General features: G+C 36.8%; 48 protein-coding genes, 1 rRNA gene and 1 riboswitch (1 of these 50 running past the window's edge). Of the genes, 32 read left to right on the forward strand and 17 right to left on the reverse strand.

Annotated elements, in window-relative coordinates; translation table 11 throughout:
• The 11 genes from rrf to DRF59_RS17420 all read left to right on the forward strand — a co-directional run.
• A 5S ribosomal RNA gene (gene rrf / locus DRF59_RS17370) occupies positions 1-81 on the forward strand; the annotation flags it as partial.
• 289 nt (positions 82-370) lie between these two features.
• A complete protein-coding gene (locus DRF59_RS17375; RefSeq protein ID WP_115963172.1) occupies positions 371-1,693 on the forward strand; it encodes a sigma-54-dependent transcriptional regulator in 1,323 nt (440 codons plus the stop codon).
• Positions 1,694-2,046: 353 nt separating this feature from the next.
• Positions 2,047-2,124: a potassium-transporting ATPase subunit F gene (locus DRF59_RS21310; protein ID WP_077415921.1), complete on the forward strand. Its 78-nt coding sequence runs from the start codon at positions 2,047-2,049 to the stop codon at positions 2,122-2,124.
• Positions 2,125-2,130: 6 nt separating this feature from the next.
• On the forward strand, positions 2,131-3,825 hold the full coding sequence (gene kdpA / locus DRF59_RS17385; protein ID WP_115963175.1) for a potassium-transporting ATPase subunit KdpA: 1,695 nt from the start codon (positions 2,131-2,133) through the stop codon (positions 3,823-3,825).
• Positions 3,826-3,999: 174 nt separating this feature from the next.
• On the forward strand, positions 4,000-6,039 hold the full coding sequence (gene kdpB / locus DRF59_RS17390) for a potassium-transporting ATPase subunit KdpB (protein ID WP_115963178.1): 2,040 nt from the start codon (positions 4,000-4,002) through the stop codon (positions 6,037-6,039).
• 10 nt (positions 6,040-6,049) lie between these two features.
• Positions 6,050-6,607 (forward strand): potassium-transporting ATPase subunit KdpC, encoded by a 558-nt coding sequence (gene kdpC / locus DRF59_RS17395; RefSeq protein WP_115963181.1) that lies wholly within the window; start codon positions 6,050-6,052, stop codon positions 6,605-6,607.
• Between the two features lie 103 nt (positions 6,608-6,710).
• A complete protein-coding gene (locus DRF59_RS17400) occupies positions 6,711-7,760 on the forward strand; it encodes a porin (RefSeq protein WP_115963183.1) in 1,050 nt (349 codons plus the stop codon).
• A gap of 56 nt (positions 7,761-7,816) precedes the next feature.
• Complete coding sequence (locus DRF59_RS17405) at positions 7,817-8,926, forward strand: sensor protein KdpD (RefSeq protein ID WP_115963186.1); 1,110 nt, start codon at positions 7,817-7,819, stop codon at positions 8,924-8,926.
• A 5-nt stretch (positions 8,927-8,931) separates the two neighbouring features.
• Positions 8,932-10,647, forward strand: a complete 1,716-nt coding sequence (locus DRF59_RS17410; RefSeq protein ID WP_115963189.1) for an ATP-binding protein — start codon at positions 8,932-8,934, stop codon at positions 10,645-10,647.
• Between the two features lie 30 nt (positions 10,648-10,677).
• Positions 10,678-11,205 (forward strand): STM3941 family protein, encoded by a 528-nt coding sequence (locus DRF59_RS17415; protein WP_115963192.1) that lies wholly within the window; start codon positions 10,678-10,680, stop codon positions 11,203-11,205.
• A 119-nt stretch (positions 11,206-11,324) separates the two neighbouring features.
• Positions 11,325-11,789 (forward strand): hypothetical protein, encoded by a 465-nt coding sequence (locus DRF59_RS17420; protein WP_115963195.1) that lies wholly within the window; start codon positions 11,325-11,327, stop codon positions 11,787-11,789.
• 75 nt (positions 11,790-11,864) lie between these two features.
• Here the strand turns inward: DRF59_RS17420 and ligA are convergent, their stop codons facing one another.
• Positions 11,865-13,871 (reverse strand): NAD-dependent DNA ligase LigA, encoded by a 2,007-nt coding sequence (gene ligA / locus DRF59_RS17425; RefSeq protein WP_115963198.1) that lies wholly within the window; start codon positions 13,869-13,871, stop codon positions 11,865-11,867.
• Positions 13,872-14,178: 307 nt separating this feature from the next.
• Here ligA and DRF59_RS17430 point away from each other — a divergent pair, with 307 nt between their 5' ends.
• From DRF59_RS17430 to DRF59_RS17465, 8 genes are all read left to right on the forward strand, one after another.
• A complete protein-coding gene (locus DRF59_RS17430) occupies positions 14,179-17,271 on the forward strand; it encodes a TonB-dependent receptor (RefSeq protein ID WP_115963201.1) in 3,093 nt (1,030 codons plus the stop codon).
• A 147-nt stretch (positions 17,272-17,418) separates the two neighbouring features.
• Entirely contained in the window at positions 17,419-18,165 is a 747-nt protein-coding gene (locus DRF59_RS17435; RefSeq protein WP_115963204.1) for a glycerophosphodiester phosphodiesterase, read from the forward strand.
• Between the two features lie 338 nt (positions 18,166-18,503).
• Positions 18,504-21,476 (forward strand): SusC/RagA family TonB-linked outer membrane protein, encoded by a 2,973-nt coding sequence (locus tag DRF59_RS17440; protein WP_115963207.1) that lies wholly within the window; start codon positions 18,504-18,506, stop codon positions 21,474-21,476.
• A gap of 11 nt (positions 21,477-21,487) precedes the next feature.
• Positions 21,488-22,933 (forward strand): SusD/RagB family nutrient-binding outer membrane lipoprotein, encoded by a 1,446-nt coding sequence (locus tag DRF59_RS17445; protein WP_115963210.1) that lies wholly within the window; start codon positions 21,488-21,490, stop codon positions 22,931-22,933.
• A gap of 60 nt (positions 22,934-22,993) precedes the next feature.
• The gene (locus tag DRF59_RS17450; RefSeq protein WP_115963213.1) at positions 22,994-24,559 is read left to right on the forward strand and encodes a calcineurin-like phosphoesterase C-terminal domain-containing protein; all 1,566 of its coding nucleotides are present in this window, start codon (positions 22,994-22,996) and stop codon (positions 24,557-24,559) included.
• Between the two features lie 201 nt (positions 24,560-24,760).
• On the forward strand, positions 24,761-25,474 hold the full coding sequence (locus DRF59_RS17455; protein WP_115963216.1) for a 3-ketoacyl-ACP reductase: 714 nt from the start codon (positions 24,761-24,763) through the stop codon (positions 25,472-25,474).
• Positions 25,475-25,724: 250 nt separating this feature from the next.
• Complete coding sequence (locus DRF59_RS17460; RefSeq protein WP_115963219.1) at positions 25,725-26,915, forward strand: MFS transporter; 1,191 nt, start codon at positions 25,725-25,727, stop codon at positions 26,913-26,915.
• A 101-nt stretch (positions 26,916-27,016) separates the two neighbouring features.
• Positions 27,017-29,050: a TonB-dependent receptor gene (locus DRF59_RS17465; RefSeq protein WP_115963222.1), complete on the forward strand. Its 2,034-nt coding sequence runs from the start codon at positions 27,017-27,019 to the stop codon at positions 29,048-29,050.
• Here DRF59_RS17465 and DRF59_RS17470 read toward each other — a convergent pair.
• Positions 29,047-30,021 carry a YpdA family putative bacillithiol disulfide reductase gene (locus DRF59_RS17470; RefSeq protein WP_115963225.1) on the reverse strand — a complete coding sequence of 325 codons (975 nt, stop codon included), beginning with the start codon at positions 30,019-30,021 and terminating at the stop codon, positions 29,047-29,049. The genes DRF59_RS17465 and DRF59_RS17470 overlap by 4 nt on opposite strands.
• A 195-nt stretch (positions 30,022-30,216) precedes the next feature.
• On the opposite strand from DRF59_RS17470, the gene DRF59_RS17475 reads away from it, so the two are divergent.
• On the forward strand, positions 30,217-30,861 hold the full coding sequence (locus DRF59_RS17475) for a hypothetical protein (RefSeq protein ID WP_115963228.1): 645 nt from the start codon (positions 30,217-30,219) through the stop codon (positions 30,859-30,861).
• 76 nt (positions 30,862-30,937) lie between these two features.
• Here DRF59_RS17475 and DRF59_RS17480 read toward each other — a convergent pair whose 3' ends face one another.
• From DRF59_RS17480 to DRF59_RS17510, 7 genes are all read right to left on the reverse strand, one after another.
• Complete coding sequence (locus tag DRF59_RS17480; protein ID WP_115963231.1) at positions 30,938-32,224, reverse strand: glycosyltransferase family 4 protein; 1,287 nt, start codon at positions 32,222-32,224, stop codon at positions 30,938-30,940.
• Positions 32,224-34,767: a YfhO family protein gene (locus tag DRF59_RS17485; RefSeq protein ID WP_115963234.1), complete on the reverse strand. Its 2,544-nt coding sequence runs from the start codon at positions 34,765-34,767 to the stop codon at positions 32,224-32,226. Before DRF59_RS17485 ends, DRF59_RS17480 begins: the two co-directional genes overlap by 1 nt.
• Positions 34,768-34,797: 30 nt before the next feature.
• Positions 34,798-35,025 carry a hypothetical protein gene (locus DRF59_RS17490; RefSeq protein WP_115963237.1) on the reverse strand — a complete coding sequence of 76 codons (228 nt, stop codon included), beginning with the start codon at positions 35,023-35,025 and terminating at the stop codon, positions 34,798-34,800.
• 112 nt (positions 35,026-35,137) lie between these two features.
• Positions 35,138-36,187 carry a DUF6263 family protein gene (locus tag DRF59_RS17495; RefSeq protein WP_115963240.1) on the reverse strand — a complete coding sequence of 350 codons (1,050 nt, stop codon included), beginning with the start codon at positions 36,185-36,187 and terminating at the stop codon, positions 35,138-35,140.
• A 34-nt stretch (positions 36,188-36,221) separates the two neighbouring features.
• Positions 36,222-36,959: a 23S rRNA (guanosine(2251)-2'-O)-methyltransferase RlmB gene (gene rlmB, locus DRF59_RS17500; protein WP_115963243.1), complete on the reverse strand. Its 738-nt coding sequence runs from the start codon at positions 36,957-36,959 to the stop codon at positions 36,222-36,224.
• Between the two features lie 109 nt (positions 36,960-37,068).
• Complete coding sequence (locus DRF59_RS17505; RefSeq protein WP_076352382.1) at positions 37,069-37,539, reverse strand: DinB family protein; 471 nt, start codon at positions 37,537-37,539, stop codon at positions 37,069-37,071.
• Positions 37,540-37,860: 321 nt separating this feature from the next.
• Positions 37,861-39,195, reverse strand: a complete 1,335-nt coding sequence (locus DRF59_RS17510) for a peptide-N-glycosidase F-related protein (protein WP_115963246.1) — start codon at positions 39,193-39,195, stop codon at positions 37,861-37,863.
• A gap of 196 nt (positions 39,196-39,391) precedes the next feature.
• Here DRF59_RS17510 and DRF59_RS17515 point away from each other — a divergent pair, with 196 nt between their 5' ends.
• From DRF59_RS17515 to DRF59_RS17565, 11 genes are all read left to right on the forward strand, one after another.
• On the forward strand, positions 39,392-40,690 hold the full coding sequence (locus tag DRF59_RS17515; RefSeq protein ID WP_123873705.1) for a hypothetical protein: 1,299 nt from the start codon (positions 39,392-39,394) through the stop codon (positions 40,688-40,690).
• A 223-nt stretch (positions 40,691-40,913) separates the two neighbouring features.
• Positions 40,914-41,918 carry an AAA family ATPase gene (locus tag DRF59_RS17520; protein WP_115963317.1) on the forward strand — a complete coding sequence of 335 codons (1,005 nt, stop codon included), beginning with the start codon at positions 40,914-40,916 and terminating at the stop codon, positions 41,916-41,918.
• A complete protein-coding gene (locus DRF59_RS17525; RefSeq protein WP_115963251.1) occupies positions 41,918-42,376 on the forward strand; it encodes a GNAT family N-acetyltransferase in 459 nt (152 codons plus the stop codon). The genes DRF59_RS17520 and DRF59_RS17525 overlap by 1 nt, the downstream gene beginning before the upstream one ends.
• Before the next feature lie 35 nt (positions 42,377-42,411).
• The gene (locus tag DRF59_RS17530; protein WP_115963254.1) at positions 42,412-43,275 is read left to right on the forward strand and encodes a DUF58 domain-containing protein; all 864 of its coding nucleotides are present in this window, start codon (positions 42,412-42,414) and stop codon (positions 43,273-43,275) included.
• Positions 43,276-43,341: 66 nt separating this feature from the next.
• Positions 43,342-44,238, forward strand: coding sequence for a BatD family protein (locus DRF59_RS17535; RefSeq protein ID WP_407643395.1), 897 nt, complete (start codon positions 43,342-43,344; stop codon positions 44,236-44,238).
• Positions 44,231-45,223 carry a VWA domain-containing protein gene (locus DRF59_RS17540; protein WP_115963260.1) on the forward strand — a complete coding sequence of 331 codons (993 nt, stop codon included), beginning with the start codon at positions 44,231-44,233 and terminating at the stop codon, positions 45,221-45,223. Before DRF59_RS17535 ends, DRF59_RS17540 begins: the two co-directional genes overlap by 8 nt.
• Complete coding sequence (locus DRF59_RS17545) at positions 45,223-46,230, forward strand: vWA domain-containing protein (protein WP_115963263.1); 1,008 nt, start codon at positions 45,223-45,225, stop codon at positions 46,228-46,230. Before DRF59_RS17540 ends, DRF59_RS17545 begins: the two co-directional genes overlap by 1 nt.
• A gap of 98 nt (positions 46,231-46,328) precedes the next feature.
• Entirely contained in the window at positions 46,329-47,066 is a 738-nt protein-coding gene (locus DRF59_RS17550) for a tetratricopeptide repeat protein (protein WP_115963266.1), read from the forward strand.
• Entirely contained in the window at positions 47,066-48,805 is a 1,740-nt protein-coding gene (locus DRF59_RS17555) for a BatD family protein (protein ID WP_115963269.1), read from the forward strand. Before DRF59_RS17550 ends, DRF59_RS17555 begins: the two co-directional genes overlap by 1 nt.
• A gap of 44 nt (positions 48,806-48,849) precedes the next feature.
• A complete protein-coding gene (locus DRF59_RS17560; protein WP_115963272.1) occupies positions 48,850-49,452 on the forward strand; it encodes a MarC family protein in 603 nt (200 codons plus the stop codon).
• Positions 49,453-49,457: 5 nt separating this feature from the next.
• Positions 49,458-49,658 (forward strand): hypothetical protein, encoded by a 201-nt coding sequence (locus tag DRF59_RS17565; RefSeq protein ID WP_115963275.1) that lies wholly within the window; start codon positions 49,458-49,460, stop codon positions 49,656-49,658.
• Positions 49,659-49,745: 87 nt separating this feature from the next.
• Here DRF59_RS17565 and DRF59_RS17570 read toward each other — a convergent pair whose 3' ends face one another.
• The 5 genes from DRF59_RS17570 to DRF59_RS17590 form a co-directional block, all read right to left on the reverse strand.
• Complete coding sequence (locus DRF59_RS17570; RefSeq protein WP_115963278.1) at positions 49,746-50,714, reverse strand: chorismate-binding protein; 969 nt, start codon at positions 50,712-50,714, stop codon at positions 49,746-49,748.
• A gap of 169 nt (positions 50,715-50,883) precedes the next feature.
• Positions 50,884-51,312, reverse strand: a complete 429-nt coding sequence (locus tag DRF59_RS17575) for a PaaI family thioesterase (protein WP_115963281.1) — start codon at positions 51,310-51,312, stop codon at positions 50,884-50,886.
• A gap of 36 nt (positions 51,313-51,348) precedes the next feature.
• Positions 51,349-51,936, reverse strand: coding sequence for a 1-acyl-sn-glycerol-3-phosphate acyltransferase (locus tag DRF59_RS17580; RefSeq protein WP_115963284.1), 588 nt, complete (start codon positions 51,934-51,936; stop codon positions 51,349-51,351).
• A gap of 315 nt (positions 51,937-52,251) precedes the next feature.
• Positions 52,252-53,973: a PspC domain-containing protein gene (locus DRF59_RS17585; protein ID WP_115963287.1), complete on the reverse strand. Its 1,722-nt coding sequence runs from the start codon at positions 53,971-53,973 to the stop codon at positions 52,252-52,254.
• Between the two features lie 11 nt (positions 53,974-53,984).
• Positions 53,985-54,314, reverse strand: a complete 330-nt coding sequence (locus DRF59_RS17590) for a PadR family transcriptional regulator (protein ID WP_066694610.1) — start codon at positions 54,312-54,314, stop codon at positions 53,985-53,987.
• Positions 54,315-54,840: 526 nt separating this feature from the next.
• Here DRF59_RS17590 and DRF59_RS17595 point away from each other — a divergent pair.
• Complete coding sequence (locus tag DRF59_RS17595) at positions 54,841-55,431, forward strand: HD domain-containing protein (protein ID WP_115963290.1); 591 nt, start codon at positions 54,841-54,843, stop codon at positions 55,429-55,431.
• Between the two features lie 57 nt (positions 55,432-55,488).
• On the opposite strand, the gene DRF59_RS17600 is transcribed toward DRF59_RS17595, so the two are convergent.
• The 3 genes from DRF59_RS17600 to DRF59_RS17610 form a co-directional block, all read right to left on the reverse strand.
• Entirely contained in the window at positions 55,489-55,872 is a 384-nt protein-coding gene (locus tag DRF59_RS17600) for an acyl-CoA thioesterase (RefSeq protein ID WP_074229813.1), read from the reverse strand.
• A gap of 114 nt (positions 55,873-55,986) precedes the next feature.
• A riboswitch (cobalamin riboswitch) is annotated at positions 55,987-56,166 on the reverse strand.
• A 31-nt stretch (positions 56,167-56,197) separates the two neighbouring features.
• Positions 56,198-56,995, reverse strand: a complete 798-nt coding sequence (locus DRF59_RS17605) for a hypothetical protein (protein WP_241505627.1) — start codon at positions 56,993-56,995, stop codon at positions 56,198-56,200.
• A gap of 30 nt (positions 56,996-57,025) precedes the next feature.
• Positions 57,026-57,671, reverse strand: partial view of an ATP-binding cassette domain-containing protein gene (locus DRF59_RS17610; RefSeq protein WP_115963293.1) — the 3' portion only. The gene runs 17 nt beyond the window's last position; 646 of the gene's 663 nt are visible here — the last part of the coding sequence; its start codon lies beyond the right edge, outside the window; its stop codon occupies positions 57,026-57,028.

Raw genomic sequence — 57,671 nt, forward strand, 5'->3', positions numbered from 1 at the left:
CTGTTCCCATTCCGAACACAGAAGTTAAGCCCACCAGCGCCGATGGTACTGCTAACGCGGGAGAGTAGGCCGCCGCCAGTTTTTATTTTATTTTTAAAATCCTTTATCGTTATGATAAAGGATTTTTTTGTTATATACCCCCTGTGAATGAGCAATAGGCAATAAGCAATAGGCTATAAGCCATCAGCCATGAGCCATTAGCAAGAATTGACAATGAGTACAGCCCACCATTCATCAATTACCCTGAATCCATATCCCAAAACTTATAACTCATAACTCATAACTTATTCAAATAACTATTTCCTTCTATTACCCCGTTTTCCTCGAATAAATTCAATAAGTTTGTACTAGTTTTCCAAAAATAATTACAATGTCAGGAAACATTCTGATCATCGATGATGAGATCAAACTCCTTAAATTACTAGGAATGATCCTTTCCCAAGAGAGTTTTAATGTAAAAGAAGCTTCTACAACACGTTCAGCAATGACGATGCTGGAGCAATATGAATTTGATGTTGTTCTGAGCGATGTTCGTCTGCCTGATGCTTTTGGAGTAGAGCTGGTAAAGTCGATTAAAAGTAAATATCCGCAGCTGGAGATCATCCTGATGACGGCATTCGGCAATATTACGGATGCAGTGCAGGCTATGAAGAATGGTGCATATGATTATCTGGTTAAGGGAGATGATAATGAGAAAATTATCCCATTGGTCTATAAGGCTCTTGATAAGGTAAAAGATAACAGATCAAAAGTTGTTCAGCAGGCTGTGACTAAGGGCTTTGATCAGATTATAGGTAAATCACCACTCATTTTGCAGGCTAAGAAATTAGCTGAAAAAGTGGCTTTAACCGATGCTGCTGTCCTTCTTACAGGTGAAACCGGTACGGGTAAAGAAGTTTTTGCCAGTGCTATTCACGAAGGAAGTGACAGGAAGAAAAATAGTTTTGTAGCGATCAACTGTTCGGCATTCAGTAAAGATATTCTGGAGAGTGAGCTTTTTGGTCATAAGCAAGGAGCTTTTACCGGTGCTTTAAAAGACAAAAAAGGATTAATTGAAGAAGCTAACGGAGGAACTTTATTTCTGGATGAAATTGGCGAAATGCCTATAGAGCTTCAGGCAAAATTGCTCAGAGTTTTAGAAACCAGGGAATTTATCAAAATGGGTGAAACCAAAGTTTCTAAATCTGACTTCAGGTTAATTGCTGCTACCAATAGAGATCTGGTAGATGAAATAAAGCAGGGGAATTTCAGAGAAGATCTCTACTTCAGACTGAATGTCTTTGAGATTACCCTTCCGCCATTAAGAGAAAGAAAAGAAGACCTTAAAACCATTGCCAAGCATTTTATAGATGTCTTTTCACATAAGCTTCATCTGACAGCAGTTCAGGTAAATCCCGACTATTATAAAGCACTGGAACGAAACGATTGGAAAGGCAATATCCGAGAATTGAGAAATGCTGTGGAGCGAAGTTTGATTTTGATGGATAACAATATCCTTAATGCGGACAGTCTTCCCCATTATTCGGAAAAAGCTGTTCCTGAAAATGATTCTTTAAGTATCAGATCACTGGAAAAAATACATATCCAAAAAGTATTACAGTATACAAAAGGAAATAAGGCAGAAGCTGCCCGATTACTTGAAATCGGCATTGCCACGCTATACCGGAAACTGGAAGAATACGGATTAAAATAAACTTTTTATCATTTTAATAATGGGCCTATCATTTTGATAGGCTTTTTTGTTTTTATATAGTTTAATATTTTACTTTAATTAATTGTTAATCATGTGTTTATGTGTTTGTTTTTCAAAGTGGACTTTCTTTTGGCATATAGTCTCTGAATAAAATATTTAAAAATGACAATTTCTAGAAAAACGTTTAAAAAACGGGAGCACTCTACTTTTAGTCTGCTGATTGTATCGTACGTATTGTTGACTCTTTTAACCTTAATGATTGAAATATGATGCTCATAAGTTTAATTCTGCTTTTTGCAGTGTTGTTTTGGCTTTTATATAAATCAGTTGAATTTTTTGATAGAATATAAATTATGTGGAGTTTATTTTTCCTCTCAATACTTGCCTTCGTGTATATCTGTTATGTTTTAATAAAACCTGAAAAATTTTAATCCATCATGAATACAGAAATATTAGGCATTATAGCAATGTTTGCTATCACATTAGTTATCGGAATATTTTTAGGGAAATATATAGCTAATGTCTATGGATACAAAAAAACTTTTCTTGATCCGGTTTTTGAGCCCGTTGAAAAGTTAATTTATAAAGTTTCAGGGATTAATCCTGCCCGCCAGATGAACTGGAAACAGAATATGTATGCCATGCTGGCAATTAATCTGATCTGGTTTATCATTGGCTTTCTTCTTTTGCTGAATCAGTCTTGGCTTCCTTTAAACCCTGACGGAAATCCGAATATGTCGCCCGATCTGGCTTTTAATACGACCATTTCATTCTTAGTCAACTGCAATTTACAGCACTATTCGGGAGAATCGGGAGTAAGCTATCTGAGCCAGCTTTATCTGATGTTTTTACAGTTTGTCACAGCTGCAACGGGAATGGCAGCAATGGCTGTTCTTTTCAAAGCTTTTAAAGAAAAAACAAGTATCGAACTGGGGAACTTTTACGATTATTTCACAAAATCAATGATCAGAATTCTGGTTCCAATCAGTGTAATTGTTGCTTTAATTCTTTCTATAAACGGAAGTCCTATGACTTTTGAAGGGAAAGACCATATCATAACACTTGAAGGTCAGAAAGCAGATGTTTCCAGAGGTCCTGTATCAGCATTTGTTGCAATCAAGCATTTAGGAACCAATGGAGGAGGATTTTTTGGAGCGAACTCTGCACATCCTCTTGAAAATCCCAATTATATGACCAATATGACAGAGATGGTAGCTCAGATGATCATTCCGTTCGCATTGGTATTTGCACTGGGCTTTTTTCTGAATAAAAGGAAACTTTCATGGGTGATCTTTACGGTAATGACTGTCGGTTTTCTGGCACTTACTATTCCGAATATAGTGAATGAAACAGGAGGAAACCCTCTGATTACAAAAATGGGAGCGGAAAACGGTCTGGGAGCTATGGAAGGGAAGGAAATCCGTTTCGGAAGTGCAGCATCAGGATATTGGAGTATTGCCACCACCGTAATTTCTACAGGATCAGTGAACTCAATGCATGACAGTACGATGCCTCTTTCCGGGATGAATGAATTGCTTGCGATGATGATCAACTGTTTTTACGGAGGTTGTGGAGTTGGTATCCTGAACTATTTCATCTTTATTATTCTTGCTGTATTTATCAGTGGTCTGATGGTAGGAAGAACCCCTGAATTTATGGGTAAAAAGATTGAAGCGAAAGAAATGAAGATTGCGATGATCGTAGCTTTATTCCATCCTTTCCTGATTCTTGCAGGAACAGCTTTAACAGCTTATTTGCCGGAATTTGGAGCAAAGACATTGAATAATCCTGGTTTTCATGGTTTCAGTGAAATGCTGTACGAGTTTACTTCTTCTGCAGCGAATAACGGATCAGGGTTTGAAGGTCTCGGAGACAATACACCATGGTGGAATATCTCAACAGGAATTGTACTGCTACTCTCAAGATTCATTCCGATTATAGGACCGGTAGCAATTGCAGGCTTATTGGCACAGAAGAAATATATCCCTGAAAGTTCAGGAACGCTGAAAACGGATACGGCAACTTTTGGTTTTATGACTTTAGCAGTGATATTGCTGATTGCAGCGTTGTCTTTCTTCCCTGCACTGACACTAGGTCCTATTGCAGAGCAGATCCAGTATTTCTCAAAATAAATGTGAACATTAAAAATTAAAATCAATATTCAACCATTAAGGAAGCCGAAAAGTTAGGAAGCTAGTCTGACACTTACTGAAACGTTCACTTAATATTATCCATATCTATCCCAATTATCTGGCAGACCTTGATGGTTACTATTGATTTACAATGATATAAATTCTTTCAAAAAAATGAAAAATCAGTCACAAGCATTGTTTCAAAGAGATTTGGTCAACGAAGCGATAAAACAGTCCTTTGTAAAACTGAATCCGAAAATTATGTTTAAAAATCCGGTAATGTTCCTGGTGGAGATCGGAACCATAGTCATGTTTATTGTAAGCATGTTCAGCCTTACCGGTGATAAAACTCAGGGAAGCTTTTCCTACAACTTTTTAGTATTTATAATTTTATTTTTCACCGTTTTGTTTGCCAACTTTGCAGAAGCTATTGCAGAGGCAAGAGGAAAAGCACAGGCTGATACCCTCAGAAAAACAAGGGAAGAAACTCCGGCCAAATTAGTGCTTAATAATAAACCGGGATTTCAGGTAGAAATAAGCCTGAAAATGTCTGCTGAAATGAAATTAGGTGATATCTTCCTTTGTGAAGCGGGAGATCAGATTCCTATGGATGGGGAGATTATTGAAGGCCTGGCAACCATTGATGAATCTGCTATTACAGGAGAAAGTGCACCTGTGATCCGTGAAGCCGGAGGAGATAAAAGCTCTGTAACAGGAGGTACAAAAGTACTTTCAGACAGGATTAAAGTGAAAGTAACCACAAAACCGGGAGAATCTTTTCTGGATAAAATGATCGCCCTTGTAGAAGGAGCATCAAGACAAAAGACACCTAATGAAATCGCATTAACCATACTTTTAGCAGGATTTACTCTTACATTTATTATTGTTACTCTTACTTTAAAGCCTTTTGCAGACTATGCGCAGACTCCGATTACCATAGCAGCATTTATCTCTCTTTTCGTATGTCTTATTCCGACAACGATCGGGGGTCTGCTTTCTGCAATCGGGATTGCGGGAATGGACAGAGCATTGAGAGCGAATGTGATTACCAAAAGTGGTAAAGCAGTAGAAACAGCAGGAGATATCGATGTTCTGTTGCTTGACAAAACCGGAACAATTACCATAGGAAACCGTAAGGCAACACAATTTCATCCTGCTAACGGAATTCAGCTTGAAGAATTCATTAAAGCTTCTGCATTAAGTTCTGTAGCTGATGAAACACCGGAAGGGAAATCTATTATTGAACTGAGTGCCCTAAAAACTGAAGATTTATTGGTTTCAAATCCTTCTTATATTGATTTTACTGCGGAAACAAGAACTTCAGGAATTGATTTTGACGAAACAAGAATCCGTAAAGGAGCTTACGATACCATAAAAAAACTGACTGAAAAAGCCGGGAATATCTTCCCGCAGGAAACTCAGGATGCTGTCACCAAAATTTCTGAAAACGGAGGAACCCCTTTGGTAGTAGCTGTTAATGAAAAGGTATGGGGAGTGATCGAACTTCAGGATATTATCAAAACCGGAATTCAGGAACGTTTCCAGAGACTGAGAAAAATGGGCGTTAAAACGGTGATGGTAACCGGGGATAATCCTCTGACCGCAAAATTCATTGCAGAAAAAGCAGGTGTAGATGACTTTATTGCCGAAGCAAAACCTGAAGATAAGATGAATTATATTAAAAAGGAACAGCAGGAGGGTAAGCTCGTAGCGATGATGGGAGATGGTACCAATGATGCTCCGGCACTGGCACAAGCCGATGTAGGTGTAGCGATGAACAGCGGAACTCAGGCTGCTAAAGAAGCCGGGAACATGGTAGACCTGGATAATGACCCTACAAAGCTGATTGAAATTGTGGAAATCGGGAAGCAGCTATTGATGACAAGGGGAACATTGACGACTTTCAGTATTGCAAACGACGTAGCGAAGTATTTTGCCATTATTCCGGCACTCTTCATTACTTTCATTCCTTCCCTTCAGAAGCTGAATATTATGAACCTTCACAGTCCGGAGACGGCCATATTATCAGCGGTTATTTTTAATGCGGTGATCATTCCCTTCCTGATTCCCCTGGCACTGAAAGGAGTAGCTTATAAGCCGATCGGGGCAAGTGCATTGTTAAGAAGAAACCTTTTGATCTACGGTTTGGGCGGAGTTATTGTTCCATTCATCGGGATCAAAATCATTGATCTGATAATCAGTTTATTCTATTAAAATTTTAAAAATGAAAAATCATATTGTTTCAGCATTCAGATTAACGCTTGTAATGCTGGTGGTAACAGGAATTTATCTGGCAATTGTATATGGAGGCTCTAAAATACTTCCAAACAAAGGAAACGGAGAGGTTATTTTTGATAAAGGGCAGAAGTTCTATGTCAATATCGGACAGGAATTTAAATCTGAAAAATATTTTCACGGCCGCCCTTCTTCTGTCAACTATAATGCAGCAGGAAGCGGGGGAAGCAACAAAGGTCCAAGCAACAAAGAATATCTGGAGATCGTACAGAAAAGAATTGACACTTTAAAAATGGATAATCCTGAAATGGATAATACAAAAGTACCTGTAGAGCTTGTTACAGCAAGTGGAAGCGGGCTGGATCCGGATATTTCTGTAGAAGGAGCTTTATATCAGGCAAAAAGAATTGCAAAAGTGAGAAACCTTTCCGAAGAGCAGGTCAGAAACTTAATTAGTACTCAAACTGAAAAGCCGTTGTTAGGACTTTTCGGGCCGTCAAAAGTAAATGTTTTGACACTTAATATTGCTTTGGATCAATTAAAATAATAAATTAATAATCAAATAATCATGTCAGGATTTTAAACTCTGACATGATTAACATACCTTAAATAAAGTGAAAAAATATCTAGTTATAGGTGCTGTTTTAGGAATGTTTTTTTCAAAAGCACAGTTATCAGATTCATTGAAAACAGAGAATAAGGTTACATTCTCCGCTTATGCAGAACTGTTTTATACTTACGATTTTAATGAACCGGGTAATCATGTACGTCAAAACTTTTTATATTCATATAACAGGCATAATGAAATAAACCTGAATCTGGGCTTGGTAAAAGCGAATTACCAGAGTGAAAATATCCGTGCTAATTTAGCTTTAATGGCCGGAACTTATGCACAGGATAATATGGCTGCAGAGCAGGATGCGTTGCGATATGTGAACGAAGCCAATGTAGGAATCAGAATATCAGAAAATAAAAACTTATGGATTGATGCAGGGATTATGCCTTCACATATAGGCTGGGAAAGTGCTATAGGAAAAGATAATGTTAATCTGACAAGAAGTTTGGCCGCAGAGAACTCTCCATACTTTGAGACCGGAGCTAAAATCTCTTATACTTCAGATAACGGGAAATGGTTTATAAGCGGACTGGTCCTGAATGGATGGCAACGTATTGCTAAGGCTGAAGGTAATCAGAGTATATCCTTCGGACATCAGGTAACCTATAAACCCAATGATAAAATTACCCTGAACAGTAGTTCATTTATTGGAAATGACAAGGCGAAAGAAGACAAAAGGATGCGCTATTTCCATGATTTATACGGAAGCTTCCAGATCACGGATCAGTTTTCTGCTATACTGGGATTTGATATCGGTGCTGAGCAAAAATCAAAAGGAAGTGATCAGTATAATATTTGGTATAGTCCGAATGTTCAGATGAAATATCAGGTGGACAGTAAATGGGCTCTGGCAGGAAGGTTTGAGTATTATAACGATAAGAACGGTGTGATTATCAGTACAGAAACGCCTAATGGATTCCAGACATTCGGATATTCTCTCAATGTAGATTATGCTATATTCAAAAATGTAGTTTTCCGTACGGAAGCGAGAGGCTTTACCTCAAAAGATGCCATTTTCGCGAAAAATGAGGATCTTAAAAAAGGAAATTTCTTTATAACATCAAGTTTAGCTGTGTGGTTTTAAAATGAGTATCAACTCAGGAAAAAGTGTTTAAAGTAAAATTAAAAAGAATAAAATCAATGTCATCAGCAAAAGATTTTTTAGAACTGATTCAAAAATCCCGTAAAGGAAAATTCAAAATTTATATCGGGATGAGTGCGGGGGTAGGAAAGAGTTTTCGTATGCTCCAGGAAGCACATTCCCTTTTGCGAAATGGCATTGATGTAAAGATCGGATATATTGAAACCCATGGTCGGGAAGAAACTGAAGCTTTGGTAGAAGGTATTCCTCAGATTGAAAGAAAATCAGTTTTTTATAAGGGAAAGAACCTTGAGGAAATGGATCTTCAGGCCATAATCAATGAACATCCTGAAGTAGTTCTGGTAGATGAACTTGCCCATACCAATGTAGAAGGGTCTAAAAATAAAAAAAGGTGGCAGGATGTGCTGGAAATTCTTGATAATGGAATCAACGTTATCAGTGCCATGAATATCCAGCATATCGAAAGCCTGAATGAAGAGGTAAAGAAAATCACAGGAGTAGAAGTATCGGAACGGGTCCCGGATAAGGTTTTGGCATTGGCAGATGAAGTGGTGAATATTGACCTTACAGCTGACGAACTGCTGACCCGTTTGAAAGAAGGAAAAATTTATAAAAAGGAAAAAATTCAGACGGCACTGAGTAATTTCTTTCAGAGCGGACATATTCTGCAGCTTCGTGAGCTGGCTTTAAAAGAAGTAGCCACCCATGTGGAAAGAAAGGTGGAAACAGAAATCAAAACCGAAAATTTTAAACCGATAAAATTTTTAGCCTGTATCAGCAGTAATGAAAAGATTGCTAAAACAATTATCCGGAAAACAGCAAGATTAGCCAGTTACTATAACAGTCCGTGGACTGTTTTATACATTCAGAAGCCTTCTGAAAATCCGGAAAAAATAGCATTGGACAAACAGCGGTATTTAATTAATAATTTTAATTTAGCACAGGAATTGGGTGCCAAAGTGGTCCGGATCAAAGAAAGCAGTGTTCATAACGGAATCCTGGAATACGTGATTGCCCATAATATTACAACGGTCTGCATTGGTAAACCTCATGCCAGGCTCTGGCAGCGGCTGTTTGGGTACAGCTGGATCTATACCCTGATGAACAGGCTGAATGAAAGACAGATAGATATTATTATTTTATCTTAAAAGTAATGAAACTTAAAACGAAACTTACCTTAGGCGTGGGCCTTTTATTTTTACTGATCGTTCTGCTTTCAGTGATAGGTTCTGTATATATCAATAAATTAAAATCAGATACTGAAAAAATTCTCACAGCCAATTACAACAGTCTGGAATTTTCTAAAAATATGTTTCTGGCTCTCGATAATATCAGTACAGATAGTACAGTTGCAGTTGCAGATTTTCAGAAAAACAATAAACTTCAGGAGAAGAACCTTACAGAATTTGGAGAAAAAGAAGCGACACAGAATCTGAATCTTCATTTTAACAGTTATCTGAAAGATCCTGATATCCATAAAGAAAAACTAATCAGAGAAGATCTGGCCAAGATCATGTCTTTAAATATGAAAGGTATAGAACGGAAAAGTGATGTTGCCATCATTACGGCAGAAAATGCTACTTTCTGGATTGTAAGTTTAGGAACTGTATGCTTTCTGATCGCTTTTATCCTGCTTTTTAATTTACCCCAGACCATTGCAGAGCCCATCAATCAGCTTACTTTCAGTATCAAACAGATTGCTGATAAAAACTATAGTGAAAGGGTTCATTTCAAAGGAAGTGAAGAGTTCAACAGCCTGGCAGAATCGTTCAACAGTATGGCGGAGAAACTTCAGGAGTATGAAAGCAGCACGCTTTCCAAACAGCTGATGGATAAAAAACGTATCGAAACACTGGTCAACAATATGCATGATGCTGTGATTGGGCTGGATGAAAATCATTTTATCTACATGATCAATGATGAAGCCCTGAAAATTACCAATCTTCACAAGGAAGAAATTATTGGAAAAACGGCTCATGAAGTTGCGGTCAATAATGACCTGATGCGTGAACTGCTGAAAAATATTGATCATCCTGTAAAAGATCCTATTAAGATTGTTCGTGATAACAAGGAAAATTATTTTGAACAGGATATTATTCCTATTAACATTATAAAAACAGGAGAAAAAGAAAAGAAAAATATCGGAAAGGTAATTTTGTTAAGAAATATTACCCCTTTTAAAGAGCTTGATTTTGCCAAAACCAACTTTATTGCAACCATTTCCCATGAACTGAAAACCCCGATTTCTGCTATTAAAATGGGTGTACAACTTCTTGGAAACCAAAAGTTCGGGGAATTGAATGAGCAGCAGCAGGAATTGTTGAAAAGCATTAATGAAGACGGACAGCGCTTACTGGACATCACAGGCGAATTGCTTAATCTTTCTCAGGTCGAATCCGGAAATATCAGACTGACTATAGAAAAATGCTCCCCTAAGGAAATTGTGCAGACTGCGGTGAAGAATGTTGAAAAACTGGCTGAGCAGAAAAATATTGCTATCAGTACAGAATACCTTCTGGAAGACAGCGATGCTGTATCTGCAGATTTTGACAAAACAGTCTGGGTCATGAATAATTTTTTGACCAATGCTGTGAAACACTCTTTTCAGGATGAAAACATTAAAATTGTGGTAGAAAAATCAGATACTTTCATTCAGTTCAGTATTATTGATACCGGAAGTGGAATTGACGAGAAATACCACCGTCAGATCTTTGACCGCTATTTTCAGGTTCCCGGAGAACATCAGAATGGTACGGGACTGGGATTAGCAATCTCAAAAAATTTCATTGAAAAACAACATGGAGAAATAGGAGTGAAGAGTTCCCTGAATCATGGAAGTACATTTTATTTTAGGCTGCCTGTTTCTTAAAGTTATATATTTAACGAAAATCAATACAATATGAATGAGGTGCATTTTTATTCCAGCAAAACAAGAGGAATGGTAATGCTTGTTATCTCAGGGGTCTTTACCTGGATTCTCCTGTATTTTGATTTCTACAGGGAAAGTTATTTCAGCCTGATTGTTCTTTGCCTCGGATTAGGACTTTTTCTTTTTGGAATTATTTTTTCGTTACTGCTCCTGCTCAGAAGAAAGCCCTTACTGACGGTTAGCGACAAGCAAATTATAATTTACAGTGTGCTTAGAAAACCAAAAACAATTAATTTTGAAGAGGTCATTTTCTTTTTTGAATCAGATATGAAGTATCATGGAATTAAAACTTCTGAATATATCTGTGCCCTGATGAAGTTCCGGGAAGAAAAACCCGGCCTGTTGGACAGAATTTCAGCAGAACTGATGCCAGGTTCTCAAAATATAAAATATAGTATTCAGACTGATATTCTGCAGGTTGAAACAAAAACTTTATTAGAATTATTAAATAGCCGTATCAGACCTTATAATTTATTAAATAACGAAATAAAAGGTTAATTCAATAGAAAATTATTTAAATAAAATTTCTAAATTTGAATGATTTTCATATTGGAGCGAATATTCTTATTCATCCTTGTTTTGAAACAGATCTGTATTGTTAAATTAAAAATTATAAAATGAAAAAAACTTTACCTTTATTAGCGTCATTATTTTTTATCATATTAGGCGTTCAGGTATCAGCTCAGACTTTCACATTGGAGAAGCTTGCAGAGTTTAACAAATTGGGAATGCCTGAGTTTAAAAATGAAATGAAAAAGATCAATTACAGTTTTCATGATAAAACAGAAAGTTCAGAATTTAAGCTGAATGAATATGAAAGTCCTGATCATACATTTAAAATTGGAAAATTTGTATACAGTAAAGATAAATCACAGGACAGAATTGAGTGTGAATTTCCTGAGCAAAGAGATTACCACAAATTTCTTTCCGCAGCTATAAATGCAGGATATAAAGAAACGGGAAAAGGTAACATTATCACAAAAGAACCTTATGTTGATTACCATAAAGGCAAACAGCACATCAGATTCATTCTGCCAAAAGATAATCAAAACGGACCTTATAGCGTTCTTGTTTTCAAATAAAATCTTAAAAACTCAAAATAAAAAAGGCTGCGAATTATTTTCGCAGCCTTTATTTATCAGTCTGTGTAGAACTCATTAGTGCTTTTCGATCAGGTCCAGGAACTGCTGTTCATCCAGAATAGTGATGGTACCAATATCCTGAGCCTTTTTCAATTTACTTCCAGCCTTCTCACCTACAACAAGATAGTTAAGATTCTTAGATACGGCAGAAATGTTTTTTCCACCATGCTTTTCCACCATTTCTTCTGCCTGCTCTCGGGTAAATAATGATAGTTTTCCGGTAAAAAGGAAAGCTTTTCCTTCTAAAACATTGGATAAAACCTCGTTTGTATTTTCTCCTTTTTCAAGCTGTACCCCATAAGATTTTAAACGTTCTATCATCAATACATTTTCAGAATTATTGAAAAATTCTACAATGCTGACAGCAATTTTGGTTCCTATATCTTCAACCTGGCATAGCTCCTCAACGGAAGCATTTTTCAAATCTTCTATAGTAGGAAAATTTTTTACCAGCTTTTTGGCAACTGTTTCTCCCACATGCTTGATTCCAATTCCGTATAGAACTTTTTCAAATGGAATTTCTTTTGATTTTTCAATACCAGTAATAATATTCTGAGCTGATTTTTCAGCCATTCTTTCCAACGGGAGAAGCTGTTCTTTGGTTAAAGTATAGAAATCTGCAGGATTTTCAATTAATCTTTCCCTGTAAAGCTGTTCTATGGTCTCGCTTCCCAGGTTTTCTATATTCAAAGCCTTTCTGGAAACATAATGAATCATTCTTCCTACCACCTGTGGCGGACAGTGCAGCTCGTTGGGACAGAAGTGAATAGCCTGGTCCTCTATTTTTATCAGTTCTGTTCCACATTCAGGACAGTGCTTGATGTATTCTATCTCTTTACTTGTTTCAGTTCTTTTGTCGATGTTTACGCCGACAATTTTTGGAATAATTTCACCTCCTTTTTCTACGTATACGAAATCATGTTCGTGAAGATCCAGTTTTTTAATGATATCTTCATTGTGAAGGGAGGCTCTTTTTACAATGGTGCCGGCAAGTAAAACAGGTTTTAAATTAGCTACCGGAGTAATAGCTCCTGTTCTTCCTACCTGGTAGGACACGCTTTGAAGCTCTGTTTCTACTTTTTCAGCCTTAAACTTATAGGCCATAGCCCATCGTGGAGATTTGGCAGTATATCCGAGCTGTCGCTGCTGCTGGAGAGAATTGACCTTTAGAACAATTCCGTCAATTTCAAAAGGAAGATTATGACGTTCATTATCCCAGAATGTGATGAATTCCTTTACTTCATTCAGGGTTTTGCATAATTTTGCCTGCTGAGATGTTTTGAATCCCCAGCTTTGAGCTTTCTGAAGTAATTCCCAGTGTGTTTCTGCCGGAACTTCTTCAGAAATAAACTGATAGAGAACAGAAGATAAACCACGTTTTCTTACTTCTGCACTATCTTGCATTTTTAAGCTTCCACTGGCAGTATTTCTCGGATTCATGAATGGATCAAGACCTTCTTCCTCACGAATTTTATTGATTTTATCAAAGTTTTTTCTGGTCAGATAAATTTCACCCCGCATGAAAAACTGAGACGGAAAGTCCCCTTTTAAAGTAAGAGGAATATCTGAAATAGTGCGGACATTCGGGGTAATTTCATCTCCCTGAAATCCATCTCCCCGGGTTACTGCCTGGGTTAACTTACCGTTTTCGTAGAGAATAGAAATAGAGGCACCGTCATATTTCAGCTCCGCTACAAATTCTACCGGATCATTAATGGTTTTAATGATTCTCTTTTCCCAATCTTCCAGGTCATCAAAATCATAGGAATTATCCAGAGAATACATTCTGAATTTATGCTGAATAGTCGGGAAGACTTTGGTAATGCCACCTCCTACACGGACAGTTGGCGAGTTTTCGTCATAAAATTCGGGGTGTTTCGCTTCAAGGTCCTGAAGTTCTTCAAGAAGCATATCAAATTCATAATCTGAAATGGTGGGTGTATCGAGAAGATAATAGTTCTCATTATGTTGATGAAGCTCTTTACGGAGCTGCTCTATCTTTTGTTGAATGTTTTCAGACATTGCTGTTCTATCTTTTGAGCAAAAATAAATAAACTAATCCCATTTAAAAAATAACATTATTAAATATTCCGGGAAAATTAATAATGTGTAATATGTCTTAATGTATTGATTATATGATGGATAAATTGTGTGTTTAGAATAATTTAACATAATGTTTCAGTTTAATTAAAAAAATGTTAAAACTTCCTTAAACGGAGCACCCTTAAAGCAAAATACCTTTGCACATCTGATTTGAGGAACCTTCATGATTGTATACTATGAAAGTCATAAGGCTTCTGAAATTATAAAATAACTAAAGATCTTCGGAATGAAAAAAGTAAAGATTGTATTGGGATTATTGTTTTTAGGACTTGGAACAATGGCTTATGCACAGACCACGCAGGCCTCTATTGTTGGGAAAGTAACCGGACCGGGAAGTACGGCTCAGGAAAAAGTGAAGGTGACTATTATCAATGAGTCTACCGGATTCAGAACAGAAACGGAAACCAACTCCAAAGGGGAATATATTTTCAAGGAAATTCCTCTCGGCGGACCTTATACAGTTATTGTCAATGATGACAAAAAAGAAGGGTATAATGTCAACTTTGGTGATCAGGTAACTGTAAACATGAACCTGGGGGGTGAGAAGCAAATTGAAGAAGTAATGCTTACCGGGAACCTTAAGAACAAGATCGGAAACCTTGGAGCGGCTACAGCAATTTCTGCAAAGAATATCAGTATGCTTCCGGTGAACGGCAGGAATTTTACCAACCTTACCGAATTATCACCTTTGAGCGGAAAAGGAGGAAACTTATCCGGACAGCTTGGATCATCCACAAACTTTACCATTGATGGGATGACAGCAAAAAATCCAACTTCTGCAGGATCTACCACCAGCCGAAGCGGTGCACCGTTTTCAATTTCTATTGAAGCAGTACGTGAATTCAAAATCACCACCAACCAATATGATGTGACCCTTGGAAGAAGTGGAGGTGGAACGGTAAGTGCTGTTACCAAATCAGGAACCAATAAATTTTCCGGAAGCGCATGGGAATATTTAAGGACCAACTGGCTTTCCAGTCCATATGATATCAGAGGAAATAAAAGGCAGAATGATTTCTCTACTTCTCAGTTCGGATTCTCATTGGGAGGTCCAATCATTAAAAATAAGCTGCATTTCTTCGTTGCATGGGACCATCAGCTGGATTCAAGGCCTTTGATCATTGCTGATATCAGATCTCAGGAAGATGAGAAAAGGTTCAACACGACGACGGAAACGCTTAACCAGTTTCTGAATATTGCAAGATCAAAATATGGCGTGGGAAATACCCCGCAATTCGGAAGTTTTGATAAAGTAAGGAATTCAGATGCCGCATTTCTGCGTTTAGACTGGCAGATTAATGAGAAACACTTATTGACACTAAGAAATAACTTTACATATGACCTGAATAAAAATGGTTTAGGAGATAATACCAATATCAACTTCTTTGAGTCTTATGGAAATGATAAAAACCTTGATAATAGCCTGTTGTTAACTTTAAGATCAAATCTTAAACCTAATCTGACCAATGAGCTGAAAGCCCAGTATCTTTATACTTTCCAGGATAGTTACCAGAACAATGAATTGGGTAGACCGGTTCCAAGAGCTATTGTCGAAAATATTGTTTCTCCCGGAATAGGGGCAACAAATATTCAGATCGGAGGGCACCGCTTTGCCCAGGAAAGTTTTAGAAATAATGTATTCCAGATTGTTGATAATTTATATTATAATACGGATAAAGTGAAATATACTTTTGGAGCAGATCTGATGTATACAACTTCTAAATCCGTTTATGGAAGTGAGGTGAACGGAAGATTCCATTTCAGAGAAGATAATACGAAAAATCCGGGTAACCTTTACAATTTTGAAAATCTTAATGCATACCGGTTCTATAGGGAGGTCCCTTTGATGGATGATCCGTCAGTACGGTCGAATATCTGGAATATCGGTGTATATGGGCAGTTCCAGACTAAAATTGCAAACGGTCTTGATCTGATGGCAGGGTTGAGATTAGATTATGGTGGTTATCCTAAAGCTGAATTCAATCAAAAGCTGTTTGATGAGATGGGAATCAGAACAGATAATAAGATCAAGTCATTTGTTATCCAGCCCAGATTCCAGTTTGACTGGAACATCAATGAAGAAAATAAAGATTTCCTGAAATTCGGTGCAGGAATATTCTCTTCGGATATCAACAATTATATGATCATCAATAACCTTGTTTTTGATGGTAAACACCTGGCAACGGTGGATGTAAATCCTTCTGCTATTGGCCTTACTCCTGATTTTAACAGCTACAGACAGAATTACGGTGCGGTACCTTCGCTTGCACAATATCAGATTCCGACGATCAACTATACGGGAAAAGATGCTAAAATCCCAATTGTGTATAAAGCCAATATCTCCTATACTCACTTCTTTAATGAAAGATTCAGAGCCGGATTGGCTGCTTATATGGCGCTGGGAAGAAATAACTATTATTATTATGACCGAAATATGGAGGCGAATCCTTATTTTACACTGGCTAATGAAGGAGGCAGAGGTGTATTTGTTCCCGCTTCAGCAATAGATGGTGCAAAGGTTGACTGGAAAGCAGGAAGAATCAATACTAATTTCGGAAGAGTCCTTGAACTGGTAAGCGACGGTAAAGTGAACCAGTTCTCATTTGTTGTGGATACCAGTTACCGTTACTGGAAAGACGGAGAAATCACTGCGAGTTATACCTGGTCTGATATTAAAGATAACACCTCATACAACGGAAATGTGGCGAACTCAGCAACATTGTCTACCATGATTCAAAGTGACCCGAGAAATCTGAGAATGACATATTCAGATAATCAGTTCCGGAATAAAGTAGTCGTTTATGGAAATTCACCTACTATTGCAGGATTTACTTTGGGAATCAGGTATTCAGGAATCGGAGGAACTCGTTTCTCTGTGACAGCAGGAGGGAATGTGAACGGAGATTTCGTAGACTCAAACGATCTGGCTTATATCTTCCCTAATCTTACAGCACCTCTTCTGAATGATCCTGAAGTAGGAAAAGCATTAAAAGATTATATTACTGAATATAATAACAATATTGCTGAACGTAACGGTGGTAAAAATGGGTTTTACGGGGTCTGGGATGTACGTATTGCCAAAAAAATGAAGTTTGAAAAGGTGGGAGCATTTGAGCTTTCTGTTGATATTTTTAACGTTGCCAATCTGCTTAATAAAGAATGGGGAGTTAATAAATCATACGGTAATATGTCATTATACAGAATTACAGGATTTAACCAGGCAACCAAGCAGTTTGAATATGCTAAAAATACCAGTGGTTTAGCTCCTCTGTCAGGAAATCCGTATCAGATCCAGATCGGAGCAAAATATACTTTCTAACAAAAATTAATTAAACCACAAAAGACAGAAACAATTAAAGTGTCCGGAAATAACAAAAACTTTCAGCGCTTTTGTGGTTTAAAACCTTTTAAATAATTACCTTTATCAAAAGTCTACGGACTCGGATTTTAATTATCAATTAATATTATGAAAAATTTTATCTTAGGGTTAGCAGTTTTAAGTACAGTTTTAATGAAAGCACAAACCCGGATTATTGCACATAGAGGTTACTTCCAGTCTCAGCCTCCTACAACTGAAAATTCAATTAAATCTTTAGAGAATGCACAAAAGCTTAAAGTGTATGGTTCTGAGTTTGATGTAAGAATGACCAAAGATGGCGTATTGGTAATCAATCATGATGAGCATCATGGCAAAATGGAGATTTCAGAAACATCCTTTAAAGAACTTGAATCATTGAAGTTATCAAACGGAGAAAAGTTTCCAACATTAAAAGATTATCTGAAACAAGGAAAAAAGGATTCTTCCGTAAAGCTGATTGTAGAAATCAAACCAGCAAAAACTCCTGAAATCGAAAATGAAATCACTCAAAAGACGATCAAAATGATTAAGGATATGAAACTGGAATCTCAGAGTGAATTTATTTCTTTCAGTTTAAATATCTGTAAAGAGATTAAGAAAATTGCCCCGGAATTTAAAGTTCAGTATCTGAACGGAGAATTGTCTCCGGAACAAATAAAAAAAGAAGGACTTGACGGCATGGATTATCATTATAGTGTGTTCCAGAAAAATCCTACCTGGATTGCCGATGCGAAAGCATTGGGACTTATCACTAACGCATGGACGGTGAATGATGTGGCTGTATATGAACAATTGAAAAACCAAGGAATAGGATTTGTAACAACCAACATTCCGGAACAGTTAAAGAATAAATAAGATTCTTCTTTCTGAAGAAAACATACTATTTACAGCCTGTCTCTTTAAGGGGCAGGCTTCTTTATACACTATTTTAAAGGAACAGAAGATTCTCATAAGTGTTCGTAATATAGTATGTGTAAATATATTTTCTCAAGGAAAGACAATAAAGATACATCAATAATACTGCAAAATGATATTAAAAATCCTTAAATCATTTAAGTATCTGATAATGAATATTGTATGCTTTGTTGTTAAGAATGGGTTAATATTCCATTTAATAAACTTTTAATAAATGTTAAAATAGTATTAAAACCCTACTCGTAATGTCGTTTTAATTTTGCGCAAACAAAAAGGATATGCGTAAAGAGACACAAAAGCTATTGGCTCTGTCGTTGTTAGGATTGTTCAGTTGCAATCTGACGGCTCAGCAAAAAGCTAAAAAAGACACCATTAAAGGAATCGACGAAGTTGTGGTAACTGCTTTGGGAATCAAAAGACAGGACAAGTCATTGGGATACTCTACCCAGACTATTAAATCTGATGAAATTTTACAGACCCAAAATAACAACTGGGCACAGGCTTTAGAAGGTAAAGTTGCGGGTTTAAAAATTCAGACTGCCGGAGCAGGACCTCTTGGGACAAGCCGTATTACGCTTCGTGGAGATATTTCTATGAATATGGGAAATAATGGTGCTTTGATTGTTGTGGATGGTGTTCCTTTAAGTGAGAAAAGAACCGGAACCGGAACTTCAGCTTATGGCGCAGGTTCAGGAGGGGATTTACCCATTGACTATGGAGACAGTTTTAACAGCATTAATCCGGATGATATAGAATCAATCTCAATTCTGAAAGGTCCTACAGCATCTGCTTTATACGGTTCCAGAGGGTCCAGGGGAGCTATTATGATCACCACCAAATCCGGAAAAACCAGAAAGGGGAAAGTCCAGGTGACCTTAAATTCCTATTCAAGTTATGATACCGTTCTTAAATGGCCGGATTATCAATATGAATATGGACAGGGAACTCAGCAAAAAGATAAAAACGGGAATTATTATTATTCATATGGTGCCTCTGCAGATGGGGTAAATACAGGTTCTACCAGTAGTGCTTTCGGGCCGAAGTTTGACGGACAGTATTATTTTCAGTACGATCCAACTGTTGAAGGGCAAAGTCTTGAAAGGAAACTCTGGAGACCTTATAAAAATAATATCAAAGATTTCTGGCAGGTTGGTTCTACATACTCAAACAGTTTATCTGTAGAACATTCCAATGAATCTACAGCATTCAGGACATCACTTTCTTATTTAAATAATGAATGGATGATGCCCAATACAGGATTTAACAGATTGAACGCTGCTTTGTCTGTTGATCATAAACTTAGCAACAGGCTTAAAATCGGAACCAAGGTGAATTTCAGTCAGACAAAAAGTGATAACCTTCCGGCGACAGGATATAACAATCAGTCTATATCTTATTTCATGATATTCCAGAATCCAAACGTAGATCTGGAATGGTATAAACCGATCTGGAAAAAAGGACAGGAACAGGTAGATCAGATTCATCCTTTCAGCTCTTATATTGATAACCCTTATCTGATTGCTTACGAAAATCTGAACAGTACCAACAAAAAGATCCTTACCGGAAATATCAATATAAACTATCAGCTGGCAAAAAATCTTGACGTTGCTTATAAAACAGGTTTGGAGTGGAGCAATGAATTCCGTACACAAAGAAGGCCATGGAGCTCAGCCAATTATCTGAAAGGATATTACAGAGAGCAGTATATCAGATATTTTGACCTGAACAATGATATCTTATTTACCTATAAAAATACGTTTGGTGATTTCGGACTGACCGCTTCTGCAGGGGGAAATATCAGATACCATGAGTATACCATGAATGATTACAGGGCAATAGGGCTTAATAAAGCAGGTCTTTATCAGCTTTCCAATGCAACCTCACTGGACAGTAAACTTCCGAAGCCTAATGATAATCAGGTGAACAGTATGTATGCCCTGGCAAATTTCAGTTATAAAGATATGGTTTTCCTGGACGTAACTGCCAGAAACGACTGGAGTAGTACACTTCCAAGCCACAACAGGTCTTATTTTTATCCATCTGTATCTTCCTCTTTTATTTTATCGGATATCTTTAAATTAAAATCTGATAATCTTAATTTCTGGAAGCTGAGGCTATCATGGTCCAAAGTAGGAAATGACACTTACAATTACATGCTTGAGAAATACTATGAGAACAGTGTATTTGCAGGTTCTGTAGAGTCTCCGCTCTTATATCCGAATCCTGAATTGAGGCCCGAAATGATCACCAATATAGAAGGAGGAATGGATTTTACAATTCTGAAAAACAGACTGAATTTTAATTTTACGGCTTACCAGAATAATTCTAAAGATCAGACCATTATCATTCCTGTATTGTATGAAACCGGATATAACAGAAGAATCATTAACTCCGGTGAGCTTAGAAACAGAGGAATTGAATTATCATTAAATGCTTATCCTGTTAAAAATAAAAATTTTTCGTGGAATGTAAATGCGAACTGGTCAATGAACAGGAATAAGATCCTTTCTCTTCCTGAAGAGTTTAACGGACAACCTTATACGATGGCGAGTGTAGGCGGAGTAGTGTATTATAATGCTGTAGTAGGAGGATCATTGGGCGATATATACGGTTATGGCCTGATGTATTCACCGGACGGGCAGGTTATTTATGGTTCGGACGGGCTGACAGCCAAGCCTACAGAAATGAAAAAAATAGGAAATGCCTATCCGAAATGGAGGGCCGGGCTTCAGAATGAGTTTAAATATAAGAATATTACAGTCAGTTTCTCATTTGATGGTCAGTACAAAGGAATAGCATACTCGCAGTCACATCACAAAATGTCTGAACAGGGTAAACTTACTCATACCCTTGCAGGAAGAGATAATCCCGGTGGATTAATTGTAGGTCAGGGAGTTGTTCAAAATCCCGATGGAAGCTTCTCTCCAAATACAAAAGGAGTTCCGGTTTCTGCATATTACGGAGACTATTACAGAAGAGCTAATGTAGAGACCAATTCATTTGATACCTCATTCATTAAATTAAGAGATGCCAGAATTTCTTATTCTTTCCCGAAATCTGTAATAGAGCCATTAAAGGTTACAGATCTTACGCTAGCCCTGTTTGGAAGAAATCTTTGGATGTGGACGAAGTTCCCGTTGTTTGATCCGGAAGCTGCAACACTTGATGATTCCACCATTACACCAGGAGTTGAAATTGGGCAGTTGCCAACAGCCAGAACCGTAGGAATTCAGTTAAATGTTAAATTTTAAATCAGTAAAAAATGAAAAAATTATTCTATATATGTTCATTCCTTGCCTTGGCGGGAAGTACAATTTCATGCGACAGAAGCCTTGATGAAATTAATAAAGATACGAGCAGAATCAATGTTCCTGTCGCAAGTTCCCTGTTGGTTCCTATACAATATAATATGGCTTCTGTAGGATATAACAGAGCTAATGATTTTAATTTTGATCTTATGCAGGTTTCCCTGGATTTTCCAAATGAAGGAAACTCTCTGAGCCGTTATTATATTACTGAAAATACAGGAGCCGGTTTCTGGAATAATTCCTACAGATGGCTGAAGCAGGTAGATGACCTTAAAAAAGCTGCCATTGCTGAAGATAATAAAAATTATCAGGCTATTTCAATGGTTTTGAATGCATGGATCTATTCCAATCTTACAGATACATATGGGGATGTTCCGTTTTCTGAAGCGTCACAACTGGATGATAATATTTCCCAACCCAAATTTGATAAGCAGAAAGATATCTATATAAGTTTACTGGATGATCTGAAAACCGCTAATTCACTTTTTATTACCAATAAAATGCTTTCAGGGGGAGATCTTTTTTATAAGGCAGATACTGATGCAAACGGAATTACGAACTGGAAAAAATTTTGTAATTCTCTTTCTTTAAGACTTCTGACAAGAATTTTAAGCAGAGATGGAGAGGTAAATGTGAAAGACAGAATTAAAGAGATTGTTAACAATCCTATAATATACCCTCTCTTCCAAAGCAATGCAGATGCTGTTAAGTTAGACATTACAGGCGTTTCTCCATTAATGCCTCCTATTGCCAGACCACAGGATTTTACAACAGGGAGAGCAGCCTCTGAATTTTTTGTAAAGACCTTACAGGCAAATAATGACCCCCGTATGGCCATGTTCTTTACCCAGGCAAAAGACCTGAACAACATCAATATCGGATATGTGGGAGCTCCTTCTGGGTATCCTTTCGGAACTGTATTTAATTATCAGCCATCAAACCTTAACCAGAATTTAGCAAAAGCACCGTTAAAAATTTTCGTATATCCGTATGCAGAGCTGCAGTTCACTTTGGCAGAGCTGGCACTGAAAGGAATTATTCCGGGGAATGCACAAACCTTTTATGAAAACGGGGTGAAAGCATCCATAGAACAATGGGGCGCAGTAGTACCTGCCAATTATTTTGATAATCAGAATGTAGCTTATAACGGACAGATGGAAAGGATTATGCTTCAAAAATATATCGCTTTATTTTTTGTAGATCAGCAGCAGTGGTTTGAAAAACGAAGAACAGGATTTCCGGTACTTCCTAACAATGGAGGACTGTTAAATAATGGAGCACTTCCGCAAAGACTCATGTATCCGCCAAATCCTAAAGTATTGAATCCAGCCAACTACCAGGCAGCAGTCCAGCAAATGGGCGGAGATAACATCAATGTGAAAATGTGGTGGAATAAATAATAATAAATATAAAGAAATAACAATAAAATATTAAAGATGAGTATCAATATAAAATTTTTAATGCCTTGTATGCTGGTTTCTGCCATGGCATTTTCTCAATCATCCGTATCAGGATATGTATATGAAGACAGTAATAAAAACCAGAAAAAAGAAAACAGGGAAAAAGGTGTTGAAGGAGTGGCCGTATCAAATGGGGTTCAGGTAGTTCTGACAGATAAAAACGGAAGATACAGCCTGCCTGTTCAGGAAGATCAGACTATTTTCGTAATAAAGCCATCAGGATATCAGACTGGTTTAAATGCTAACAATCTTCCACAGTTTTATTATCATTATAAGCCTAAAGGATCACCGGCTGATTTTAAATATAAAGGAGTAGCTCCTACAGGAGTGCTTCCTAAAGAACTGAATTTCCCTTTATATAAGCAAAATGAAAGCAGGAATTTTGATATCCTTGTTTTTGGAGATCCCCAACCTTATACGGAAAAAGAACTTGATTATTTCAAAAGGGGAATTGTAAATGAAGTTAAGAATACTAAGAAAAATGCAGTATTGGGAATTAGTCTGGGGGATCTGGTAGGAGATAATCTGAGCTTGCAGAAACCGTATGCAGACGTGATGAAAGAAATCGGATTACCCTGGTATAATGTGATGGGGAATCATGACATGAATTATGATGCTAAGGAAGACCATTTATCAGATGAAACATTTGAATCTAACTTCGGGCCTGCCAACTATTCATTCAATTATGGAAATGTACATTTTGTTATTTTGGATGATATTCTTTATCCGGATCCAAGAGATGGTAAAGGATATTGGGGCGGTTTTCGTGAAGATCAGCTTCAGTTTATTGAAAATGATCTGAAACTGGTAGATAAAAATAAACTGATCGTTGTTTCTTTTCACATTCCTCTGGAACATCAGAATGAAGATAGCTTCCGGAATGCAGACCGTCAGAAATTATTTGACTTCTTAAATCCTTTCCGGAATGTACTTCTTTTATCAGCGCATACCCATATTCAGCAACAGATTTTTTATGGTAAAAAAGCAGGCTGGAACGGAATCAAAGAATTACATGAATATAATGTAGGAACTACCTGTGGGGATTGGTATTCAGGAACAGCAGATGAGGCTGGACTTCCTACTTCAACAATGAGAGACGGAACTTCAAAAGGATATTCATTCATCAGTTTTAATGATAACCAATATAAAGTTAAATATAAGACAGCGGGTAAGCCTGAGGACTATCAGATGAAATTATATGTTCCGAAAGTAATTCCGTTTCCATCAAAAACTTCTGCAAAAGTACTGGCCAATTTCTTTATGGGAAGCAAGAAGGATAAAGTTGAATACAGAATAGATAACGGATCATGGGAAGAAATGGAGTATGATGAAACAATAGATCCGAACTTTGCCCTTTCCGTTTTCAAATGGGATACAACAGAGAAAATCCTTCAGGGAAGAAGACCTTCTAATCCCGAAATGTCAAAACATATATGGGTAGCAGGATTTCCAAAGAAATTATCTTTAGGAAAACATAAAGTTGAGGTAAGAGCTGTCGATATGTATGGAAATCAGTTTTCCGCCTCTGAAGAATTTGAGGTACAAAATTCAATTCAGATCCCTTAGCATTTCATTTTTTACTATACTTTTGATTTAAAGCCGGCTTGTATGAGCCGGCTTTGTCTTTGAAATGACCGGTCTTCACGTCGTTGGTAAAAACTAAAGTCTTCATAAAATATTACCGTTAAAAAACCATTAAATCTGTATTCTTCCGACGTCATGAAAATGTTCTTTTGTAACTTTGTATAACGAAAAAGTATTATTACTATGAATATAAACGGAAAAAATGCCATTGTAACAGGTGGCGGAAGAGGATTAGGAAAGGCTGTAGCCCTGGCTTTAGCGAATGAAGGAGTAAACGTTGCCATTACAGGAAGAAACGAAGAAAATCTTAAGAATACAGTTGATGAAATTCAGAAACTGGGGGTAAACGCTGCCTATGCAGTTTTCAGTATTGATGATGAAGCTGCCGTAAAAGCTGGGATCAATACTTTGGCAGAGATGCTGGGGGGTGTTGATATCCTTGTAAACAATGCGGGAATAGGTGACTTTGGCAGTCTTGAAGAGATGTCTTCAGAAACCTGGGAACAGGTCATCAGAACCAATTTGTTTGGGGTATATTATGCTGCTAAAGCTGTTCATCCTTTTATGAAGGCAAAAGGAGAAGGTGATATTGTAAACGTAGCTTCTACTGCAGGTTTAAAAGGAGGACCTAATATGTCGGCCTATGCGGCCTCAAAAGCAGCTGTTGTTTCCCTGTCACAATCTATGATGGCAGAATGGAGAAAGCAAAATATCCGTGTGATTACACTGACTCCAAGTACCATTGCCTCAGATATGAGTATTCAGGGAGGTCTTACGGATGGAAATCCCGACAAAGTTCTGCAGCCTGAAGATTTTGCAGAGTGGGTAAGGGATATCCTTAAAATGAACAGAAGAGCATTAATTGCCAATGGTTCCATTTTCTCTACAAATCCATAAAAGAATGTAAAGTTGAGGTAATAATTTTAACTTATTAAGTAAAAAAGAAATTACAATATTATCTTTTGAGCCGGGATGTTTTCTTCCGGCTTTTTTTACCATTATTTTTAATCAAAATATAATGCCCCACGGAGAAGGATAATGCGTGATTTTCTCTACCTTTGTATTTTAAATTTTTCCCCCTACTATTATTGTGAAACTAATTAACTTATATACGAGTTCTTTCAAAGGACTCTCGCAGGAGAGTTGGATGCTGGCGTTGGTAATGCTAATCAACAGGGCGGGTTCTATGGTGCTTCCTTTTTTAGGAGTTTATATGACCGATCATTTGCACTTTAGCATTGAAAACTCCGGAATTGTTCTCAGTTTTTTTGGGATAGGTTCGGTTATTGGATCATGGTTTGGTGGAATGATTACCGATAAAATCGGGGAATATAAGGTGCAAAGTCTGAGCCTATTGTTGAGTGTACCCTTATTTTGTCTGATTCCGCTTTTCAAGACGGAAGCGGGGTTGGCCGGTATTATCTTATTGCAGAGTATTGTGAGTGAAACTTTCCGTCCTGCAAACTCTGTGGCAATTACAAAATATGCCAGACCTGAGAATATTACGAGAGCCTTTTCATTAAACAGGATGGCTGTTAACCTGGGATTTTCGATAGGGCCGGCACTGGGTGGAATTTTGTCCGCTATTTCTTATGAGTTTTTATTTTTCAGTAATGCCTTAGCTGCCTTACTGGCGGGTTTAATGTATATCTGGTTTTTTAGAAAACGCACGCGACTGGCTAAGCAAAAAGCAAGAAATGTAAAAGAAGCTGTTGTAATAAAAAAAGAAAATTCTCCCTACCAGGATGGTAAATTCTTAATATACTGCTTCTTCTGTATGTTATTTTCCATCTGTTTTTTCCAGCTATTCAGCACGCTTACTATCTTCTATAAAGATACTGCCCATTTAAGCCAGCAGAATATCGGGTATATTCTGGCCTATAGCGGATTTCTGATTGTTCTCCTTGAAATGGGTTTTGTACAGTTGGCCGAAAAATATTTTTCATTAGGATTTACCATGCTGATAGGAACTTTTTTATGCGGGTTTTCCTATGCAATGCTGGGATTTGATTATAGTATGGTAACGCTGGTGGTATCAATGACCCTGCTCTGTATTGGTGAAATATGGACGCTGCCTTTCATGTCGACAATTACAGCACTGCGATCCGGAGCAAATAATAAAGGTGCTTACATGGGACTGAATGGTATGTCTTTTTCAATAGCATTTATTATAACTCCTTATATAGGAACTCTTATTGCAGATAAACTGGGCTTTAATACTTTATGGATAGGAACGGGGGTTCTGGCACTGCTGATTGCTGCTGCTTTCTATTTTATTGTTCCATGGATGCTTAAAGGCAAAGAAACCACGAAGGAAATAAAATACAGTGAAGAATAATAAAGAGCCACAGATTTGTGGCTTTTTTATATATATTTTACTGAAAGGCAATATATAATAATTTTTTATTAACTTTTTAATCTTAAAATTTCGCCGGTTTAATGACGAAATATATTTTCTTTCTTTTTATTTCCTGTACTTCTTTTTTCTTTTCACAAAAGAAAGATTCTGCTGTGCTGATATCAGAAATCAGTATTGATACCTATAAAAGACCTTCTTCTTTTATGTCATCCACAAAGTCTGTTTCTGTAGTTTCAGAAAATCTTCTGAATCAGAATCCACCGGAGAGAATGCTTGAATCTGTAAACCAGACTGCAGGAACCAGAATAGAAGAACGGTCTCCGTCCAGTTACAGAATTTCAATCCGGGGCAGTACCTTGAGATCACCTTTTGGAGTAAGAAATATTAAAGTTTATTTTGATGATTTTATATTATCAGATGCTTCCGGTAATACCTATTTTAATCTGCTCTCTCCTGAGCTGATTGACAAAATAGAAATTTATAAAGGACCTGAAAGTGGTGATTACGGATCAGCAACCGGAGGATCCGTTATGCTGCGGACCAGAAGATCAGAACATCTTTCATCACATATCTCTGTCGGTAGTTATGGAACATTTAATCAAAGTTTTGATTTTTCAAAACAATCCGGAAAGCACTTTTTTGAAATGTTTCAGAATTATTTCAGAACAGATTCCTATAGAGAACAATCGGCAACTGAAAGAAAGCAGGTCTATATGAAGGATCATTTTCAATATTCAGAAAAAGCATCATTACGTGCCATGCTTTTATACACAGACCTTCAATATCAGACACCTGGTGGGCTTACCTTGGAACAAATGCAGGCCAATAGAAAACAGGCACGGCCAGCAACAAAAACTTTACCGGGAGCGAAGGAACAGAATGCAGGAATACATAATAAAATGGTCATTGCAGGACTTTCACACGAATATAAATTTAATCCGGATTTTTCACATTTTATTTTAGTTCAGGGGTCTTATGTTGATTTTAAAAACCCTTTTATTACCAATTTTGAAAAACGGTTTGAAAATAACCTCGCCCTGCGGACTCATCTTAATTATGATAAGGGATGGGAAAAGATCTCATTAAATTATAGATTGGGTTTTGAGGGAGGAGTAAATGGTATTCTGATCAGAAACTATGATAATGACAGAGGCTTTACCGGACATCCCCAGAATTTTGACCATATTAAAAATACTTCCGGGTTTTATTTTCTCTCACAAAAGCTAAACATTAGTGAAAAGCTGTTTACCGATATTTCCGTTAGTCTGAATTTAAATTCTTACCAGTGGGAAAGGCAATTTCCGGAAACAGAAAATGGAAGAGTTAAGTTTAGAAACCAGTGGCTTCCCAACTTTGGAATTTCTTACCTGATTGGGAAAAACCTTTCTGTCAGAGGTAAGATAGGAAAAGGAAATTCAACTCCGACCAATGAAGAAATTCGTGCTTCTGACCAGAAGTTTAATCTGAGCCTTGTCCCTGAATATGGATGGAATAAGGAAATTGGAGTCAGAAAGCAATTCGGAAGAATTCTATTTTTTGAGGGGAATTATTTTGACTTCCGTATGAAAAATACAATTGTCAGACGGCAGAATGAGTCAGGAGAGGAATATTTTACCAATCAGGGTGAAACCGTTCAGAAAGGATTTGAATTTATTTTGGAATCTCAAAAGATAAAGCTGAAAAATAACTTCCTTAATGATTTTAAATTCAGGTTCTCCGGAAGTTTTTATCATTTTAAGTTTGAAAATTACAAACAGGGCAATGAAAATTTTTCCGGGAATAATCTGACAGGTGTTCCGGAAACTACAGTGAACAGCTTACTCAATTTCACATTCCTGAAAAAACTTTCAGTAGATTATTCCCATTTTTATACTTCTGTAATCCCATTGAATGATATGAATACCATTTGGTCAAAATCCAGTTTGGTAGGGAATATCCAATTCAGATACCCGGTCCGTCTTGAGAAGACGCAGCTGAACTTCTACCTGCAGATTCAGAATCTGTACAATACAGAATATGTATCAGGTTTTGATATTAATGCATTTGGGAGCCGTTTTTACAATCCTGCAGCCAGAAGAAACTTTATTCTGGGAATTAAAGTGAATTTTTATTAATGGTCCCTGTTTTTTAAAAGGATGTTCCTTATAATCATTTCTGCATGTACCCTTGAGTTTTCAATGAACCACAGATGTGTATCTTTCCCTCCGCAAACTACTCCTGCAAGATAAAGGTCCGGAACATTAGTTTCCATGCTTTCCATATTGTATGTTGGATTTAGGCAGTCTCCGTTCAGTTCTATACCCGAATTAGTCAGAAAATCAAAGTCAGGAAGATACCCGGTCATAGCCAATACAAAATCATTTTCAATTTCCTGGACCTGGTTATGCTGATCTTTGAAAATAACAGACTGATCTTTAATTTCAAGGATTTCTGCATTAAAATGAGCCGTAATACTTCCTTCTGCAATTCTGTTTTCAATATCCGGTTTTACCCAATATTTAACACTTCTGGAAATTTCAGAATGCCGGATAATCATCGTTACTTCAGCTCCTTTTCTATACGTTTCAAGAGCAGCATCTACTGCAGAATTGCTGGAACCTATGACAACAACTTTTTGTCTTGCGTAGGGATATGGCTCCTTATAGTAATGTTTGACTTTTGGAAGGTCTTCACCCGGAATATGCATAAAGTTAGGAATGTCATAAAACCCAGTGGCAATAATTACGTTTTTTGCGGAATATTTTCTCTTCGTGGTTTCTATCTCAAAAAAGTCCTGGTTTTTATGAACTTTCAATACCCTTTCATAAAGGTTAATGTTCATATTCTTTTGCCTTGCTATCTCCTGGTAATATTCCAGCGCTTCCTGTCTGCCGGGTTTAGGAGCTGTAGAAATAAAAGGGATTCCGTCAATTTCAAGCTTTTCAGCAGTTGAAAAGAACCTCATATATAAGGGGTAGTGGTACAGGGAATTCACAATAGTCCCTTTTTCAATAACCAAATAGCTGAGGTTGTTTTTTTGTGCTTCAATAGCACAATTTAATCCAATAGGCCCTGCTCCGATAATAAGAATATCCAAAACTTCCATAAAACAAAGGTACGATGTAAACGGGAAAATGTGTAGAGATAGCTATAGATTTTTATGCAGATATAAAATAGTTAAAAAAGATTGAGGACAAAGACCGGCACTAAATTTTAGGTCAGTTAAACCTCTGTCAGGCTTTGAACTCTCATTTCATATGGCACCAGATTTGGTGCTTTTTACACATACAAAAATTAAAATATGAAAAAACTACTTGTTACATTATCCGTTTTAGGCCTTGCAGTAGTGGCTTGTAAAAAAGAAGCCGGGAAGCCGGTTCCCAATGAGATTGATTCCATTGCTCAGTTAAAAGAAGATAGTGCAGGAACTGTTCAGAATAAGGCAGATAAAGAAGCGGCTTTGAAAAAAGCAAATGATGAAATATTACAAGCCTTAAAAAATAAGGACTATAAAACTTTTATTTCATGGATTCATCCTGAAAAAGGAATTCGTTTTTCGATGTATGCTTTTGTGGATTTAAAAGGTGATAAGCATTTTTCAAAAGCTGATTTTGAAAAATTTCAGCCCACAAAAACATTATTTACCTGGGGTGCAAAGGATGGATCAGGAGATCCTTACAAAACTACCATTAATGACTATCTTCAAAAATGGGTTTTTTCCGGGGATTTTACAGCTTCTCAATATTCAGTAAATAAATTTATAGCGGGTGGAAACTCTCTGAATAATCTGAAAGAAAGTTATCCTGCAGCGAGTTTTACAGAAAATTATATAAAAGGAAGTGAAAAAAATAGTGAGATGGATTGGAAGACACTTCGCCTTGTATTTGAAGAATTTCAAGGAAAATATTATCTGATAGCTGTTGTAAATGATCAGTGGACAATATAATAAATAGGAAACCGGATATTGAAAACAGGGAATTGTCATTTAATTCATTCCTTTTTTCCAATATCCGGTTTTTATGCTATAGAATCTCTGTAAGCTTTTTTGTCAGGTTCCTTCTTGAAAACTGCTCTATATGCCGGGTATTCTCGGAAAGATTTCCATTTTTCCAGAATTCAAATTTTTCCAGTATAAATTGTTTTACAGCATCAGAGTCCTGATATCTGAAGTGCTTTCCTGCATAGGTTTCCTGTAAAATTTTGTCAACATCAGCCTTATCCGGACCAAAAGAGAGGATCTGTTTTCCGGAGGCCAGATATTCAAATATCTTTCCGGGAATAATTCCTTTTGAAGATTCATCTGGAAAATTAGTAATAAGTAAAATATCAGAATTCTGCATCTCCTCAACAGCTCTTGCATGGGTCAGGTATCCCAGGTTTATTATATGATTTTTGAGAGCTGAACTTTCAAGAGAAGCTAAAATTTTATCATCAATCCTTCCTGCAAATTTTAAAGAGAAATGTTTTGCAAATTCTATATTCTCTTTTACCAGTTCGTTAAGAACTTTCCATAGATTTTCCGGATTTCTTAGTTGTTCCAGGACACCAATATAGCTTAATATAAATGTTTTGCTATTTTTTGCTTCCGTCTTTTTACCTGAATCACTCTCATCGAATCCGTTGGTGATACAGACTGCATTTGCTCCTCCCTTACGAAAGTTCTCAGCATCAGTATAACTGGTTGCCAGAACAATGTCTGCATTTTTAAAGACAGCACTTTCCAGCTGACGATGTTTTTTATCGGAACTTTTTGTTAATTTTAAATGTTTGTAATAAGAGATTTCTGTCCATGGATCGCGAAAATCTGCAATCCATTTTAATTTGGAAAATTTATTTTTAAGACTCAATCCAATCAGGTGTAAGGAGTGGGGAGGGCCGGAAGTGACTATTGTATCTATTTTATTCTCTTTGAGATACTTCTCCAGAAATTTAACAGAAGGCTTTACCCAGAAGACTCTTGCATCCGGAATAAAAAAATTTCCTCTTACCCAGATAGAAAGTTTAGATTTCCAGCTTTGGTTTTCTCCGACATCAAACTGCCCGGCCTTAAACTTTTTATTGCTTTTGTTCAGCTTTTCAGCCAATTGATAGGGTTCCCAGATCTTTGTTCTGATGATTTCAATATCTTCCGGAACCTCAGCTATAAGACTTTCATCCAATAAAGGATAGCTGGGGTTTTCAGGAGTAAAAATTACAGGTTTCCAGCCAAAATCAGGTAAATATTTGGCAAATTTAAGCCACCTTTGAACACCAGGGCCTCCCGCAGGAGGCCAGTAATAGGTGATAATCAATATCTTCTTCTGTTCCATTAATCAGCATTAAACTGTTTCAGGTTGTTCTTTTTTCTTGTTTTTTTCATCCGGAAAATTCCAAAAGCACTCAGTACAATAAATATTCCGAAGGCAATAAGTGACATCCATTTTCCTCTTTCAATCACTTCAGGCTCGAAAATCATCCTGATATGATGGTTTCCTGCCGGGACATGTACGGCACGAAGCAGATAATCTGCTTTGATATAGGGAACCTCTTTTTCATCAACCAGGACTTTCCAGCCATGGGGATAATAGATCTCAGAGAATACTGCTAGTTGAGGTGTTTTGGACTGGGATTTAAATTCCAATTCATTAGGCTGATATTTGGTAAGAGTGATGAATGCCGTAGAATCTGCCTGAACAGGTTTATTGTCAAAATAAGACTTATCAGAAGATGCAATTACAGCCGTTTTCTTACTGTTTATTGTCCCAATGGATTTAATTTCTTCATTAGGAGTATTTACAAATTTCAGGTCACTGACAAACCAGGCATTTCCGTTCGCATTTGGATTCGGCATTGCCTGAGGCTGTTCAGGTCCGCCTACAACCCAATATTTTGCATTTAAAAGATTCAGAACATTCGGAACCTTTACAGAATCCATTATCTGGAAATATTCGTTGATAACATCGTCATATCTTCTCAGTTTCACTGCATGATAGCCTCCGATAGAAGATTTGAAATATGAGGTATTGGTCTCACTGAATGTTCCCAGAATATTGTTAAAAATCCTATAATGACCTTTGTCTTTTTCAGCGATGGTTTCTAATGTTTTGTTAACATTCACGCTGGACAGAATAGAAGAAAGATTCGGATTAGCCTGAACCTTCTCGGCCAGAAGATCTGAACTTTCTGTCTGAAAAGGATTTTCAGCAAAAATTTTGTCTACATAATTTTCATCATTCAGATAACGCTTGTTAACAGTCCACAGGTCGAATAAGCTCACTATTCCAATGACCAGCAAAGCAATATTCTGACTTAATTTCTTCTTTAAGCTTAAGAACAAAACAGCAGCGGTAATGGCTACATATATAAATGCTTTGATTGCATCTATTCTAAACAGCTTATATCTTTCCTCCACCAGATAGTCAAGAAGGAAAGGTGGGAAATATGTTTTCTCACTTGCTGTAGCAAATCCTAACAGTGATTTTCCGAAGATCAGAAGAATAAGGAGTAAACCTAATGTTCCTCCACCTACATAAAGAAGAATTTTCTGTTTATATTCTTCTGTAAGTTTTTCATCCGTAAAGAACCTGTACAATCCCAGGATAGCGATCAAAGGGAATAATAATTCCACCACTACAAGGATTGAAGAAGGCGCTCTGAATTTATTATAAAACGGAACATAATCAATAAAGAAATCCGATAACGGCATGAAATTACTTCCCCATGCCAATAAAATAGTAAGAATTGATGCTCCGAGGATCCAGTAACGGTATTTTTTCGATGCAAAGAAGAATCCTAAAACAGCCAGAAAACAAACAATAGCTCCCTGATACGCTGGTCCGGATGTTCCCGGCTGATCCCCCCAATACGTCATCCCGCTGAACCCTTTTGAAATTCTGTCCATTTCAGCCTGTGAACCAACATTTTCCTGAACAAGTTCCTGTACCCTGTTCATCATTTCCTTACCTTCAGGTTCCTGGCTTCCGCCACCCATCAGCCTTGGAATAAAAAGATTTAATGTTTCCAGCTGGCCATAACTCCACATCAGCATACTTTCCTTATCCATTCCGGATTTCCCGGAAGTATGGCTGTCATTGGTTAAGATCTGTTTTCCACGAACGGTCTCTTTTATATATTCAGCGTTAGCCATGATCCTTTGTGAGTTCATTCCAACCCCGATAACACAGGAGGCAGCAATAATTCCTGATGAAATAAGAAAATGTTTCACCGGAGTCTTTTTCTGAATAACCCGGATCAGCTCAGAAAGGAATAAAAAGCCTAAAGCCAGAAACAGATAATACGTCATCTGCGGATGATTCGCTGCAATCTGGAGCCCCATGAAAAGGGTAGTGACAATGAATCCCCAGATATATTGTTTCCGGATATAAACCAATAAAATTCCGGCCAGAAGCGGAGCAAAATATTCAATGGTATTGACCTTACCATTGTGTCCGGCAGCAATGATAATATAAAAATAGGTCGATAATCCAAAGAAAGTAGCTCCTAGTAAGGCATATTTCCAATTTCTGACAACCACCATTCCCAGGAGGAAGAAGCCTGCAAAAAGCAGAAACAGATAATTAACCGGTCTGGGCAGAAAATTCAGATTGCTGTCAATTTTCTTGATGATATCACCTTTGAACTGGCTTCCCATCTGGTAAGTGGGCATTCCTCCAAACATGGAATCGCTCCAGTAAGTTTCATTTCCGGTCTCTGCCCTATAGTCGAGCAGTTCTTTTGCTCCTCCTCTGTATTGCACAATATCATGCTGGAAAAGCTGTTTTCCTGTAAATACAGGAGTGGAGTATAGAAATGCTAAAACTATAAATACAACTAATGAAATAGCAATATAAATTAAGTTTTTATTTTTCGCCATGCTGGTTATTATCTTTTATGTCCTGGATTGTTACCTTTTGTCATTACCCTCTTTTACCTCCTCATAGTCTACCGTTTCAGCATCCCATTTGAGGTTTTGGTTATTATTTTTATTTGAATTACGAACACCCTGCTGGGCATTATCTGAGTTATTATTGAACCGGTATCCGTAAAAAGTCTTAAAGAATATCCTTTTCAGAATATTCCAGACAAAGAAAATAATAATAGCAGAGAGTACTAACTCAAGAATGTACTTCATAATAAAATTTATTTAAGATTTTAAGTTTAAGGCTGTTGGTTAAGAACTATTTAGTAATTAAATAAATTCTCAGACTCTCAGTCTTTTTAACTTCCAAACCCTTTAACTTCAATTATTTTGCAGAAGGATTCACCATTACAGATGATTTTGAAACACTTTTCATAGACTGTGATTGTTTTCCGTCAGAAATGGTTTCTATTTGCGTTGTCACCACATTGATATTCTGGTTAGTGATCCAGCCTGTGCTTTGGTCAAATTTAATGGTCCCGTTCTGGGCAAGCTCACTGCTTAAACTGTGAGTAATTGGTCCTTGTGTTTTCTTTTCTGTTTTTTTAGGAATTCCACCGGTTACTGTAATTTCTGCAGCTCCATTTCCCAGGCTCTTTAAAACATAGTTTGAAGTTACTTTAATGGCTCCGCTTGCATCTGCATTTTCAGTGGTTGTCCATTTTTCGCCGATCTTGGCACCTTTCTTAGGAATAATGGTCAGGTTTTTATTGAACTGGTCTTTCAGTACCTTTTCATTGAACGTTTCTTTAAGACTGGCTATTACACTTGCTTTTTCATTGGCATCCTTAATCAGGGTTCCTATAGCATTGGAAATTTTAGTATATACAGCATCAAAGCCGGTGATGGAAATAACATTCCCTTTTGTATCCATTTTCATGGTCAGTTTATTTCCCGTAAGAGCCCTGTTGATATTCCAGATCATCTTAAGATCATCTTCTTTAGGGATCGGAAGCTTGGTATCTACAACAATTGTTTTTCCCTGGGCAGACTGAGAGCTTCTTTTGGCTACAAGATTCAGGGTCATGTCATAAACATTTCCTTTGATATCATTTACCGTGAAATTCATTTCATCTGTAGACTCACTGGTGGCTGTGATAGATTTTCCCTGAGGGTCTGTCATTGTTTTTACATCTCTCTGGTATGTTGTAAGAGGATATGTTTTTCCTTTTTCAAGTTTAAAAGTCTGAGTAATAATTCCTGCTGAATCCCTGATTGCCGGATTTTCAGCAACTTTTGCTACCGAATCAGCAGGTACTTCTACAGTAATAGTTTTTCCTGTTTTAGGATCTACTTTTGTTACGGTTGCTGTTTCTTTTTTACATGATACAAGAGCTATAGATGAGATTAGCGCTAATGCTGCTATGTTTTTCATTTTCTAATTTTTTAATGTTGTGTTATCGAATAATTTATTTCAGAATTTTCTGTCTTACCGCTTCATAAAGAATGGCTCCACAGGCGACAGAAACATTTAAAGATTGTGTTTTTCCTTCAATAGGAAGTTTTATTTTTTCATCCGAATGATGTAATACTTCTTTGGAAATTCCTGTTTCCTCATTTCCCATAACAATAGCGCAAGGCTCCGTAAAGTTTACATCATAAATCAGCTTTTGTGCTTTTTCGCTGGCTGAGAATACAGTGATCCCACTTTGCTGCAGAAAATCCACTGTATGGGCAAGGTTATTTTCTTTGCATATCTTAATATTATAAATAGCTCCGGCTGATGTTTTTATTGCGTCAGAATTGATGGGAGCTGCACCTTTCTCCGGAATGATTACAGCATCAATGCCTACACATTCTGCTGTTCTGCAGATAGCCCCGAAATTTCTTACATCCGTAAGCCTGTCAAGGATTAGCAGGAAAGGAGTTTTTCCTTCCTCGAATAATTGTGGGACGATATCTTCTACTTTATAAAACGGAACATCCGAAATAAAAGCAACTACACCCTGATGGTTTTTTCTTGTAAAACGGTTCAGCTTTTCAACAGGAACATAGTTGGGACGGATTTTATTTTTCGCTAAAATGGCTTTCAGTTCAGCATAAATAGGACCCTGAAGTGCATTTTGCACAAAGATCTTGTCAATCGTTTTTCCCGCTTCAATTGCTTCAATCACGGGACGCAGCCCGAAAATAAAATCGTCTTTCATTGAGTTGTTTAAAAATTTTATGTTTAAGGTTTAAAACATATGCCTTACACCTCTTAAATCTGTTGTTTTTAACTATTTTATAAAGAGATTCTCTTTAAATCCGGAATATTTAATACTTTTCTCCTAAAATGGCTCTTTTCTGTGCCATCGCATAGCCATAGTGAAGGCTTTCATGCATATTGTTAAAGATAATAGCATCCTGTATGCTTTTCAGGTCCATTCCGAAACTTGTTGTATAAGGAGTGTAATCCGAAAAGAAATCACTGTCATAATCCTTCATTAGGATCTTTGATGTCTCGGTAAGTAAAAATTCTAAATCTTCCACTTCCGATTTTTGGACATTCAGATTAGGTAAAGTCCCTTTTTTATAAGTCTCAATCCAGTATTTATCAATACGGAAGGGATTTCCGCTTAAATAATAATGCAGAAGCTGTTGTGTGGCTACAGTGTGTGCAATGTTCCAGTATATATTATTGTTGAAACCGTCAGGAATCAGCAGAAGATCTTCATGCGAAGTGTTCTGCAGGATATCCAAAAGGTTCTTTCTAACTTGTCTGTGTGCTTGAAAATGATAATTCATTTTTGCAGAATTTTTAATCTCCAAAAATAGTTTAATAAACTGGAAATGACAATTTTTTGGGTGGGGGATTAAAGTTAAAGTTTTTTAACTATTCAAAAAAAGAATTAATTATTGTTCTTTTTTTTGAATTTCTTATTGAAATACAAGCGCTAAAAAGTTTGATAGATATATATTCTGTTTCGTTACAATTTTAAATAGTATCGACGAACAGTAAGTAATGTCAATATAAAACCCTCCTTCAGAAAATCTTTGGGAGGGTTTGTTATCGTTTATATTATATTTTTACAGAACATTCTTATTGCTGGGAAGGCTGATATTTCATTACTTTCTGATGATTTTATGTTTAAAGGTGGTTCCGTCTTTCAAAACAATATTCAGGAAATAAACTCCCGTACTGTAGTGTGAAAGGTCTATCCTGTTTTCCATGTAGGTTTCAGCTAATCTTTTTCCGTCGACAGTGAATACGGTTATTGATGCTACCTCTGATTTTGACTGTATGGTAACATAATCAGCAGTAGGGTTGGGATATATATTGATATCTGTCACTTTAATATCTTTTACATCCAACGTTGTATTGCTTTTACTTTGCATATAGACAGATAAAAATACGTCTCCTTGCTGCTGATTGAAAACTGCTGTTGGAATAGTGTGTTTCAAGGTGTGGGTTCCGGCTGTCATACTTGGCAATGTAAACCCCCGGATAGGAACAGAATTGCCCGGGCACCAGTTATTCCATGATGTCCATTCTGCGAATGATCTTGGAGTAGCTCCGTAAATTCCGTTTCCCTGGGTATTATAGACCCTGAAAGGTTCACATGAAATACCTCCCGGAGTATAAGTCAATACTTGTACATCGTCTATATAAGTGTAGTTTTGTCTTCTTATGTATTCCTCACCTCCGGCATTTGCCCCATGAGGGGTAGAGATAACAAAGAAACGCGCATTGGTAACGGCAGTAGGCAGGGTGAAATTTACAATCCTTACTGTTTCACCCGGAACATCAGTGCTGTTGTAATTATTAAGTTTGCTGTAACTTAATATAGGCACCAGATTGTTATGATCTGTAGTTACGGCTCCGGTATCTGTTGAGAAAAAAGTAAGTGTTCCGGAGAAAACATCATTTCTGTCTGTACATCCTGCAACCTGGGTCTGCGCTGCATAAGGAACTCCGAAAACATCGAGCTCCATATACAGGTCATACATGTTCCGAAGAGCTGAATCATGAAATACATTATATAAATTGCTCAGGTCATACGTATAAGGAACTTCCAGGGGTGACCGGTTTTTATTCATGAAGGGGGTAATGTATCGGGCTACTTCAATCCTTCTTACATTGGCATCATCGATGGTATAGGATGGTTGGTTCTTAGGAACCATTGCCAGGTAAACACTTCCCAGACGGTCGTAGTTATCGCATAAGGCTCCAATGGTGACACGCATCGCAATTTTGGCTTTAAATGAATCCAGTTCTGCATCTGTTAGCTTTCTCGCGTATCTTGTATTGGCAAGTCTGATCAGTCCTGGCGGAACAGGCTGGGATACCGGACTTGCGTAGCCATCATAATACACTGCCTGTGAAATTAAATTCACTGCATTGGTTTGTGATTTACAAAGACATGCAAAAAAGAGGCTTAGAAAGAATAGCTTTTTATACATATGATTGGTATTTTATACAAATATATTAAAATATGTATTTTAAATATTGTTTTATTGTGTTTATTTTTAAATTAAGATCTGTTTTATTGATGATTTTTTAAAATTGAATTGTAAATTTAAATTAATAATTGATTTTTGTCATTAAAGTTGAAAATTTATTATTAAATTAGTAGCATATTTACTTATAATTTTATTAATGATGAAGAAAAGTTTACTTTTGTTTTTGTTATTGGCAGTTTGTGTACTTCAGGCTCAGATCAATTTAAATACCGGGAGTACAGGGGTAGGAACTGCACCGGTCAGTAGTTTTTTTTCTTATTCATATGTTCAGCAGATATATCCTAAACAGGAATTGAATGCGAATTCGGCAGGAAATATTACCGGTCTTACATTTTATCTGGATCCTGCTTCTACTATAACGGACTCTTCCAACTGGACGGTCTATTTGGGCCATACCTCAAAAACAGCCTTTACTTCCGGTACGGACTGGATTCCCGTTTCACAGCTTACTCAGGTATTTGCGGGTTCTGTTACAAAAAATAATGGCAAGGTTCAGGTTACTTTCACGACGCCTTTTGCTTATAATAATACCGATAATCTGGTGGTTGCGGCTAAAGAGAATTCGCCGAGTATTGATATCAATAATTTTGATGAAGCGTTTCATGTGTATCCACATACACCATATTCTACCTTATATTATAAAGGAGATCGTGGGGTCGTTGATCCTGCTGTTCCGCCAGGTGGAATCAGGGCTGATTATAAATCAGCAATAACATTTCTGGGATTAACACCGAATCCTGCTCCGGCTTGTCCTTTTGTTGTTTATCCGGTGAATAATACCCAGTTTATTTCTTTGTCTCCTCAGATTAAATGGCTGCCTGTTTCCGGTGCCGGTTCTTATAAAATTTCATTGGGAACAAGTCCGGGAGGTACAGATGTTATTAATCAGCAAACGGTAACTTCCAATGATTTTACTCCTTCAGCACCCCTGAATCCGGATACCAATTATTATTTGAAGGTTACGGCGGTTTCAGCCGGTGTTCCTTCAACCGGATGTTCAGATATTGCTTTTAAAACCATTCCGCCGGTGCCGGCAAATGATGCTTGTTCGGGAGCTTTGTCTGCGTCTGTATTTCCTTATTCCTATACCCAGAATGATGCTGTATCGGCAACCAATAATGGTGGATTTATTACATCCTGTACGGATGCGATGAATGATGGGACATGGTTTAAATTTACAGGAGATGGAAGTCAATATACTGTTAAGCTGACCATGCCTGCAGGCAGTACTTTTGATCCGCAGGTAGGTGTTTATAACGGGACCTGCAGTAATCTTGTATGTGTGGATACTGTTGATAATGCTGGTGGTGGAGGTACGGAAACACTTGTTATTGCAACAACTTCCGGAACTGAATATTATGTGAATGTAGGTTCTTACGAAGAAACAGTAGATGTGTCTGAAAATACATTTACAATTACTATTACCAAACCTTAATACTATTCAATATTCAGCACTTGAATTGATTTTAATAATATATAAATGTTGTGACTCATTTTTCGGATCACAACATTTGTATATTTCAGTAACATAAAATCCGGTAAGTTCTATTGCCTGTCAGTCCCGGAATATTTAACAAACTTTAACTCTATAATGGCATTGATTGTGTTGATTAATGCAAGTATTTATCAGAAATTTACCACTTATTTTAAATCAAGCTATGTCAGATACATATCAAGCTGAAGATATCCGTCAGCTAACGGAAAAAGTAAAAGAAAAAAACTACTTATTTTCTCTTCTGAGACAGGAAATCAACAAAGTCATTATTGGGCAGGAGTATATGATAGACCGTCTTCTGGTAGGTCTCTTAGGAAATGGTCATGTGCTTCTTGAGGGGGTGCCGGGACTTGCTAAAACTTTAGCCATAAAAACTTTGGCAGATGCTGTTCATGGTGAGTTTTCAAGGATACAGTTTACTCCGGACCTGCTTCCCGCAGATGTGGTAGGGACAATGATTTACAATATCAAAGACAATGATTTTTCTATAAAAAAAGGTCCTGTATTTGCCAATTTTGTTCTTGCTGACGAGATTAACCGTGCGCCGGCAAAGGTGCAGTCGGCTCTTCTTGAGGTCATGCAGGAAAAGCAGGTAACTATTGGTGACGAAACAATGAAACTGCCCAAACCATTTTTGGTGCTTGCTACACAAAATCCGATTGATCAGGAAGGTACATATTTGTTACCGGAAGCACAGAGTGACCGTTTTATGCTGAAATGTACTATTGACTATCCTTCATTTGAAGATGAAAGACTGGTCATGAGAATGGTTTCCACTTCACATCAGCCGGTTGTAAAGCCTGTAATTTCACTCCAGGATATTGTAGATGCTAAAGAACTGATTAACCAGATTTATCTGGATGAAAAAATAGAGAAATATATTCTGGATATGGTATTTGCTACACGTTATCCGGAGAATTACGGACTTTCTGAGCTTAAAAATTATATCAGTTTCGGAGCTTCTCCGAGAGCATCTATCAATTTGGCAATTGCTTCCAGAGCATATGCCTTTTTAAAAGGAAGAGCTTTTGTAATTCCTGAAGATGTTAAAGCATTGGCAAAAGACGTCTTGAGACACAGAATGGGATTGACTTTTGAAGCTGAAGCTGAAGAAATTTCAACAGAAGAAATCATTAACCGAATTTTAGCAAAAATACAGGCCCCGTAATGAGTGAGGTAATTATCAGAAGAGCAGTTCAGGAGGATTGCCCTTCCATGTTGGATCTGATCCGTGAGCTTGCAGAATATGAAAAAGCATTACATGAAGTAACCGTAACGCTGGATCAGTTTATAGAAGATGGATTTGGAGCGGCTCCGGTTTGGGGTGCTTTTGTTGCTGAATTTGAGAATGAGATCGTAGGTATTTCATTGTATTATGACAGGTATTCAACCTGGAAAGGGAAAAGACTGTATCTGGAGGATTTGGTAGTGACCGAAAGAAAAAGGGGAATGCAGATCGGGAAAAAATTATTTGATGCTACTCTTGAATACGGGAAATCAAACAATTATAGCGGAATGGTATTTCAGGTACTGAACTGGAATGAACCTGCTATTAATTTCTATAAAAAGTACAGTCCGAAATTTGATGATGAATGGTTGAATGTTGCTATAGAATTTAGAGATTAATATCCTGAGTTTGACGTTAAAAACATTAGAAAGTTATGCAGATAAAAGATATTGTAAAAAAAGTAAAGCAGATTGAGATCCGTACAAGAAAGAAGACGGAAGCTGCTTTAATGGGACAATATCATAGTGCTTTTAAAGGGCAGGGTATGACTTTTTCGGAGGTCCGTCCGTATCAGTTTGGTGATGAAATCCGAAGAATTGACTGGAATAAAACAGCCCGTTTCCGCGAGCCGTTCGTAAAAGTAATGGAAGAGGAAAGGGAGTTGACCATGATGCTTCTTGTAGATATTTCTGCATCAATGGATTATGGAACAAAAACCCAGCTGAAAAGGGAATATGTTGCTGAAATTGCTGCCAGTTTGGGATTTTCTGCGGCAGGAAACAATGATAAAGTGGGAATGATCCTGTTTGCTGATAAAGTCTATAAAGTAATTCCTCCACAAAAGGGAAGGAAGCATATCCTATCGATTATCAGCAATATCCTGACAGCGGATTATGTTCAGGGAGAATCAAAAATAGATAAAGCTTTGGAGTATATGATGGGAATTTTTAAAAGAAAGTCCCTGGTGTTTCTGTTCTCCGATTTTGCTGATGAGTATGACTCCAAAATGCTGAGAGTGGCTTCAAAAAAGCATCAGCTGCTGGGACTTCGTATCTATGATGAAAAAGATAATGAAATTCCTGATATAGGATACGCTCTCTTATATGATGCGGAAACAGGAGAGCAGGTGTGGGCCAATACTTCCAGTGCAAGATGGCGATATACTTTTGCAGAAGCTCAAAAACAGAAATTACGTGCTTTGGAAGAGGATTTTTCCAGTAGCTCTGCAGGTTTTATGAATATTAATACGGGTTCAGATTATTCAAGGTTATTGTATAATTATTTTCAGAAAAAATAATACTGATACAAGGATATCAGGAATCAAAATGAAACAGAAGGCATTGGCCTGAATTATTATTTGAAATTGAAAAAAATACTTTTAATATTATCTCTGTTCATCTGTGCAAATGCTTTTTCACAGATCTTATCTTCCAATGTAGAGAAGAAGACCATCGCTTTGGGTGAAATCAATCATTTCGTGGTTAAGATTGACAATATCCACGATAATCAGGTAATCTCTGCACCTAAAAATGAGTTACTCCCTTTTCATTTTGAAGAAACTAAAGACAGTATCGGGCAGAATGCAAATTCCTATGAAAGGAAAATTGAATTTGCTGTTTTTGAAGAAGGGAAATTTACAATTCCGGAACTGGAATTTAAAGTTGGCGATAAAGTACTTAAGACTATTCCTTATGAGATTGATGTAATTAATACAGCGCAAAAAGCGGATCAGATTAATGACATTATGAAAAATAAGGAAGTAAAGCTTGAGGCAAAGGATTATTGGGAGCTTTATAAATTCTATATCCTGGCAGCATTGGCGGCTATTGCTCTGATCATTGCAATCATTATGATTGTAAAATGGGGTAAGAAGTCAAAAAGTTCATCGGTAGTAGCAACCAACCAGACTTTGAAAGAACTGGATTCCCTTAAAAAGAAAAAATATATTGAAGGAGGAAATTTCAGATCATTTTATGTAGAGTTAATAGATATTTCCAGAAAATTTATTACCAGGCAGTATCATCTTCCGGCAGATGTACTCCTTACTGATGATCTTATTGATGCTATGAAGAAAAACAATACCATTTCGCAGGAGAATGAAAAAATCATTGAAGATGTTTTCTTAAGAGGAGATCTTGTAAAGTTTGCAAAAACTTTTCCTGATCAGGAGACCATGGAAAAAGATTTTGCCGGTATCCGGGACTTTGTTAAAAGATCATCAAAAGATTTAGAATTTGAAAACTTAAGGAAGGATGTTTGATTTTGAGTTTTACAGTCCATGGTTTTTATTACTCTTTCTGCTGTTTATCCCTCTCTTTATTAAAGATGCGGGAAGACAGAAACAGAAAGGGATAAAAGTGCCTGCCGTTAAACATATGGATAACAGCGGTGGAATTCAATTCGTTCTTTTTTTTCTGAAAATATCAAAATATATTATTCTTTCGGCTCTGATCATTGCTATGGCGAGGCCGAGAACCTTTACTGTTTCGCAGGACCGGGATGATACAAAGGGAGTTGATATCATGTTATCTATAGATGTTTCGCTCAGTATGCTTGCAAAAGACTTAAATCCGGACCGTATTACTGCATTAAAAGATATTGCGGTGAAGTTTGTTCAGAAACGGCCTAACGACAGAATAGGTGTTGTGGCTTATGCCGCAGAAGCTTTTACGAAGGTTCCTGTTACTTCAGATCATCAGGTGGTAATGGATGAGATTAAGAATTTAAATTCAGATGGGCTTGAGCCAGGTACGGCTATTGGGGAAGGATTATCTGTAGCAGTAAATCACCTGATTAAAAGTAAAGCGAAAAGTAAGGTGGTTATTCTGATGACTGACGGGGTGAGTAATATTCAGAATGCTATCCCTCCGCAGATTGCTGCCGAGCTTGCTAAAAACAACAATATTAAGGTATATTCCATAGGAATCGGAACCAATGGATATGCTCTGATGCCTACCTCACAGGATATTTTTGGTGACCTTATCTTTACGGAAACTGAAGTGACGATTGATGAAAATACTCTCAGGGAAGTAGCGCAGGCTACCGGGGGAAAATATTTCAGGGCTACATCAAACAGCAGTCTTGAAGAGATATACGATGAAATTAATCAGTTAGAGAAGTCTGATGTAAAAGTTTCTAAACTTTACAATTATGAAGAGTATTTTAAAATTTTCCTTTGGATTGCTTTGGGAATACTGGTGCTGGATGCATTATTGAGATGGGTGTTATATAAAATTTTAAGCTGATGAGTTGGTCTTTAGGAAATTATTGGTATTTATTTTTGCTGTTGCTTCTGCCATTATTAGCTTCTTTTTTAATCCGTTTTCTGAGATGGAAGAAGAAAAAAAGAGAACTCTTTGCAGACAGTCAGTTCCATGACAATTTATTTGAAAAACAATCAGGATTTACAAAGTTTTTTCCGGCTTTGTACCTGTTGGGGACTGTATTTCTTATCTTTTCTATTATTGACCTTCTTAATGGTTCGGAAGAAGTGAAGAGTACCCAGAAGCTTAATAATGTGATTTTTATGCTTGATGTTTCAAATTCCATGAATGCTGAGGATATTGAACCAAGCCGGCTGACTGAAGCGAAGAATCTGATGTTGGGGACCATGCAGAAAATGAGAAATGATAAGGTGGGAATTGTGATATTTGCAGGACGCGCAATGTCTATTATGCCGTTGACTACAGATTATAATTCTGCAGAAACTTTTATAAGCGGGATTGAAACCAGTTCAATGCAGTTTCAGGGAACAGACTTCCTTAAAGGAATGCAAGCTGCAGTTGAGAAGTTCAAAAATGTAAGCAAAGGTTCCAGGAAAGTAATATTACTCAGTGATGGTGAAGACAATGAAGGTAATGATAATGCAGCAATAAGACTCGCTAATAAAGAGGGGATAAGCATTACCTCTGTAGGAATAGGATCAGACGAAGGGGCACCGGTTCCTGAATATGTATATGGTCAGTTAATGGGATATAAAACAGATGTTAACGGCGGAACGGTTATTTCAAAAAGACAAACCGAAGCCCTGAAAAAAATGGCTGAATCTACCGGAGGAAGCTATATTGACGGTAATAATATCAATGAAGCTCCCGATAGAATTGTGGAAGCAGTCAATAAAAAAAGTTCAGGATCTGAAACCATGGTGAAATCACAGAATGCGAATCATTATTATCAGTATTTTCTGGGAGTATCTTTACTGTTTTTCTTTCTGATTTTTCTTTTTAACCCTAAAAAAGATTTTAATGTTTAGCTTTTCTGCCGGAAGGAATGATTTTAAGGTGTACTTTAACCCAATTTTAACAAATAAACCCCTGTTTATTAACATATAAAGGGATAATTTTGCAAGTGATGAATACTAAAATCATATTTTTATCGTTTATAATTGCTTTTTCCTTCTCAGGCTTTTTGTTTGGGCAGGAAAATTACAGAACCTTGATTCATGAAGGAAATCAGAAATTTGACGGTAAAGATTATGAAGGAGCCTCCTCAAAATATATGGAAGCTGCAAAATCAAATGATAAAGATTTTACAGGACACTATAATTTAGGGAATGCTTTATATAAAAGTAAAAAATATGAAGAGGCTAAGGCTGAGTTTGAAAAAGCGCAACAACTTTCCCAGACTCTGCCTGATAAGGCGGCAGCACTTCATAATTTAGGAAATACCTATATGCAGATGAATCAGCCGGAAAAAGCGGCGGACTATTATAAAAAAGCTCTGAAGCAAAACCCATACAGTGAAGCAACCCGCAAGAACTATGAGATTGCCAAGCTGAAAGAGAAAGAAAAACAACAGAAAAACCAGCAGAACAACTCAGGAAAAGGAGGCGGCGGTAATGATCAGAACAAAGGTGATGATCAGAAAGGTGATAAGGAAAAACAGGATCAGGGAAATGGTCCTCAAAATGAAGGGAAAGGCGATCAGGGTGATAATCCTAAGCAGAATCCGGAAAATGAAGGTAGAATGCCAAAAGATCTCGAAAATGCAATCTTAGATAAAATAAACGAGAAAGAAAAAGAAACCGCCAGAAGAATCTTAAACAAGAATTCTTATTCGATGCCTGAAAGCAACGAGAAAGATTGGTGATGAAACACAAATTGATTTACATATTGCTTACTTTAGCATCCGTAATAACTTACGGACAGGTAAATCTTTCTCTCGATGCAGATAAATCTGAATATGGTGGTAAAGATATTGTTAATCTTACTATTGTTTTAGAACTTAATGGGAGTGATCTTGTGCAGCAAACAGGATTCCAGCTTCCGGATCTTTCAAAATTTAATATTATAGGTAGCGGCTCTGTTACCAATACGGTAATTGACCCCGCAACCAATACGCTGATTACTCAAAAGGTATCCAGAATTGCCCTTGAGCCTAAGAAGAAAGGAAAAATAAAAATAGGTTCAGTACTGGTTACGGTCAATAATAAAATCTATAAAACAGAGCCGTTTGATGTCAATATCCGGGATCTTGTTGATAAAAGATCTCTTGCAGGAAATACTTCAAACGAGGTGTTTCTGAATATGGAAGTTGATGATCGTGAAGTTTTTCAGGATCAGGCTGTTATAGCGGTTTTAAAGGTGTATTCAAGAAATCTGGATAACCTTAGGAAGGTCAAGAATATCCATCTTCCTGAGCAGGATAATATCAATGTACATCCTATTAATTTTAATAAATCTGAAATAGATCCTTCAGGCTCCGGTAATATGGCTTCCCAGATTCTGGCTATGTTTATGGTATTTCCAAATGAAGCAGGGTATGTGGAAATCCCGGGAGTATCGGCTTCTGTAAACTCATACTCCAATAAAAATAAAATTATTTCCAATAAGGTAAAACTGAATGTAAAGAGGCTTCCTGACGGTGCTCCTGATTGCTTTAAAAATGCTGTTGGGAAATTTAAGGTAAATGTATACAACGCTTCTAAAGAAAAGCCTGAAGCTAAGAAACCAATGAATGTAGTGATAAAAGTTTCGGGTGAAGGGAACCTTCCGGATATGGAACTTCCAAAAATCGCTTCATCTCCGGATTATGAGATTTTTGCTCCTAAAATTACCTCTAAGGTTTCGCCTGGAACAACTGGAATGAAAGGTGAAATTCTTGCCAGTTATGTGATTATTCCGAAAAAGGCAGGTGTGATTTCTATAAAGACCGAACAGTTTGCATTCTTTAATCCTGAAAATAGAGAATATGTAGATCTTGGACAAAAAACACTGGATTTCAATGCTTTCTCTCACGAACAGGTTATGGAAGCGCGCTCTACTGTGGAAAAAGTAAATGATTATACCAATAATCTTCTGGAAACAGTAAATACACCGGTTTTAAAGACTACTTCCTTTAAAGTAAAAGAAAAAAGTAAATTTCATTGGAACATTTTGCTGACCAATATTGCTGTTCTTTTAGGATTATTTGTCCTTTACCTTTTATTTAAAACTTGGCAAAAAAAACGTACATTAGTTAGGGAAACTGTACCGTCAAAATCTTTGGGTTCCGTGGCTGAAACAGAAAAAGAGATTAAAGAACTGCTTAAAACAGACATTAATGATTATTTCAGCTATCTGGAAAATCTTAAGGATAACGGTGAGTATGAAAAGTTTTTTGATACGCTTGAAGAATTAGATCAGGAAGTAAGGAGCCAGTATTTTCATGGTTCTGCGGCTGAGTTTAAGACTTTTCTTGAAAATCACAAAGGTTCATCTGTCGCAGATGATTACGGAAGGCTTCAGCAGAAAATCCAGATGGAGAAATATGCCCCTGTGAAATCTCATGAAGGTATTGAGGAACTTTTGAAAACAATTGTTAATTTATATTCACAAATTAGCAAATAGTCAATTTATTTTCATATTTTTGCGAAATTTTTAATTACAAAGAGATGGAAATTCTTAATGGTTTCTCTATTAAAGAGATCGTTACCAGCTTTATGGTTCTTTTTGCTGTTATTGATATTATCGGCTCAGTTCCTGTTATTGTAAGCCTTCAGCAGAAGTTTGGACAAATTGAGGCTGGAAAAGCTGCTATTACTGCCGGAGCAATTATGATTGTTTTCTTATTCGTAGGAAACAAAATTCTCAAGCTGATTGGTGTGGATGTTAACTCCTTTGCCATTGCAGGTGCTTTTGTGATTTTTGTCATAGCCCTGGAAATGATTTTAGGAATTGAAATCAATAAAACTACAGAAGCAAAAGCTGCATCCATCGTTCCCATCGCATTTCCACTGGTTGCCGGTGCAGGAACATTAACTACAGCACTATCTCTGAGAGCTGAATTTCATGATATTAATATTATTTGCGGAATTATTCTTAATACAATTTTCGTATATTTGGTGCTGAAATCAGCAAAATGGCTGGAGCGGAAAATTGGGGATGCAACTTTAATGATCCTGCAGAAAGTTTTCGGAATTATCCTTTTAGCGATTTCAATTAAATTATTCACCGCAAATTTTGCTCAATTGGTGCAGAATTACATTAATTTTTAAGAGTCATGAAGAAGTTTTATAAAGTATTTTTAGTACTGTTCATTGTATTCATCGCCATTAATCTTTATGCTATAGACTGGCAGTCAGATATTCTGTCTGAAGAAAGTGATAACCTGAAGTTCGTATTTTCGGCAGCAGCAGCATTTATTGGCCTTATTTTACTTTTCGTTATGGATGCCTGGAGCAGAATCGGAGTAAAAAAATAATCGGATAAATATTATATTTTCAAAAAAATAAAGAACCTCTTTCAATTGAAAGAGGTTTTATTGTTATACAGTTTAGTGTGAATGATATCAGTTAGATAGGGACAGGCTTTTTAATATCGCTTCAGACTTCAGCTCAGTTTCAATCCATTCTTTTTCAGGGTTGCTCTGTGAGGTAATTCCACCCCCTACAAAAATATGTAAAGCATCCCGGTAAAGCCGGGCACATCGTAGGTTTACAAAATATAAAATGCTTTCTTCTGTTTCCACTTTAATATAACCGGCATAGAATTCCCGAGGGAACTTTTCATATTTCCGGATATTTTCATTGCAGAAATCTTTCGGAATACCACAGACAGCAGGAGTAGGATGGAGCTCTTCAATAAGTCTGTCAAGATCTTCAGGCTTTATATTTGTTTTAAAATCTGTCCGGAGATGTTTGATATTTCCTGAGATATGGTCATATGTTTCAGAGATTTGAACCTGGTCAGAATACTTTTCAAGTATTTCCTGAATATACCGGGTAACAGGTTTCTGCTCTTCTATTTCTTTTTCAGACCATTGATCGGTTATGGGTAGGGTTCCAGCCAATGCCATGGTTTCAAATTCATGAGTTGATTTATTGAATTTTCCCAGAACTTCAGAAAAAGCTCCCATCCATGCGTTCCGGCCATCGTTGAACAGGTATCTGAACGCATTCGGATAAGCCCTGCATAAATTTTCAAAGCTTTCCCTGTAATCGATACTTTTAAAATTGGTAAAAATTTTCCTCCTTGAGTAGACCAGTTTCGGAAGATTATTCTCTTTGATTACTTCAATTATCTTTTGTAAGGTCTTACAGTATTCATCTTTTGTTTCAGCAACGGAATGAGTGCTGTCTGTCTGTAATTCGTTGCTGATGAAAGGATCATAAGACACTGAAGGATCTGCTTCAATAATACTTCCCGGAAAGTTAATCCGGGAAAGCCCATCATAAGAATAAAAGCTTATCGCGTTATTATAGTTATTATTATCTATGGAATAAAGTCTTTCGTTGAAAGGAAGTTTGAAATAAATCATGAGCTATGGATAGATTTTATCACAGTCTGGAAATCATATAATTCCAGTTTGATTCTCTTTCTGCAAAGGTACCACTAGTCTTAAAAATGTCAAAATTATAATGTGTAATTCTGAGCATATCTTAAAGGGTTTTAAATAAAAAAGACTCAGAAATCTGAGCCTTATGCTTTTATCTGTTGATGATATTGTTTGTCATTGTAGTATGGTTGATAAGGACTCCTTTTTCATCTCTGATCTCAATTTCAGAAACATGCATGGTTTTCCCTTTTCTGATAAAACGTGCAGTAGCGGTTACTATTCCATCTTTTTTACTTCTCAGGTGGTTGGAATTAATATTGGTGCCTACCCCGTAATATTTATTTCCGTCAATAAAAATATTGGACAGGCTTGACCCCAGTGTTTCAGCAAGTACACAGCTTGCTCCTCCATGCATGATCCCGAAAGGCTGATGGATTCTCGGGAGTACAGGCATTGTAGCTGTAAGGGTCTCGTTTTCAACATCGATATCGATAAATTTTATTTCAAGAGTTTTTGCAAGGGTTTCATTTCCCCAGTTGTTCAAAAACTCTAATATTTCTTCTTTTGATTGATCTTTCATTGTAAATAATTGATATAGGTTCTGAAATGAATGCACTTAATTCTGTTCATTTCCCATAATGTTAGGATTCCAGTTGGCAGGAACTTTTGGCACGATATCATTTTTTACATAATAGTCCTGAATTTCCTGCATGATTTCCGAAAAAGGAACTGATGCTATTCTTTCATAAGGAATAGTGTATCCCAGATAAACAATTTTCCTTTTGAAATCACCAGCTGCCAATACGATTGGGACTTTGGCTGCCAGCGCCATATGATAAAATCCTTTCCTCCATTTCGGAACCCAGCTTCTTGTTCCCTCCGGAGTAATCACAAGACTGAAATCTTCTTTTGTAAATTGTTCAGCTACAAAATTTACAAGGTCATTTTTCTGGCTTCTGTCAATACCAATTCCACCCAGCCCTTTTACCACACTGCCGTACCAGGCTTTGGTGTGGGTATCTTTAATGATAATTTTTAAAGGCTTTTCCAGGGACCAATAGGCAAAATTTCCTAAAATATATTCCATATTATGGGTGTGTGGTGCAACCACAAGGATACATCTGTTCAGGTTGTTTACATCGCCCTGCAGAACAACTTTCCATCCTAATAGTTTCAGCATTAGTTTGCCTATCAGTTTTTTCATAGATTCTTAGATTAAAAACAAAAAAGTATAACCAAACTTTGGTTATACTTTACAAATATATTGAAATATTATCGCTCTTAAAATAAACCGTTGATTAAATCTACGATTTTCATTACAAATTCTAGGGCAAATTGTATCATGATAGGTGAGTGTTTTTGTTGGTTGGTTATTATATTTTTAACGATACGAAAGTAAAACTTTTTTTTTACATAAGAAACTAAATTCGCATGATTTTTTCACTTTTCTGAGAGAAGAAGAGTGTGAATTTCAAACGATTGCTGTCCATTCACACCTTCTCGCACTCTCTGAAGTTAATTATTTAGTTTGTATGGAAATTTCGTTTTTTCCGTCTTTGATCTTGATGTCTACATCTTTGTTCATTTTTTTGATGTCTGACGATACTGAATCAATTACTTGCTTTGCCTGGTTGTTCGGAACTTTTTTACCATTGATAATAATACTGTCCTTGTCATCTGAATTGTATTCAATCGTAGATCCGTTTACTGAAATCTTATTTTTCTCAATTCTTACAACCTGGTGGTTTTCATCCCCGTCCTGATCATCATCATTGATGCCATCGCCGTCTAAGTCTCCATCAAAATCAATTCTGTCCTTCTTCATTGGAATAACTACAGCTTTCTGTGGTACAACCAGCTCATATTCTACCCTGTAGTCTCTGAATCTGTGTTCGTAAGGGTACTTGATATAGTTTGGAAGAATTACCTTATTGTCCACTACTTCTACCGGAACATTTACCTGGATAGGGAAGTTGTAACCGTTTCCTTCTTTTTTGATAATCAGGTATGGAGTTTTGATATCTGATTTTCTGGTTACTTCTACCGAAATGTAATCTTCTTCGAATACAGATTTTTTATCAGAATAAATATCGTCATTATAAGCTTTGAAGTTCTGAGGGATATTTACCTGTTTTACATCTACGTAAATGGTATCTGAAGTTGTATTGATTGCCACATTTTCTGTATCCTCTTTACTGCCTCTGTAGATCAGGTCTTTTTTAGCCATGCTTATTCCGAAGTAAGTTCCTAAGCCAATCAGCAGAAGGAAAAGTCCTCCAAGTACCCATCCGATATTTCTCAGTTTAGTTTTTGGTGAAAAAATCTTGATACTCAGTAAGCTGAAGATAATGGCAGGAATTAAGCTTCCGATAACCATCATGGCAGCCAATACTTTATCAAGGCCATTATCATCCATATAGAATCTGATTTCATTAGCTCCCGGGAAATCTGTGTCCATTCCAAAAAGTCCGAAGAGTACAAATACGCCGATAATGCTTCCTATTGCCAGGAGTACAAACAAACCTCCTACAAAGTATTTTATAACATTCCAAACCCCGCTTCCGGCATTGTTGATATAGGGCTTGTTTTCGTTGTATATTTCCCCGACTCTCTGTGTAGATTCGTTAGCAAACTGAACCAGCTTGTTTGATTCATTCTTAAGATTGTCGAAGTTCATAGGCTTTCCCTTCATCTTCAAAAAATCAGCTGCGGTTTCAGCTTTGGGAAGTACAATCCAGAGAATAACATAAAGAAGTCCGATCAGCGAAGAAGAGATGGCTGCTGTAAAAATCCCTAAAACGAAGATTCCTAACCAAATGGCCCTCATGGCTGTAATGTCCATTCCTACATAATGGGCCAGACCTGCACAAACACCTGCGATCTTTTGTTTTTCAGGGTCACGGAACAATTGTTTTTTATCCGTATGACTTGTACCGGAATTATTATTTTTGCTTGTTGTTTTTTCAGAAAAATAAGCCTCTTCCTGTTCCTCAATTTTTTCCGGAGTTCCGATCTGTGCAATTACTTTTTCTACATCCGTATCATTGATCACTTCACGTTTTCCCAGAGAATCCCTGAAGATCTCCACCATTCTTATTTCTATGTCATGCATTACCTCATCCACCTCAGAAGCATCCAGTGAGCTTCTCAGAGCGTTCAGGTAATCGCTGAGCTTTATATATGCGTGTTCTTCTATCGTAAAAGAAAAACCTGCGAGTCCTATTGAGAGTGTCTTGTTCATAGCCTTGTTTTTTAATGTTGTTGAGTGATTTGGTTTACTGATGCTGTCAGTTCGTTCCAGGTATTTTGAAGTTCATCCAGGAAAAGTTTTCCTTTTTCTGTAATCTGATAATATTTTCTGGGTGGTCCTCCTGTTGATTCTTCCCATCTGTAAGAGAGAAATTCTCCGTTTTTAAGTCGTGTGAGAAGAGGATAGAGGGTTCCTTCCACTACATCCAGTTTTCCTTTTTTCAGTTCATCTATAAGGTCGGAAACATACATTTCACGATGATTGATGAGACTTAAAATACAGAATTCCAGAATTCCTTTTCGCATTTGCGCTTTGGTATTTTCAGTATTCATCTTTGATAAGTTTTATTAATTAGTTATATTCTCAGAATTTGCTCCTAGCTAGTTGAGCCTATTCTGATTTTACATTACAAAGATATGTAATTAAAATGGTATTATGCAATACAAAGTAGTGAAATTTTTTAATTAATTTGTTTAAGTAGTTGATATTCAGTTTAATAATTTTAAATTGAATATAAAGCTGAGTCATATCAAATGTGAAATGAGAGAAAAATTTATGATGATCACAATTAATTAAGATAGAAAAAGCTTTATATTTTGAGATCGGAATTTTGATCGTATTTTTGTTATCAAACTTTCAGATAATAAATATTATGGGTATTCAGTTGGACTTATTTTGAAGGATACCCAGCGTAAACACCTGATATTCTATGGTAAAGGTCTGGAGAAGTTTTTGAAAAGGAGGAAGATTTTACTAATGAGGATACGGTAAAAGTAATTATCCGGAAAAAAATTAAGAACAGATGGGCTGCAAAAACAAAAGTATATCCGTCGGAAGAATATTATAAAAATAAACAAAATGAAAATACAAAAGGAAATTGATTTTATCCTGGCAGTAGATGCTTTGAAAAACGTACAAAGGAGAAATTATAATGCAGATGATTCCAGAAGAGAAAATACTGCTGAACACTCATGGCAGATTGTTATTTTAGCACAGATTCTTTATCCCTATGCAAAAAACCGTGCAGATATTGATTTGCTCAGAGTGATCAGAATGCTGTCCATTCATGACCTTGTGGAAATAGAAGCGGGCGATACTTTCCTTTTTGATGAAAAAGCAATGGTGGGTAAATTTGAAAGAGAGAAAATTTCCGCACAAAAAATTTTTGGGATTCTGAATGAGCCATTACGTTCGGAATTTTTCAACCTTTGGCTGGAATTTGAAGAAGAGAAGACCCCTGATGCGATCTTTGCATGTGCTATAGACCGGATAATGCCTTTTATTTTAAATTCCCATACCTCAGGAAAAAGCTGGACAGAGGCCGGAGTTACGGAAAAACAGATCAGAAATATGCTTGAGAATGCAATACGCAGGGCATCGGATGAGATGGGAGAGGCATTTGAACTTTTACTGAACAGAAGTTTAGAGACAGAAAAAGTATTAAAATAAATTTATCTGCAGACAGTATAATGATTCGGGCGGCCTTCTGGCCGCCCGATCCTGTTATTATAGTATTTGGATTGGTTTTTTGAATTCATCTATTGCTACAAAAGTGAAGTCACCCACAATGGCTTTCTCTCTTTCGTAGGAATACATCTGTTCTGTATAGATTTCAACATTTACCTTCATACTGGTTTTTCCGACATGGGAGACCTTTCCGATCAGTTCAACAATCGTTCCTGCCGGGATAGGTTTTTTAAAGTCAATTTTATCACTGCTTACGGTTACTACTCTTTTTCTTGCAAACCGGGTCGCGGTAATAAAAGCTACTTCATCCATCAGCTGCATAGCCGTTCCTCCGAAAAGGGTGTCATAATGATTGGTTGTGTTAGGGAAAACCGCTTTAAAGATTCTGGTTTCAGATGATTGGATTCTTTCTTCTGTAGTCATATTTCATTATTAATTAAAGCGAAATGAAATATTATTAAAACAACAGAATAATAACAGGAACCTAAAAATTCCTGAAAAAATCCATCAGATCAATACACTTCAAATCGCGAAAGTTTCTTGTTTAAGAAAAAGGCAGGTCTCCTGACTTGTAACTTCTTTAATCTCCTTCCCATGCCCGCACAGTGGATCTTTTGATAAAGAATTCAGTTACTTACAGTTGCGCGACAGTCCGTGATTCTCACACGGTTCCCTTTTAATCTGCGGTTAAGCAGAACCAGTTTCTATGATGAATAAGCACTAAACTTTTCGATGCAAAAATATGAATTTATTCCGGATTATGTAAAATAATCTGACTGATCACTCTTCCTTTTTTGATGGTCCAAAGGGTGGTATACCGGTTCTCTCCTGAACCGTTGATCATATAAAGAAAAATATTGTCATTGTCCAGGGAAGTTACTCCGATGTTATTAAAGTCCATTGTAGGCTGGAACATATTTTTAATGGCTTCTCTTACAAAAACAGAACCTCTTCCCGGCTGCTGGACCCGGATTGATTTAATTTCAGTCATTCCCTCAGGAAGTTCGTTACTGATTCCCCATGGTTTTACCTTGTCAATCGTGAGAATTTTCCCGTCTGCATCCTTTTCTTTTTTACGATAGCCGGCATTAGAAGGGTAAATGTCAATAACAATCTTGCTTCTTTGAGCTGTAGGAATCTTAGGATCAGAATTATCTGTAAATATAAGTGATCTTCCATTTTTGGACTTGGATGGAGTATACTGGGGAAGCTGGTCAATATAAGCAATACGTTCTTTATTTACCATTCCTTCTTTATCCAGGGTTTCATACCTTACGAAAGGTTTTTCTTCATCCTGTTTTTCCGGGTATTTGATCCATATCCATTCTGTTTCCCCGGGAGCTGGCTTTACGTAAACAAAAACATCTCCCTTACGCATGCGGATTTTGTCTACAATCTTCCTGTAATTATCTTTGTGAACCCTTACATTGGCATATCCTTCTTCAGCTTTTACAACCCCGAAAGGAACCTTATTCTGGCCCTTGACAAAAGCTATAGAAAAAAAACTGAAAATGGATATACAGAATGCTTTATTTACAGAAATCATAATGACATTTTTAATTCCCAAATATATAAATTAAATACTTTTCGGAAGATAATTATGAAGCTGTAGTTCTTTAAAATCCTGTATTTGTTTTAAATGACAGTTTGAAAGGAGGAATACACTATCTGAAATATCCAATACATCGGGATAATTATGATCCGAGATAATAAAACCTTTGTGGATTGACTGTTGGCGTATAATCTCTTTTAATCGATAAACGATTTTAGGTGAGAGGCTATGAAATGGTTCATCCAATAAAATGAATTCAGCTTCGGAAAATATAATAAGTAGAACTTCAATAAGCCTGAGTTCCCCACCTGAAAGATTTCTGGGCTTTTCATTGAGCAAAGAACCGACGGGTTCCCATGAAGAAAGCTGTCCGTAATTTTCTTTACTGCAAAAAAGCTGAATTAAATTTTTAATTTTTTTATTTTTTGGTAAAAAAGAAACCTGTGGAAGATAAGCGATTTTTTCTTTTCTGTCTGATAAAGTTTTTAAAACTTTGCCATCATATTTTATAAATTGGGTATCACCATGAATTACTCCAAAAATTATTTTTAATAAAGTTGATTTCCCTGATCCGTTTCTTCCGAGGATACCGGTAATACTGCCCGTTTCACATTCCAGATAAATGTCCTGCAAAATCTTTTTATTATTAAAAGATTTGGTGATGCTGTCA

The sequence above is a fragment of the Chryseobacterium flavum genome (genome assembly GCF_003385595.1).
GTDB classification, from domain to species: Bacteria; Bacteroidota; Bacteroidia; order Flavobacteriales; family Weeksellaceae; genus Chryseobacterium; species Chryseobacterium flavum.

Bases quoted from the DNA above. Each gene is read 5' to 3' on its own strand.
- DRF59_RS17375 (WP_115963172.1), top strand. From the start codon at position 371: ATGTCAGGAAACATTCTGATCATCGATGATGAGATCAAACTCCTTAAA.
- DRF59_RS21310 (WP_077415921.1), top strand. From the start codon at position 2,047: ATGTGGAGTTTATTTTTCCTCTCAATACTTGCCTTCGTGTATATCTGT.
- kdpA (WP_115963175.1), top strand. From the start codon at position 2,131: ATGAATACAGAAATATTAGGCATTATAGCAATGTTTGCTATCACATTA.
- kdpB (WP_115963178.1), top strand. From the start codon at position 4,000: ATGAAAAATCAGTCACAAGCATTGTTTCAAAGAGATTTGGTCAACGAA.
- kdpC (WP_115963181.1), top strand. From the start codon at position 6,050: ATGAAAAATCATATTGTTTCAGCATTCAGATTAACGCTTGTAATGCTG.
- DRF59_RS17400 (WP_115963183.1), top strand. From the start codon at position 6,711: ATGTTTTTTTCAAAAGCACAGTTATCAGATTCATTGAAAACAGAGAAT.
- DRF59_RS17405 (WP_115963186.1), top strand. From the start codon at position 7,817: ATGTCATCAGCAAAAGATTTTTTAGAACTGATTCAAAAATCCCGTAAA.
- DRF59_RS17410 (WP_115963189.1), top strand. From the start codon at position 8,932: ATGAAACTTAAAACGAAACTTACCTTAGGCGTGGGCCTTTTATTTTTA.
- DRF59_RS17415 (WP_115963192.1), top strand. From the start codon at position 10,678: ATGAATGAGGTGCATTTTTATTCCAGCAAAACAAGAGGAATGGTAATG.
- DRF59_RS17420 (WP_115963195.1), top strand. From the start codon at position 11,325: ATGAAAAAAACTTTACCTTTATTAGCGTCATTATTTTTTATCATATTA.
- ligA (WP_115963198.1), bottom strand. From the start codon at position 13,871: ATGTCTGAAAACATTCAACAAAAGATAGAGCAGCTCCGTAAAGAGCTT.
- DRF59_RS17430 (WP_115963201.1), top strand. From the start codon at position 14,179: ATGAAAAAAGTAAAGATTGTATTGGGATTATTGTTTTTAGGACTTGGA.
- DRF59_RS17435 (WP_115963204.1), top strand. From the start codon at position 17,419: ATGAAAAATTTTATCTTAGGGTTAGCAGTTTTAAGTACAGTTTTAATG.
- DRF59_RS17440 (WP_115963207.1), top strand. From the start codon at position 18,504: ATGCGTAAAGAGACACAAAAGCTATTGGCTCTGTCGTTGTTAGGATTG.
- DRF59_RS17445 (WP_115963210.1), top strand. From the start codon at position 21,488: ATGAAAAAATTATTCTATATATGTTCATTCCTTGCCTTGGCGGGAAGT.
- DRF59_RS17450 (WP_115963213.1), top strand. From the start codon at position 22,994: ATGCCTTGTATGCTGGTTTCTGCCATGGCATTTTCTCAATCATCCGTA.
- DRF59_RS17455 (WP_115963216.1), top strand. From the start codon at position 24,761: ATGAATATAAACGGAAAAAATGCCATTGTAACAGGTGGCGGAAGAGGA.
- DRF59_RS17460 (WP_115963219.1), top strand. From the start codon at position 25,725: ATGCTGGCGTTGGTAATGCTAATCAACAGGGCGGGTTCTATGGTGCTT.
- DRF59_RS17465 (WP_115963222.1), top strand. From the start codon at position 27,017: ATGACGAAATATATTTTCTTTCTTTTTATTTCCTGTACTTCTTTTTTC.
- DRF59_RS17470 (WP_115963225.1), bottom strand. From the start codon at position 30,021: ATGGAAGTTTTGGATATTCTTATTATCGGAGCAGGGCCTATTGGATTA.
- DRF59_RS17475 (WP_115963228.1), top strand. From the start codon at position 30,217: ATGAAAAAACTACTTGTTACATTATCCGTTTTAGGCCTTGCAGTAGTG.
- DRF59_RS17480 (WP_115963231.1), bottom strand. From the start codon at position 32,224: ATGGAACAGAAGAAGATATTGATTATCACCTATTACTGGCCTCCTGCG.
- DRF59_RS17485 (WP_115963234.1), bottom strand. From the start codon at position 34,767: ATGGCGAAAAATAAAAACTTAATTTATATTGCTATTTCATTAGTTGTA.
- DRF59_RS17490 (WP_115963237.1), bottom strand. From the start codon at position 35,025: ATGAAGTACATTCTTGAGTTAGTACTCTCTGCTATTATTATTTTCTTT.
- DRF59_RS17495 (WP_115963240.1), bottom strand. From the start codon at position 36,187: ATGAAAAACATAGCAGCATTAGCGCTAATCTCATCTATAGCTCTTGTA.
- rlmB (WP_115963243.1), bottom strand. From the start codon at position 36,959: ATGAAAGACGATTTTATTTTCGGGCTGCGTCCCGTGATTGAAGCAATT.
- DRF59_RS17505 (WP_076352382.1), bottom strand. From the start codon at position 37,539: ATGAATTATCATTTTCAAGCACACAGACAAGTTAGAAAGAACCTTTTG.
- DRF59_RS17510 (WP_115963246.1), bottom strand. From the start codon at position 39,195: ATGTATAAAAAGCTATTCTTTCTAAGCCTCTTTTTTGCATGTCTTTGT.
- DRF59_RS17515 (WP_123873705.1), top strand. From the start codon at position 39,392: ATGATGAAGAAAAGTTTACTTTTGTTTTTGTTATTGGCAGTTTGTGTA.
- DRF59_RS17520 (WP_115963317.1), top strand. From the start codon at position 40,914: ATGTCAGATACATATCAAGCTGAAGATATCCGTCAGCTAACGGAAAAA.
- DRF59_RS17525 (WP_115963251.1), top strand. From the start codon at position 41,918: ATGAGTGAGGTAATTATCAGAAGAGCAGTTCAGGAGGATTGCCCTTCC.
- DRF59_RS17530 (WP_115963254.1), top strand. From the start codon at position 42,412: ATGCAGATAAAAGATATTGTAAAAAAAGTAAAGCAGATTGAGATCCGT.
- DRF59_RS17540 (WP_115963260.1), top strand. From the start codon at position 44,231: ATGTTTGATTTTGAGTTTTACAGTCCATGGTTTTTATTACTCTTTCTG.
- DRF59_RS17545 (WP_115963263.1), top strand. From the start codon at position 45,223: ATGAGTTGGTCTTTAGGAAATTATTGGTATTTATTTTTGCTGTTGCTT.
- DRF59_RS17550 (WP_115963266.1), top strand. From the start codon at position 46,329: ATGAATACTAAAATCATATTTTTATCGTTTATAATTGCTTTTTCCTTC.
- DRF59_RS17555 (WP_115963269.1), top strand. From the start codon at position 47,066: ATGAAACACAAATTGATTTACATATTGCTTACTTTAGCATCCGTAATA.
- DRF59_RS17560 (WP_115963272.1), top strand. From the start codon at position 48,850: ATGGAAATTCTTAATGGTTTCTCTATTAAAGAGATCGTTACCAGCTTT.
- DRF59_RS17565 (WP_115963275.1), top strand. From the start codon at position 49,458: ATGAAGAAGTTTTATAAAGTATTTTTAGTACTGTTCATTGTATTCATC.
- DRF59_RS17570 (WP_115963278.1), bottom strand. From the start codon at position 50,714: ATGATTTATTTCAAACTTCCTTTCAACGAAAGACTTTATTCCATAGAT.
- DRF59_RS17575 (WP_115963281.1), bottom strand. From the start codon at position 51,312: ATGAAAGATCAATCAAAAGAAGAAATATTAGAGTTTTTGAACAACTGG.
- DRF59_RS17580 (WP_115963284.1), bottom strand. From the start codon at position 51,936: ATGAAAAAACTGATAGGCAAACTAATGCTGAAACTATTAGGATGGAAA.
- DRF59_RS17585 (WP_115963287.1), bottom strand. From the start codon at position 53,973: ATGAACAAGACACTCTCAATAGGACTCGCAGGTTTTTCTTTTACGATA.
- DRF59_RS17590 (WP_066694610.1), bottom strand. From the start codon at position 54,314: ATGAATACTGAAAATACCAAAGCGCAAATGCGAAAAGGAATTCTGGAA.
- DRF59_RS17595 (WP_115963290.1), top strand. From the start codon at position 54,841: ATGAAAATACAAAAGGAAATTGATTTTATCCTGGCAGTAGATGCTTTG.
- DRF59_RS17600 (WP_074229813.1), bottom strand. From the start codon at position 55,872: ATGACTACAGAAGAAAGAATCCAATCATCTGAAACCAGAATCTTTAAA.
- DRF59_RS17605 (WP_241505627.1), bottom strand. From the start codon at position 56,995: ATGATTTCTGTAAATAAAGCATTCTGTATATCCATTTTCAGTTTTTTT.